Raw genomic sequence first — 54,760 nt, 5'->3', positions numbered from 1 at the left:
TTTCGTTCACTAGCTAGGCTAGCTACTTAAAACTTTATTGATTACGTTTTGCTTGTTCAGTTTTCAAGGTTCATTTGGTTGCTAGTTTTTTAATAGCAACTCTTAAATTATAATGTACTCAGTCATCATTGTCAACAACTTTTTTCAAAAAAGTTTTTTCGTTCACAAGAGACAACTTTTAAATCTTATCACAATCACATTTTGATGTCAACAATTTTTTCGTTTGTCGAATCTTTATGATGGTGTTGTTCTTACGTCGTTTTAACGACAAGTAATAATTTATCATGTTCGCAATTACTTCGCAAGTGTTTTTTTCATAGAAATCAATATTATTGAAAAAACATGCATTAGTAAGCTATTTTATACACTTATGAGAATGTAGATTTTATATCATTCTCTGTTCTAACTTAAATGATTTGTTTTACTATACATTGCTTTCTTTTAAAACTCAACTAATTAAAAACTAAAACATATAAATATAAGCAGGAGTTAAAAGCATCCGCTTCATTTTCTCCTGCTTACTCAACTAAAAAACCTCATCGTTTGTTATTCAAGCTTCGCGCTACTACTTTAAGCCATCATCTTGTGGATCAACTATATTTAAGCACCACAGGAAATTATCCCATGCGGAATACCAGCCACTAAAAATTTCAGAAGAATCATCCCAACGAACATCAAACTTCTTATGTCCGTCGACCTCTACTAAATATAAAGTAAGATTCTCATCTTTTTTGGCAACTACTAATTTCATTCCATGCTCAAGTTCTTCTTCTGTAAATGGAACATCCGATACAGAACGTAATTGAGCCTGTTCAAATACTTGTTTGTTAATAATTTTGTAATTCATTATATGCCCCCAATAAAAGTACTTCTTTTTTATCTACTGTCATTTATAAAACATAGAACTATAAAAGTATAACCTAAATATAATCCACGTTTAAACAACTTAATTTTTTTAATACAAAAAAGAGGAGAATTGCCTTATCCAGCAAATTCCCCTCTTCATTCATTTTATTCTTACTAGAAAAGATGCTTCGACTATTTTGTAATATGACGCATTGTCGGGAATAATAATACATCACGAATGGATGGTGAGTTTGTTAATAGCATGATTAATCGGTCAATACCGATACCTAGTCCACCAGTTGGAGGCATACCATATTCCAAAGCTTCAATGAAATCATTGTCCATTTCATGCGCCTCATCATTACCAGCTGCTTTCTCCGCTAATTGTGCTTCAAAGCGCTGACGTTGATCGATTGGGTCATTTAATTCTGTGAAGGCATTTGCATGCTCACGACGAACAATAAATAGCTCAAAGCGATCTGTGAAACGCTCGTCCTCTGGATTTTTCTTTGCAAGAGGCGAGATTTCCACAGGGTGTCCATATACAAATGTAGGTTGTACTAACGTTTCTTCTATTTTTTGCTCAAAGAATTCATTGATAATATGACCTACTTCATGAACATCTTTCACTTCTACTCCATGTTCTTTAGCAAGAGCCTGAGCTTGCTCTTTTGTCATCGGCTGCCAGAAGTCTACACCAGTTGCTTCTTTTACGGCATCAACCATGTGAACTCGTTTCCAGCCCACTGCTAGGTTAATTTCATCTTCACCATATTGAACTGTAGTCGTTCCAAGAACTTCCTGAGCAACGTGAGCTATCAGGTTTTCAGTGAGAGACATGATATCTTGATAGTCAGCATATGCTTCATAGAGCTCAATCATTGTAAATTCAGGGTTATGGCGTGTAGAAATCCCTTCGTTCCGGAATACACGACCGATCTCATAAACTTTTTCTAAACCACCTACAATTAGGCGTTTTAAGTGCAATTCGATTGCAATTCGCATATATAATTCCATATCAAGTGCATTATGATGAGTAATAAATGGACGAGCAGCCGCACCACCAGCAATTGTATGAAGCATTGGTGTTTCTACTTCTAAATATCCAGCGTTATCTAGATAGTTGCGGATAGCACGGATAATTTTAGAACGTGCTATAAATGTTAGTTTGCTGTCTTCATTCGTCATAAGATCTAAATAGCGTTGGCGATAACGTTGTTCAACATCCTGTAAACCATGGAATTTCTCTGGCATAGGACGTAGCGCCTTTGTTAGGAATGTGAATTCCTCTGCCTTTACTGAAAGCTCCCCAACCTGTGTACGGAATACATTTCCTCGGATACCTACGATATCTCCCAAATCAGCTTGTTTAAATAATTCATACGCTTCTTCACCAACATGGTCTTGACGTACGTAGATTTGAATTTGGCCACCTAAATCCTGAATATGTGCAAAGCCAGCTTTTCCTTTACCGCGTTTTGTCATTATACGACCCGCAATAATAACCTCTTGCAGATTCTCTTCTAGCTGTTCTTTTGTTTGGTCTGCAAATTGCTCCTTTACTTCTGTTGACAAATGCGTACGCTCAAAACGGCTCCCAAATGGATCTTGTCCGTTCTCTAATATAGTCGTCATTTTTTGGCGTCTCACCAAAAGCTGGTCATTTAATTCTTCTATGTTTGACACTTGTTTCACTCCTTAAATAAATAGCGTTTACGTCCATAATATTTCTATTGTACACAATTTTAAAGCTGTAATCATCTGTTTCAGTTTATTTTCAACACAAGATTAGATAATTAATAATTCTAAAAATTAAAGGCCGTAAAATAAAAGCGTCTCTGTCAAAACTAGAGACGCCAACAATACCTTTATCTTAAATAATGAATTCTTTAGCTTCAGGAATGAAGAAATTGGACTCCGATTCTTCATACTCTCGTACAAGACCATTTAATAACGCGCGAAGCTCTGCTGCCGTTTCTGTTTGGTTAATAGCGTTCCGTGCTTTACCATTACCGCGAATCCCCTTCAAATACCATGAAGCATGCTTACGCATTTCACGAACTGCAATACCTTCTCCTTTTAATTGTAGAAGACGTTCAAAGTGAAGTAGACATACATCCATTTTTTCACGTACGCTCGGTTCTTCCTTTAATTCACCCGTTTCTAGGTATTGAACTGTACGATAAATCATCCATGGGTTACCCAAAGCAGCACGACCAATCATCACTGCATCTACACCTGTCGTTTCAAGCATACGTTTAGCATCCTGTGGTGTTTCTACATCACCGTTACCAAGAACAGGAATTTTCACGTTTTCCTTTACCTGACGAATGATATCCCAATTCGCCTTCCCTTCGTACATTTGTACACGGGTACGACCATGAACTGCTACCGCTGATGCTCCAGCACGCTCAACAGCCTGGGCATTTTCAATAGCGAAGATATGCTCGTCATCCCAACCAATTCGCATTTTTACGCTAATAGGTTTTTTCACTGCATCCACCACAGCCGCTACCATTTCATACACTTTATTGGGATCTAATAGTAACCGTGCTCCCGCTTCACATTTAATAATTTTATTAACAGGGCATCCCATATTGATATCAATAATATCAGCGGTTGTATTTTGATCTACATACTTAGCTGCCTCTACTAACGTTTCTTTATCTCCACCAAAAATTTGCAGTGACAGGGGATTTTCACGTTCATCGATATAAAGCATACCTAATGTTTTTTCGTTTTTTTGAACAATGCCCTTATCACTAATCATTTCAGCATATACGAGCCCTGCTCCAAATTCCTTTACGGTTAAGCGGAAAGCAGAATTACAAATTCCAGCCATTGGAGCTAATACAACACGGTTGTCCATGACAATATCGCCAATTCGAAAGGGCTTCTCTGTTGTTTGACTCAACGTTGTCTTCCTCCTATATAGGCATGTACCTATTTATCCTTAATTAAAAATTTTATATAAAGCGCCTACCTAATTCACTGTAAGAGGTTCGTTAGTTGGCTTCCACAAGCTGATACCTTCACTCTCACAGTCCATCTGTTGCAATAAATGATGTGCTTGTTGTAGCTGACCTCCGAATGGCGTTGGAGTAATCTCTACTAATGGCACTAAGACGAAAGCTCGCTCATACATTCTTGGGTGAGGAACAATTAGGTTCTCTGTTTCAATATTTTCGTGATTGTAAAGTAAAATGTCAAGGTCGATAATTCGTGGACCCCAACGAAATTCTCGCACACGTCCTAGTTCCTGTTCAATTGATTGGCAAATCTTCAGCATTTCAGTAGATGATGCATCGGTTTTGAGATGAACAGCAATATTCAAAAAATCTGCCTGATCTGTATAGCCTACTGCTGCCGTTTCATAAACCGACGAAACACGAACAACCTCAATGTTCACCTTCTCTCTTAAGAGAGCAATAGCCTTTTGAAGGTTTTCATATCTCTCACCCATATTTGTACCTATTGATAGATAGACATCTTTCATTAAAAATCACCTCTCGTTACTTCAACAGACACTTCTTTGTAATAGCCATGAATTGGTGGGTCTGGCTTGATCAGTTCTACACGGACACCTTTTACTTTTTCGGGGTAGGTTGTTAAGATCACGTTTGCTATTTTTACAACAAGTGCCTCAATAAGCTTAAAAGGTTCTCCTTCAACAATATCACGGCACACTGCATAGACCTCTGCATAATTTACTGTATAGGCTAGATCATCTGTTTCTCCAGCCATGGTCATATCTACAGCCAGCGAAACATTTGCTCGAAAACGTTGACCAAGAGTTGTTTCTGCCGCTAATACGCCATGGTAACCATAAAACTGCATATCCTTTAAATGAATGTAATCCATTATGCCTCCTCCTTATACAGTCGCTTTCCTACTAACACATCCGCCATATGTGCTGCGCGTGCCATTTCCTTTACATCATGAACACGTATCATATGACAGCCCTTTTCAATTCCATAAACTACCGTTGCTCCCGTGCCTTCAAGACGTTCATCCACAGGTAGCTTCAGCACATTACCAATCATAGATTTACGTGATGTTGCTAAAAGTACAGGGTAGCCCATCTCCACTAAATCCTCTAAGTGTTGCATCATGGCTATATTATGCTCAGTATTTTTGGCAAAGCCAATGCCAGGATCTAGGATAATATGATGATCAGGAACCCCTGCTTGATGTGCGATAACAATACTTTTTTCTATGTCTGCCTTTGCCGATGCCCAAAAATCAACACCATAATCCAAATTTTCACGATTGTGCATTAAAATTATTGGAACATGTAAATCAGCAGCAACCTGTGCAATTTCCGGTTCAGCTTTTGCTCCCCAAATATCATTTATCATATGTGCTCCTGCCTCAATGGCCGCTCGCGCTACATTTGCTTTATACGTATCCACCGAAATAATGGCATCTACTTCTTTCAGCAATGCTTGTATAACAGGTACAATACGTGCAATTTCTTTTTCATCTGAAATACGCTCGTAACCTGGACGTGTAGACTCTCCGCCTACATCAATTATTTTAGCCCCATCAGCCACCATTTTTTTTGCTTGAGCTACCGCAGCTTCGACACTGTTGAACTTTCCTCCATCAGAGAAGGAATCTGGTGTAACATTTAGAATACCCATTATAAAGGTTTCTTTCGTAAAATCTAATGGAATACCATTAATCGTTAATGGTTTCATATATTTTTCTAGCATAAAAACGCTCCTTCTATCGTTGCTCCACTTCTTGAGCAAATGCATCATGCAAACGCATATAAACAGGTCCTCTATTACCTAATAATTGCTGGTTCTCTACGTTAATGATTGGTACAAGCTCCTGCACAGAATTGGTAATAAAGCATTCCGTACTTTGTTGTAAATCTTCCTTCCTATAAAAGCCTTCGCTTACCTCAATACCCAGGGCATTGGCTTTCTTAATAACCCAAGCTCGAACAATGCCAGGTAGTATACCTGTTTCCAAGGAAGGCGTATATAGTATATCATTTTTTACCCAAAAAACATTTGAGGTCACACCTTCAGCAACGTAGCCTGCTTCCGTTAAAAAGAAGCCTTCTTGTTCCGCCAATGATGGTAGCTCAAAACGCCCCAGCACATTGTTGCCAAAGTGATGTGATTTAACTCGCAGCCCTTGTTCAGGTGAATTACGTGGTGTAGTAAGCCATTGAGCAGTCTTTTCAGTTCCACGAGGTGTATCCTGTAATTCCTTACGAAAGAGAATGACGTTGGGTGTTGTGTATTCTGTTGGCTGTAAACCAATATTATGTTCACCTGCTGAAACATTAAGGCGGAAATAGCCATCCTGACCGCCGGCTTGTTGATTTAATTGTTGCACAACCTCCAGTAATACACTTTCAGGATAGGTAAGATGAATGCGATATTGCGATAGAGCCTGCTGTAATCTTTCCATATGTGCGTCCCATCCAAATACTTGTCCTTTATATGTTCGGAATGTTTCAAAGAAGCCCAAACCATATAAAAAACCGTGGTCAAAGGGGGAAATCCGCAGATCCTTTTCTGCCATATAGCTTCCGTTTATCCAGCACCGCATCTATTTCACTCCTTCTACGTACATTTCTATAAATTGACGCAGGAGTTTTTTTCCTTGCTCAGTCATAATAGATTCTGGGTGATATTGTACGCCCTCTATTGGATAATCCTTGTGACGAAGTCCCATAATTTCTCCCTCTTCTGTCCAAGCGGTTACTTCTAGGCACGTCGGTAGCGTCTCTTTTTCGACAATAAGAGAATGATAGCGAGTAGCTTGAAATGGGTTTGGCATAGCTTTATGTAAACCAACTTCAGCATGTAATACAGGGGATGTCTTCCCATGCATAAGGCGCTCAGCTCGGATTACCTGGCCGCCAAACACTTGTGCAATAGCCTGATGTCCAAGACATACTCCTAAAATCGGAATATTTCCCGCGAAATATCGGATAATGTTCAGACTTTCACCAGCCTCATTTGGGCTACACGGCCCCGGTGAAATAACTATCATATCAGGTGCAAGTTGTTCGATGTCCTCTATTGTTAATACATCATTTCGTTTTACTATTATTTCATGTCCAAATTCCCCCAAATATTGTACGATATTATAAATAAATGAATCATAGTTATCAATCATTAAAATCATTTTGCTCGCTCCTCCGCCATTGCCTTAGCCTGCCACATTGCCTTCGCCTTATTTAAAGATTCCTGATATTCTCTTGCTGGAACAGAATCAATGACAATACCAGCCCCTGCCTGAATATGGGCAACCCCATCTTTTATAAATGCTGTACGGATTACAATATTAAACTCCATATCTCCGGTATAGCCGAGCCAACCAATAGAACCAGTGTATAGACCACGTCGCACAGGTTCTAACTCTTCGATAATCTCCATTGTACGTATCTTTGGTGCACCAGTAATAGTACCTCCTGGGAACATTGCACGGATAACATCAGCATTTGTTTTACCTTCTGCTATTTCTCCCCTAACATTCGATACAATGTGCATGACATGCGAATAGCGTTCAATGACCATAAATTCATCCACTTCTACTGTTCCATAGGTTGATACTCGTCCTAAATCATTACGCTCTAAATCTACTAACATCACGTGTTCTGCGCGTTCTTTATCATTGTCAATTAATTCTTGAGCTAATGCTAAATCTTCCGCTTCAGATTTCCCTCTTGGTCGAGTTCCTGCAATTGGTCTCGTCGATAACTCTTTACCCTGGCGTTTGACTAAAAGCTCGGGTGATCCAGAAACAACTGCAAAATCTGGAGCTTCCATATAAGCCATATAAGGTGACGGATTAAAGGCTCGTAATGCCTCATATACATCCATCGCTGTCGCACTTAGATTTTTGGATTGACGAACTGATAAATTAACCTGAAAAACATCACCTTCCGCGATATAGGTTTGTATTTTCTTCACCGCCGCCTCAAATTCAGTCCCTGCGAATGACACAAGCAATTCACTCTCGTCATTGTCTACTTCTATAGCATTTGTTTTTTCAAATTTGCGCGTAGCTAATCCATCTTGGGCTGCAACTTGCCAATTAGTAGCCCACTCATCTAGGTCAACAACACAATCTTCTAGCTTCATTAACGTGACCGTATTGCTTTTCACATCGTGTACTGCCCAGCAATCAAACAGATAAAAGAAAATATCGGGTATATGCAAATCATCTATAGCTGTATTGGGAAGCACTTCTATATTGCGCGCATAATCATATGTCACAAATCCAATTGCCCCCCCCTGAAAGATTGGAAGCTCCGCATTATAAGAAACTTGATAATCCGCCACGAGCTCTTCTAGTAACGCAAGAGATTCACCTGGTAAAACTTCACTTCTACCGTTTCTCCAATTTACTAAAAGTCCGTTCTCTACTGCTTGTGCAGTTGCTAATGGATTCCAAGCTGCTATTGTAAAATGACCACCCCGTCCACTTTCTAAAAAGACATGCGAATGTTGTGTCTCTGTTTGCTTTTTATAACTATAAAAAAATGAATCTGCATCCATCTCTACTGTTTTCGTCAGAATTGTCTTCAAGTTAGTTTTCCCCTTTTAAATCATATGATGTGATTCCATCTTAACTTGAATATTACTTAGAAGCGAATATTTTTATAAGGCTCTATGAAATTCTAAGCGCACTAAAAAAGACCCCTCATCATGTAGGAGTCTTTTTGTATTAACTTATATTAGTCTTCAAATTGATAGAGAGGTGTTGATAGGTAACGTTCACCATTAGAAGGCACAATAGCAAGCACATTCGAACCCTTACCTAAACGTTTTGCAGCTTCAATGGCAGCATAGATTGCAGCGCCAGATGAAATACCACATAAGATACCTTCTTCACGCGCTACTTTACGAGCTACCTCAAAAGCTACCTCGTTTTCAACAGGGAATACAGAAGAATAGATATCTGTATCTAAAACTGTCGGCACAAATCCTGCTCCAATCCCTTGAATTTTATGTGGACCCGGTTGACCACCCGAAAGAACAGGTGAATCTTTTGGTTCTACAGCGATAATTTCAATTGTTGGATACTTTTCTTTTAATACGGAACCAGCACCTGTAATAGTACCACCCGTACCAACCCCAGCTACAAATGCATCTAGCGTTAAGCCATCAAATGCTTCAACAATTTCAGGACCTGTAGTTAGACGGTGAATAACAGCATTCGCTGGATTTGTGAATTGTTGTGGCAGGAAATAGCCATGCTCTGCAGATAATTCTTCCGCTTTAGCAATCGCGCCTTTCATCCCTGCTGGTCCAGGAGTTAAGACAAGCTCCGCACCATAAGCACGAAGTAGGTTTCGACGCTCTAGACTCATTGTTTCTGGCATTACTAAAATTGCTTTATAGCCTTTAGCAGCAGCAATCATCGCAAGACCAATACCTGTGTTGCCAGACGTCGGCTCGATAATCGTACCACCAGGCTGTAACGTTCCATCTTTTTCTGCCGCTTCAATCATTGCTAAAGCTAAACGGTCTTTCACTGAGCTTCCCGGATTAAAATACTCTAATTTTACATAAACAGTACCTTCATTTTCACTTGTTGCATGATTTAATTTAACGATTGGTGTTTTACCAACTAATTCAGCTATTGAGTTTGCTAATCTACTCATTTAATAATCCACTCCCAATCCCTACTATTTTTATAGGTTTTACTTATTTTGTATTTTATCAATTTTTCCATTCGATTGTCAATAAATAAAACTTGTATTTTCAGAATATTTATCTACCGTCAGTGGATAGAATATTTTACAGTCAATCAAACATCGAACAAAGATAAAAAGAATCTACAACATTTGTCGGGTAAGTCCATTCTGATGACTTCAAATGTCTGCAAGTTGTTTCAGACTCATGCTACCCGCAAACAACTTGCAGATTCCTCTATTTATTATTTTTCTTTTTTAGATTCTCCATAATACCACGTAGCATTAAATTCAGACCAAAACGCTTCTGGTGTAACAGATTGTGGCAACTGCTCTAAAGCCAATTCACGCTCGATATGTTCTTTCACATCGTCATATGTAAAGGATTGTCCCTCTAAAATCTCTTGCACCTGAACAATGCCATAATGACCATTATCTAACTTAAAGGCTTTACTTACCTCATTAACCTTTGTAGACTTCACAGCATTAATAATGGCAGGGTCCACGTTTTCCTGATTTTCCGTCAGGAAACCAACATCTCCCCCTAGGCTTGCCGAAGCACTGTCTAAGGAAATCTCGCGGGCTAGCACTGAAAAATCAGAGCCATTTTTTAACTCACCCAACGCCTCATCAGCAGCTTTCTTGGCGTCAACCTCGATAAAATTGGTACGATAGCTTGTTTTTGTATTGTAAAGTCCCTGATTTTCCTCATAGTACTTTTCAATACTCTCTTCATTTATCACTACATCTTTCGTGAGTACCTTATCTAAAATAAGTTGTGAACGAATTTTTTGGCGAAGTTGCTCCGCAGTAAGGTTTTGCATCGCTGTATCAAATTTATCTTGAGCAGAGCGCATTAAGGCTAACTCGAGATCAATTTCTTGATCAGTAACTTTTATTTTATATGTCTTTGCAGCCTTTTCCATTACAGTTTCATTGACTAAACTTTGTAGGGTTTCTTTGCCATATCGTTCTTCCATAGCAATCATCCACTCTTGTCGCGTGATAACATCCCCGTCAATGGCAGCGACTTGTTCGTCGCTACCAATCTCCTGACCTTTATTTGGGATGACCCATCCAATGAACCATAAAATATTACCTAATAACAATATGGCAATGACAGCCAAAGCTGGTTTGGTTTTTAAACGGCGCTGTAATAAAGGGGTTTGGTTTGTTGTTGCAGTGGCAGAAGGTCGTCTATTACGATTTGAGCTCATCAATAAACCCTTCTAACTCTTCTTTTGAAAAATGATAGGTCTCTAAGCAGAAATGACATTGTGCATCAGCACTGCCATCCTCTTCAATCATTTCTTTAATTTCTGCTATTCCTAGACCTAAAATTGCTGCACCAAACCGTTCTTTTGAACATTGACATTTAAATTCAACTGGCATGGAATCTAAAATTTGTAGATGTCCATTGCCTAATACAGCTTCTAAAATTTGCTCCGGTGTAAAGCCTTTTTCAATCATTTTCGAAACCGGCTCTATTGTAGCAAGATGTTGTTCGATTTCATTAATTGTTTCTTCTTCACAACCTGGCATTAATTGTAGAATAAATCCCCCTGCTGCAAGAATAGTGTTGTCCGGATTAACCAATACACCCAAACCAACTGATGAAGGTACTTGCTCAGATGTAGCGAAATAATAAGTAAAATCTTCAGCTATTTCACCTGAAACAATGGGCGTTTGACCCGAAAACATATCTCGTAAACCAAGGTCCTTAACGATTGTTAGAGCTCCTTCAGTTCCAACACCTGCTCGAACATCCAGCTTACCCTGCTCGTTTAAATCGAAATGAACATGAGGATTCGTGACAAATCCACGTACTTCTCCATGTGCATTACTATCGATTACCATTGGACCAATCGGACCATTACCCTCAATCTTAATAGTGATCTTCTCTTCACCTTTTAACATAGCACCCATCATGACAGCCGCCGTCATTGAGCGTCCTAGAGCCGCTGATACTACTGGCCATGTATCGTGACGACGTTGCGCTTCTGCAACCGTTGCTGTTGTACGAGCAGCAAACACACGAACCTGTCCATTAAATCCTAAACCTCTAACTAAATAGTCCTTCATAAATGAAATGTCCCTCATTTCTTATTGGTTACGTTTATATAGTTTATATAAACCCTTTAGCGTTAAAAACGGATCCACAACATCAATAATTTGCGTTTCCCCTGCAATTAGATTTGCTAATCCACCTGTAGCAATTACTAATGGTTCCTCTTTACTTTGTCCCTTCATCCGATTAACAATGCCCTCAACTTGTCCTACGAAGCCATAAAAAATTCCGGCCTGCATGGCGGAAACGGTTGTTTTTCCTACAATATGTGCAGGTCTTACTATTTCAATACGAGGCAATCTAGCAGCCTGCGTATAAAGTGCCTCTGTAGAAATGGTAATACCTGGGGCAATAGCACCACCCATGTAATCGCCTTTTTCGTTTAAATAGCAGTAGGTTGTTGCTGTACCAAAATCAACTATAATACAAGGTGCTTTATATAAGTCTAAAGCTGCTATCGCGTTGACAATACGGTCAGAACCAACCTCGCGAGGATTTTCGTATTTAATATTCAAACCTGTTTTGACACCAGGACCCACTACTAGAGGTTTTTTTCGAAAATACTTTTGACACATTGCCTCTAATGAATACATAATCGGTGGCACAACTGAAGATATAATAATGCCCGTTACTTGTTCAAATGAAATACCTGCATGATTAAAAAACGAAAGAACTTGCATAGCATATTCATCTTCTGTTTTATAAAGGTCTGTCACCATACGCCAATGGAAGGCTAATTGTTCTTTTTCATCATACACACCTAACACAATATTAGAATTCCCTGCATCTAGAACTAAAATCAAGGTTGACACCCCCATATCATCATTGTAACTTTCGTCAACCTACTGTTACAACTTACATTATCCATCTAACTTGAAGTTAAAACACTTTAGAAAATGATACCATACTTTTTATCCGAGGAAATAGTATTCCAGCCTTCTTTAAAAAAGAGCATCCTTAGTTAGGACGCTCCTTAAAAAATTATTTGAAATTAAATTTTTCCGGATCTGGACCACAGCGTAATCCGTCATTTAAAGCATCCAATTGAGTCATTTCATCATCTGTTAATGCAAAGTCAAAAATATCAAGGTTTTCAATCATACGAGTTTCTGTCATCGTTTTCGGGATGGTTACAACGTTATGCTGTACATCATAGCGTAATACGATTTGAGCAGGCGTTTTACCATACTTAGATGCTAACTCTTGAATCAATGCTTCCTCCAATAATGCGCCGTTCATTAAAGGAGACCAAGCCTCTACTTGGATACCCTTGTCTGTACAATAAGCACGCACTTCCTCTTGTGTTAAATGAGGATGGAATTCAATTTGATTAATAACAGGGACAACTGTAGCTTCTTTCAAAAGATATTCTAAATGATGTACATGGAAATTACTAACACCAATTGAACGCACACGGCCATCTTGATATATTTTTTCGAGTGCCTTATAGACATCCAAATAATTTGTGTCAATGCCTGGCCAATGCACTAAGTAAAGATCCAAATAGTCTAACCCTATCTTCTCTAAACTGCTATCATAAGCAGCAAGTGTTTCTTCATAGGAAAGTCCATCGTTCCAAACTTTAGATGTTATAAATAATTCTTCACGAGTTACCAAACCTTCTTCAATGGCTGCTCTTATACCCCGTCCAACACTTTCTTCATTACGATATACTTGTGCCGTATCAATGCTTCGATAACCTTTCGCAATAGCCGTTTTTACTGCTTCAGCTAAATCCTCACCTTCCGGAACACGAAATACACCGTAACCAACCAAAGGCATTTTAAGTCCATTATTCAATGTTACAGTTCCCATGCGCAAACACTCCTATCGATTTTTATTTACAAATACATCTTGTCTACATCATAAGTGCAGAGTCACATGTAGCTATCTTTCACTAATATCCTAATGCTTCTTCATAATAAAAGGCAAAGAAAAAGGCTGTTTACTCATTTTACAGTAAACAGCCTTTTCAATTTATTCACGTTTTTCGTCGATACCCTTAGGTGTATCATTAGATTCCTTGCCTTCTTTTGCAAGGTCTAAAGTTGTTGGATTTGGGTCTTTACTTAAAAGCTCTTTTTCAACAACTGGTTCACCAATCGTATCTAACGTTGGCTTCGCTTCCACTTTCGGAGTGTTATTCCCCTCAACGATAGCCTCTGGTTCTGGTAAAACACCATGATCACGCAAATGCTCGATTTCCTGCGCATTTAATGTTTCTTTCTCCATTAATGTGTTAGCGATTAAATCAAGTAACTCACGTTTCTCTGTCAGAATACGTTTTGTACGCTCATATTGCGTATCGATAATTTTTTGCATTTCTTTATCAATTTCATAAGCTATTGAATCAGAGTAATTTTGGTCAGAATTAAAGTCGCGGCCAAGGAATACATTTCCACCCTGACTTGAACCGAATTGCATTGCACCAAGATTTTCACTCATTCCATATTCAGTAACCATTGCACGAGCGATACTTGTAACCTTTTGGAAATCGTTATGTGCCCCCGTAGAGACTTCACCAAGAACGATTTCTTCAGCTACGCGACCACCAAGCAGTCCTGCAATACGGTCTAAAAGCTCTTGTCTTGTTGTAAAGAAACGTTCTTCCTTCGGTAACATAATGGCATATCCACCCGCTTGACCGCGTGGAACAATTGTTACTTTGTGAACTGTATCTGCTTCATCAAGCTCTAGACCCACAACTACGTGACCAGCTTCATGGAAGGATACAAGTTTTTTCTCTTTGGCTGAATATACTCGGCTCGCTTTAGCTGGACCAGCGATTACACGGTCAGAAGCTTCATCGATATCTGCCATATTAATGGTACGTTTACTTTTACGAGCTGCTACAAGTGCGGCCTCGTTAAGTAAGTTTTCTAAATCTGCACCTGAGAAACCTGGCGTACGTTGTGCAACTGCTGCTAAATCAACTGTATCTGCTAAAGGCTTATTTCGTGCATGTACCTTGAGAATCGCCTCACGTCCTTTTACATCAGGATGTCCTACTGTAATTTGACGGTCAAAACGACCTGGACGTAATAACGCTTTATCTAAAATATCTGGTCTGTTTGTCGCAGCGATGATAATAATACCCTCGTTTGCTCCGAAACCATCCATTTCAACTAACAACTGGTTCAGTGTTTGTTCACGCTCGTCATGACCCCCGCCTAGACCAGCGCCACGTTGACGACCTACTGCATCAATTTCATCTATAAAGATGATACATGGTGCATTTTTCTTTGCATTTTCGAATAGGTCTCGGACACGTGATGCACCGACACCGACAAACATTTCTACGAAGTCAGAACCTGAAATAGAGAAGAAAGGAACGCCTGCTTCGCCCGCCACCGCACGTGCAAGTAATGTTTTACCTGTACCTGGAGGACCTACAAGTAAGATACCTTTTGGAATACGCGCACCAATTTCTGTGAATTTTCGATGGTCTTTTAAGAAGTCTACAACTTCTACAAGCTCCGCTTTCTCTTCATCAGCACCTGCTACATCTGTAAAACGAACCTTTTTCTTTTGGTCATCATAAAGTTTAGCTTTACTTTTACCAAAGCTCATCACTTTATTACCGCCACCTTGAGATTGGCTCATTAGGAAGAAGAACAAGAAAATGATGATAATGAAAGGAATAATCCCTGTAAAGAATTGAATCCATCCGCTCGTTTCTGGCGCCGCTAAATATTTAATATTACTATTTTTTTCCTTAGCAGCCTCATCAATGCGATCCATTAATGATTGGTTATCGCGAGGGATATTCACTGTAAAGCTTTGACCCTTTTCATAACCTTTCAATGTACCTTCAACGACGTAAACTGATTTATCAGGTTGAATTGTAGCACTTGTTATTTCTTTCTTATCTAGAGCTTGTTGGAACTCATGATAAGTTAACTCTTTCGTTGGTGACTTACCACCATTGAAAGTACCAAAAATACCGATAATCACTAGGAAAATCAGTAGATAGAATATGGTATATCGAAATATTCGATTCATCTCCAGCCTCCTCATTACAAACAGAAAAATTATAAGTAAAATCTTAACATATCATGATTTCATCATACAACGAAAAGCCCTACTTAAAAAATGTTTCGTTCATTTTTTGCTATTATCAAAACAGTTTTTAGGCCATCTTAATACATCCCAGCGTAATTGTACCTGTTCCATAGGCTCGAAATAGCTGAACATTGTGTCAAGATTTCGAATTATGTTAACCATAACGAAAAACATATGACTGCGCTGGAGGCCATAACTTTTAAAGCTGGTGGTTTTCTATCTTAAAATGAATACACTTCAGGTTTCAAGATACCAATATAAGGTAAATTACGATATTTTTCAGCGTAATCTAAACCATATCCAACCACAAAGCCGTCCGGAACTTCAAAACCAACATAATCTGCCGATAGGTTCACTTTTCGACCTGATGGTTTATCAAGTAAAGTAACAATTTTAATTGATTTTGCTTTACGATATTTAAATAAATCTACTAGATAGCTTAACGTTAAACCGCTATCGATGATGTCTTCGATAATTAATACGTCACGCCCTTCAACACTCGTATTTAAATCCTTTAAAATTTTTACTTCTCCAGATGACACGGTAGCATTACCGTAGCTAGAAACATCCATAAAATCTAGCTCAATGAAAGAATCGAAACGTTTCATGAGGTCTGTCATAAATGGCATTGCTCCTTTAAGTACACCAACAGCTAATGGGAAAGCATCTTTGTATTCCTCTGTTAATTGTGCACCTAGATCTGCAATTCTTTCTTGCAATTGTTCTTCTGTAATCATAACTTTTTCGATGTCATTTTGTAACATATCGATTCCTCCTCGTGATGTATCAACAAATCTTCAACCAATTACGGTGAAATATTTTACAAAGACCTTAGTCTACGATGAGCACTGTATCATCGTTTGGTTGCGGAGTGGTTGAAAAAAACATTCCCATACGCACACCAATTACCGCTACCACCTCATCAGACTGAGAAATCAGTAACGGCCAGCTATTCCGCTCATTTAAAGGAATCTTTTCATCTATAAAAAGGCGAGATAAGCGTTTTGGCTGATCCATTCCTTTTAACAGCATTCTGTCTCCATCCTTGCGTGCTCGAATATAGAGCGGAAGGTGGAGTTTGCTAGCGTTAAAATAAAAAAGTTGTGCAGTATCCGTTATCAATTCGGACGATAAATCGTGCAACTTGACTACGCATAAGCGTTCACCATTCATCAGTGTTGTCCACCCATTAGCAGCCGAAATAATTATTTTTTCAGAAGAAGCATGGTCCTCTGTTGAACTATTCTTCCGAATTATTAATTTTCCGTAACGGCGAACTGCAAGGAAATCTTCAGGCAAGTGAATTTCAGCATACCCTGCTGTCGTATCACAAAGCTTTAAAATTGAAGTCAATAAAGCATAACTTTGTATCGTATTTGAATCTTTGTAAAGATAGTTTAATAGTATTAAAATGAGCCTCCTTTGTAAAGCAAGTGGTACCAATTGAAAAGCCTCAATTTCCATGCTATATGTATTTTCGTTACTTCTTTTAATGGTTTTGGAAAATACATCTTGGGCTAATGTCATTAAAAAGGCATTGTCTTCTTGCAATTGCGATGTAAAATGAGTCACCTGCTCGGTCACTCTCGGGTTTTCTGCTTCAAGTAAAGGCACCACATGATGTCTAAAACGATTTCGTACATAAGTATCTTTTGAATTACTGGCATCCTCTCGATAATTTAAACCTTTTCTAAGTAAATATTCCCCTATTTCAGTCTTTGTAACCGTTAAAAACGGACGAATTAATGTTTTTCCTTCAAAATGTCGTTGAGGGCGTATGCCTTGCATGCTATTCATTGTTGCATTTTTTGTCAGGGCCATTAATACTGACTCCAGTTGGTCATCCGCATGATGTGCAGTTACAAGCTTATTAGCATTCGTTTCGTACAAGACTTCTTTAAAATATCGATACCTTTCTCTACGGCATATTAGCTGTATATTGCCATTCTCCTTTGCAAGTATTGTTGGTATGGAGATCGCTGTGGCATGTAAATAAACGCCATTATCATCACAATACTTTTGTACAAATGCTCTATCTTCCGCAGAAGCTTCTCCTCTCAGCATATGGTCAACATGTACTGCTTCCACCCGAATGTTCCAGTGCTCTTTTGTTTGAACAAAATAATGAAGTAAAGCCATAGAATCTACTCCCCCCGAAACGGCGATGAGAAGATGGTCGTCTTGCTGTAATAATTGCTCTTTTTCAATAAATGTCTTAATCTTTAATTCAAATGACAAACGCTTCTCCTCCCCTTTTCGATAACATAAAAGATGATTAACTCACAGAATATTGAGCTGGTCTAAATACAGCCCATGTAGGTACAACATGTGTCACCTCTAACATGAGTACTGTACAATCATCTTCTATTTCAAAATAATCTTGGAATGACTGCATAATCGTTGTTAGTTTTTCTTGTATAGTATTATTTGTACTGGCTACCTGCTGTGCATAGGCTAAAAATGTCTCTTCTTGTTCATCCCAGTCAGCAACACTAGAAAACAGGCCATCTGAATGCATTAAAATGACATCACCAGCTTTTAGCTTTCTTTTTTCAGCCTCAACTGCAGAAATAGATAAAAAACCTACAGGTGCTGCATTGCTTTCAACCTTTATGATTTCCTTCCCTCGTAAAATATAGGTCGACATTCCCCCAGCCTTCCACGACCATAAATCACCATGCTGTAAATCAACTAGTGCAAAATCAAGGGTTGCATACATATCATCCTGTTGCTTTAACGACATGACATAATGCAACGTATGCATTGCGGTTTCAGGATTCATATTGTAATTAAGGCACTCTCGCATTAAATGTATTAATTTTCTACTTTCATGTTGCGCTTCTTTACTTTGCCCCATACCATCAGATAACAAAATGGCAAAAAGTCCTGGATGCAACTGAAAAAGCGCGTGTGAATCCCCAGAATACAAGGTCGCATCTTTAGACATGCTATATATATCATACTCTACTTCAAAGCTAATAGCTGACCTAAAGCATATTTGAATATGTCGAAAAGGTATTTCACAAGCCACCACTTTTTCAATTTCAAATGGTTCATTAAAAATTTCGTAAAGAATCGGCAAAATCATCCGTTCAGCTAATGTCGTATCTTTTTCCCAATCGACCCGCGCTGGCGCCAAAGCACAAACTATCTTTCTAGCTCCTGGCTTATTGTTAAGTACATCAAGCTGAAAGCATTCAATATGGGCATCCTTTAAGCGTTCAATAATATCCTTTTCAACACTTACAAAAGAGACCGTATCCTCCTTCATTTCAGCAATTAACTGGTTTAAATGATTACTCATATCACGAAGCTGTAGTGCAATCATTTTTTTCCCATGAAAGTACTGCCCGTTAATGCGTTCTCTGTATAATTCAGTATCTAACTCCTCAAAAATCTTTGTCGATTTCACGCATTTATAGCGCATTTGTTCTTCTACACGATGAATGGCTGATTCCTTGCCTACTCCCTTCATATGAAACCAGTCTGTCATCAGCTTGTCCATCCCATTATTTTGTGCTCCCCAGCAATGATCATAGCGGAAACAGCTTAAACATGTATTCATCGGGGATACTTCCTTCGCTTCCTCAACGGGTGCGGTCATAAAACGCTCAAATACCAGCTCCTTCATAAATTGCACGAAATGCTGAAAATGTTCTAATTTATATGTGACGTGTTCAGTTAACCAATTTTGTCTTGCGATTAAAACCTCCTCCCGTTGTGGGAAGAGCTTGTCCCGCACCTTATCTGAATATTTTCTTGGGATGGTTAGGAAAAGAACGCTTCCAATGGCAATGGAAGTGAAATACACACTATCTAATGGCAATGTCGCATCATAAAATAAAAAAAACACACTAGGTAAGATACTCCCAATGGCAACACCGAATCTACCACCTTTAGCTCCCATACCTGCACATAGTCCTGTTAAGGTGGCAACAGATAGCATGCCGGTAAAGGAAAGCTTAGCAACACCAATGAGGGTTCCTAATACCGCTCCGATTACCGTTGCCAGCGGCACACTTCCAACTAATGCCCCAAAACAAATAAAAAGCTGCAATAAAAATATAGGAAGCGAAAAATAGCTAAACACAACTGCTTGCATCCCTGTAAGCATGGCAGCAAACACTACTAACCCTGACCCGAGCTTTTCGTAGGTCCAATGGCTTGTAAACCATTCATACGAGTTGACGAAAAGCACTTGCATAAATAGAGTCATAATTAAAGCTAGTGCCGCTTCACAGCCTACATAAAATTGTACAAGCACTGGTGGTAAGCCTTGATACATCGCCCCTTGCCACATAAATTGCACTAATAGAACCGCTAAAGAGACGGCAATACTTTGAGGTAGTCGCCAGTAACGGAAACGCATAATACATTCATACATAATAATTTGTAGTGCTAAAATAACGACCTGTCCAAAGCCTAGGAAAAAACAGCCCGCCAAACTTCCAAATAAAACAAATTTGGCATACTCCCTATACTTTGTTCGAATAATTGCCCAAAAAGGAACTGAGAATGGTACGGCCGCTTCAAATACAACGGATTGAGCCAAAAAAAAGGATGTTAAAAAAAATAGGGAGCCTATGAAGATTTGCTTCTTTTTGATCCCTAACTTTCGGTCGTCTACATCTGCTGTATTATACCAATCAATACTTGTCATTTAATTATCCCCTTTCCCGCACTTTTGGCTATTATAAAGAATTATGCACGGAAAGATTGTCTGACGTTGGCATAAAAAAATATAAACATTTCGACGAATACGTATACATAAATACGTAAATTGGCAACAATTACCTTTATAATTGTCGGTCAATTTGAACCTACGTGAAGTTATCTGTCCCTGACAATACAACAGATTTCATCGACCTTTTAAATAAAACCTTCTTAAATAGGCGTGCTATCTACTTTCTCCCAATGACGGCGATACAATTCTACTTAAGAACAAAAAATCCGCTAAAACAGCTATATATAGCTGACTCTGTCTTATATTGTTTAACCAATTTTATTGCAAATTATATTTTTTGATATTTTTTATTAATTTTCTTGACACTAGCGCCAATGGCTTGTATTATTTAACTTGTTGCTTAAACGACATGCGGAAGTAGTTCAGTGGTAGAACACCACCTTGCCAAGGTGGGGGTCGCGAGTTCGAACCTCGTCTTCCGCTCCATCAAAAATTGGCGGCCTAGCTCAGCTGGCTAGAGCGTACGGTTCATACCCGTAAGGTCGGGGGTTCGATCCCCTCGGCCGCCACCATAATAGGCCCCTTGGTCAAGTGGTTAAGACACCGCCCTTTCACGGCGGTAACACGGGTTCGAATCCCGTAGGGGTCATCTCAAATAGGCGTCTCAGAATGATATTCTGAGACGCCTATTTTTTACTCTATAATGTCGATGTGTCCAAGGTTTAACTATGTGACTAAGTATAAAATATGGCATACTACATATAAGATTGTATTTTTAGGAGGTTTATTTTCCTTGAGCGCATTAACTAAAGCTGCTTTAATTTGTGGAAGTGGCTCAATGATTATTCTTATTTCAATACTTATTAATTTACCATTTGTTATTCAAATAATGTTACTACTTTGCGGGCTCGCTGTGAGTGTATACGGAGTCTTTTTGCTTGTTAAAATGGTTGTTCATCCAGCAGAAAAAGTTTCCATTGCTCCTGCCGATGAAAAAGTAGTTACACCTATCAAAAAGAAAAAAGGACCTTCCTCAACTTTATAGGTCAATCCACTAAAAAGGGATTAGCTTCTTATCAAAGCTAATCCCAACTCTATATCATACACTTTTTCTACGATTAAAACAGTCAGCAAACTACCCTCTTCTAGCTCCGCGACCTCCGCGTTTTGACTCTGTAGCACGTTTAAGTGTTGCTAGACGTTCATCACTATCTTTTAAGAAGCGTGCCATTTTTTGCTCAAAATTTTCTTTTGGCTGGTGGCGGTCGTTACGATCGTTAGAGCGATTATCGCGACGTGGACGTGCTGGACGCTCTGGACGCTCTGGTCTCTCAGCTTGAGGCTTTGCTTTACGGATTGAAAGACCAATCTTTCCGTCCGCTTCAACATTCATCACTTTTACTTCAACTTCATCTCCAACTTTTAGATGCTCATTGATATCTTTTACATAATTGTCAGCAACTTCACTAATGTGAACTAAGCCTGTTTTGCCATCTGGCAGCTCAACGAATGCTCCAAAATTTGTGATTCCTGTTACTTTACCTTGTACCTTGCTGCCTACTTCAATTGACATAAAAAAAATGCTCCTCCTTAAAAATTAAGCGACTCTTTTGAGCCATGTAATCAATTTAATTAAACTTTTTACTGCAATAAGCTTCTCTTTTCATTATATATAACTAAAAAAGTGTGTCAACAATACATAGCTTTTCAGTCGTCTTTTTTATCTTCCTTATCTGGAATTATAAAAATAATCTCACCTTTTTCAGACAAGTAATACTCTTTTCTTAATAGTTTTGCGATATATTCATCATCCTGTAATTGTTTGATTTTTAGATTTAAAGAATCCTGTTCCTCTTTCAATTCAGAGAGATGCTGTTTCGCTTCTTCCTTTGATTTCTCTTTTATTGCTAATGTTTCGTGTTGGTTGGATAGCACATTTAAGAGAAGGGCGATAATAATGACTGGTACAATCGCAAAAAAGACGATACGACGCAATTTACGTTTTCGTGCCTGCTGCTTGCGATTTATAGCTTTATCCGTGTTACGGACATAGTCATTATCAAGCTTTGTAAAGTTCTGTTGTTCATCATTTGATGAATGACGTCTTGTCATGCCCGCACCTCCGAAAATTATTGTTGCTTTTTATTATACTTCAAATATCGTAACTTTTTTAAAAAAGTGTAGGACAAATACGAATAAATTTTGACAAAAGGTCTTATAACAATCATCACTATATTTAATAAAAATTGCAAAATATGTCGAATAACAGAGACGATGAAGCGCACAATGAACCAAAAGGGTCTCCATGTAATATTCACCAAAACTCTAGCTATGAAACGTAAAATAGTTTGAAAAAATGATTGATACAAAAAAATTCCGGCTATTTGCGCTAGCGGGTCGTATGCCCGCCATGCGCCGTCTTTTAGCCAAAATAATAAATAATATGTCAGCCCTCCAAGTAGAATCCATGTCAGTAATTCAAAAACCATCATCCACTTTCGAAGGCTTGACCTTTTTGGAGTTGAGAAAACAATAAGCCTTACGCTATCAATAATGAAACCAACTGCTATACCGCTCACAACCATGACAATTAATTGAAAGAATTGTTCACTAACAATCATCCAAATAATTTATGAAGGAAACCCTTCGAGAAGCCACTTTCCTCCTCGTCGTACTGTAAAGTTTTTACAGTTCCTTCAAGTGTCAATAATCCTTTGTCAACATCTAAATGAACGATATGCAGTTCCTCTCCACGGATTAACAAATGCCCTTGGGACGTCTTAATGAAAAACTCTTCCTGATCAAAGCGTTCAATTGATTTTACAGAAGTCATGTCCATTCTTTTACGATTACGAATCGTTAAAATATGCTCTCCAGATGGAATTGTGTAACGATTACTTTCTTGATGTAGCGTCATTTTTTTCCTCCTTTAGTCGTCCTAGCTTCTGTTCACTTTATGCGGACAACCATCAAAGCATGACAACTTTATTTAAGTTGTCTATTACTTTCATCCATAAATGGAAGCAGGAACAACATTAGGAGGTTAAAAAAGAAATTTATTCTTCATCATCTATAAATTCAGGCTCAATTTTTTCTAGTCTCTCTTCTTTCAAAATGGTAAACATTTTGGCTGCATCTTCTTTTTTCACTGTCTCACGTATTTCTTCTACACGTGCTGTTACTATTTTTTGACCAAATCGGATGGCCAGTTCATCTCCAGCTTTTACTGAACTGCTTGCTTTCGCTACCTTCTCATTGATAGTGATACGCCCCTGATCTGCCACCTCTTTAGCTAAAGTACGACGTTTGATTAAACGTGAAACTTTTAAAAATTTATCTAATCTCATAGTTCTTTCTCCCTTTCTAGTTGCTTCGCTTCATTCCAGAACCTATCTAATTGATCTAAAGTAAAGTCAGCAAATGATTTTCCACTTGCCTTTACTTGAGCTTCCACATAGCCAAATCGTCTAGCAAACTTTTCATTGGCATGCAGGATTGCCTCTTCTGGAGATAATTTATAGAAACGTGCTAAGTTCACTAATGTAAATAATACGTCCCCAAATTCATCAAGTCTGGATATACTAGAGCCATTCGTCACTTCATGGCGAAATTCCTGCCACTCCTCCGCAAACTTATCCCATGCACCTTCTACATCCGGCCAGTCAAAGCCTACTTTGGCAGCTCTATTTTGATAATTAAAGGCTGTCTGTAGCGCCGAGGACGCCCTATACTCCCCGTCTAATAGTGGTTTATCAGTCATGCCCTTTTCTTCAGCCTTTATAGCCTCCCAATTGGCTACAACACCATCAGCATCTTCCACTGTAACATCTCCAAAGACATGTGGATGGCGACGAATCATCTTCTCACTAATAGAAGCTAAAACATCTTCAAGCGTAAAGTAACCTTGATCTTCACCTATTTGTGCATGTAAAAACACCTGTAAGAGCACATCACCAAGTTCCTCAATCATTGCAAAATCGTCTTCAGCGTCTACTGCAGCTAAATATTCATGTGCTTCTTCGAGTAAATATTTTTTTAAGGACTCGTGAGTTTGCTTTTGGTCCCATGGACAGCCATTCGGACCTCTTAATGTTGCAATAATCGTACGGAATGTTGTCCAATCTCTTAAAGCCTCTTCCTGTGAATTTACAGGTGGCACATAGACTGTTGTTAAATTATTAACCTCCACACTTTGATCGAGCTCATAGAGTGGTACAGTAACAATTTTTTCTTCCGAAGATCCCGCAGCCGTCACTACTGTCACTGGGTACTCGTCATCATATTTCTCCATCAAAGTTAGCTTTACTTCTGAAGCACTAAATGTATCGTACACTTGGGCAATTAAGATATGCTGACGCATATTAATGTCATGCATGGAAAAGCTAGTGCCATCTAGCAATTGAAAACCTTCAATCGGATCAATTTTCAATGCACCAAATATAGGATCCAAGAAACTCTGTCCACCTTCTATAACAAGATTGAAAGTTCCCTCATTCGCTGCTTCTATAAGCAATTGGACTGTTTGTTCGGCAACCAATGGATGACCTGGTACGGCGTACATAATATCCTCTATTGCGGTAGCTGCTATAAGTGATTCTGCAATTTCGGCATACACTGGTTGGAATGCGTCATGTTTTTCATATACTTTGTCAAAGCTTTCAAACGTTATACCTTCTGCCGCTAATTCCTCTAGTACCGGATGATCAACTGTACGAACAAAAAATTTTTTTGCAGCTTTTAATTTTTTATATACGCCCATCTGCAACTGATTAAAATCACCTGCACCTAGACCAATAATAGTTAAAGTATTCAATATTTCCACCTACTTCTTTGAATTTAACCATAGTTGGTAAACAGCCATCCTACGTCCAAACGGCAGTAAATACCACTCTTTTTCTACTAAAACTCGTTTCTTCGCAATCATTGTAAGCATAACAAACGCCCCCAAGCCTACAGCTGTAAATCCTGCGATCACAGCCACTGAACGTGGTGACAGTAAATGGCCTAAAAAAGCCGATACCAGCTGTAGCCATACTAATACGACCACTGCCATACTTATTGATGCGAGCCCCACTTTTTTATAAAATTCTTTGGATGCTAATTGAATACCAGTTATTGTTTTTAAATAAACAATAAGCAAGAATGCTGTTACTAATAATCCAATATCATTTGCAATAGCTGCTCCTAATACACCAAGCCAGCCTATCAAACGAACATTTAATATAATTTTTAACACAAATCCTATCATTAAGAATAATGCTGGCTTCTTTAATTTTCCATAGCCTTGTAAAATGGCTGTAAATGTAAGAATAATTGATAAAGGCACTATTTGGAATACATACACAATTAATACTTCGGACAATGCATTGGTTTTAAAAAGCATTTCATTTAAATACGGCATAACAAGCATTAATCCTAACGAAGCAGCCCATCCAAACAAGATAGAAGCTTTGTACGTTAATTGGATAAATGGAATGGCACTTCGACCTTCTTGTTTTTTCGATAGATGAGCAACAAGTGGAACAATTGCAAGAGATAAAGAGGATGCGATAACAACTCCTAATTGTACTAGCGGCTGTCCACGATCATAAATCCCCTTCGTTTCTTTAGCAACTGTAGAGTCCATACCATGATCGATTAATAACGAATAGATTGTAAAGGAATCAACTAACTGATAGCCAAGTAATAATAGGCCACTCATACTTACACTTAAGCTAAGCCATGTAACTTCTTTCATAATAGGCAAGCTTTTAGCCTTGTGTAGACGAAGATGCACACGGAATAGACCAAAGCGTTTAGAAAAAATATAGGCAAGTAATACAAATGCGATAATTTCCCCAACCACTGTACCAATAACGGCCATTTTCCCTGCAGCATATAGAGATTTTGTAGTAGTCATAATGACAAATGTTCCTGTTAAAATAACGGTTACCCTAATCGCCTGTTCAACCACTTGAGCATAAGCAATAGGCTCCATAATCCCTCTAGATTGGAAGCCACCTTTCAAAATAGCAAGTGCCGGCATTACCAATACTACAAGAGAGCCTGTACGTATCAACGGTGCTAGTTGAGTATCACCCATCAACTGGGCTATTTTATCAGCCCCCCCAAATAGGACAGCAAAAAACAACAATGAGAGCACCGTCAAATAACGGAAAACGACACGCATTATCATGCTTCTTTTTTCATTACGTTCTATTGTATCAACTATGCAATCATTATCTGCAAGCATTTTTGAAATGGCTATAGCAAAGCCACTGGATGTCCAAACAACGAAAATTGAAATAACTGGATATACCTGTTGATAAATATAAAAGCCTTCATCACCAACTAGATTTTGAAAAGGTACACGGTAAATTGCACTAAGGACTTTTACGATAAGGGCAGCGATTGTCAATAAGGCCGCTCCCTTCATGTAGCTTTTCATACCAAAACGTTGCGACATAAATTGCCCTCTTTCCTTCTTAACAATGCCAATAGTATAGCATATCTTAAAAGTTTGACGCGCCAGGCACTACTACTGTTCCTAAATTGGCCTATATTTATGTACGCAAAAAAAGTTATTACTCGGCCTTAAAGGTCATCGCAATAACTTTTACATGCATCAGCTATTCATTTGTTTCGCTAAGAAGTTTGCAGCTGTTTCCACTACTTTTACTTCTACCTCACCAACAAAATGCACTTTAGACAATACTATAATGCAGCCAATTGGGTCACCATTCACCATAATAGGTGTTGCACAATATGATTTTACTTGCTCATATTGTCCAGGAACAATTTCAATAGATGTCTCCATTTTTTCAATCTTTGTAGAGCGCTCCTCCATGAAGCCTTCTGCAAAGGACGTAATACGACGATTGATATATTCTTTTTTACCTATCCCTGCTACGGCAATCACTTCATCACGGTCTGTGACAAATGCTGGTGTTCCTAATGTTTCATATAATGTTTCAACATATTCTCTTGCAAATTCTCCTAAATCGTTAATCGGAGAATATTTTTTTAATATGACTTCACCTTCACGGTCCGTATAAATTTCAAGCGGGTCGCCTTCACGAATACGTAGCGTCCTACGAATTTCTTTTGGAATAACTACACGCCCTAAATCATCAATACGACGAACAATTCCTGTTGCCTTCATTCTAATGCCTCGCTTTCGCTACAATAAAATTTTTTATTCAACTATAGTATGGTTTTTATTTGAGCAATCTATGCAAAAACTGAAGAAAAAGGATTTCACAACCATTAATTTTTTCAAAAAAATTTGCATTACATCAATCAACTCCTTATTAGAGTACCCAAGGAATAAGTTTCTATAATACATTTATTAAAATTGTAACGAAAAAAGGCAGTCTTATCTTTATTTGAAAAGATAGGACTGCCATCTACTATAGCTTCTTTGCTTTATCAATAATTTGCATCAGCTCTTCCAAAATGTCGAAGGGTTGATATTTTCCGCATTTCCGCTCATCAATCGTTAGTTTTAATTGCATGCCATCCATACCAAAACCAACAGCACGTTCAAATTTCATGGATTCTTCAATAATTTTACTACCATCAACATTTGCCGTCCCCTGTTCAGACAACAATATAGTTATAAGCTTCTGCTTCTCTTTTACAGAGATGACTCCCGCGCCTAATCCCCATACTTTCATTCGTGCTACACGTAGTAAACGCTCTGTTTCAATTGGAAGATCACCAAATCGATCTTCTAATTCCTCCATGATTTCACCATACTCTTCCACCTGATCCATTGCTTTAATACGTTTATACATTTGAATTTTTTGGTATCCATCAGGAATATAGACATCAGGAATATACGCATCGACACTTAATAAAATTTCAATCTCAGGTTTTTCTTCTTTTTTCACACCTGTTTGACGCTCTGCAATTGCCTCTTGAAGCATCTGTGAATATAAATCAAAACCAACTGAATCAATAAAGCCATGCTGTTGGGCTCCAAGTAAGTTCCCAGCTCCTCGAATAGATAAGTCTCGCATAGCAATTTTAAAGCCTGATCCCAACTCCGTAAATTCTTTAATGGCCTGTAATCTTTGCTCGGCAACATCTGTCAATACTTTATCACGCTGGTACATAAAATAGGCATAGGCTACCCGGTTAGAACGCCCAACGCGCCCACGCAATTGATAGAGCTGAGCTAAGCCCATTCGATCAGCATCGTGAACAATTAGAGTATTGACATTAGGAATATCTACACCAGTCTCAATAATAGTCGTTGTTACAAGTACATCATAATCGCCTTCTAAAAAGGATAATATGACTGACTCTAATTCAGTCTCTGACATTTTCCCATGTGCATGACCTATTCGTGCCTCTGGGACAAGCACTTGAATTTCCTCAACTTTTCTAGCCATATCTTCTACGCGATTATATAAGTAAAACACTTGTCCGCCACGTGCCATCTCTCTTTCGATTGCCTCTCGTACTAGTGCCCCGCTATGTTCCATCACGTATGTTTGAACTGGGAATCGATTGGCTGGTGGTGTTTCAATAACAGACAAATCTCGGACGCCTACCATTGACATATGGAGTGTTCTCGGAATTGGTGTTGCTGTTAAAGTTAACACATCGACATTTGTTTTTAACTGCTTAATTTTTTCTTTATGCGTTACACCAAAACGTTGTTCTTCATCAACAATTAACAAACCAAGGTCTTGGAATATTAAATCCTTCGATAAGATTCTGTGTGTTCCAATAACTATATCGACTTGCCCTTCTTTTAGCCCTTTTAATGTAGCTGTTTGCTCTTTCTTAGACCTGAAGCGTGATAGCAATCCCACATTAATAGCAAAATCCTGGAAGCGTTCACGAATTGTTTCATAATGCTGCTGGGCTAAAATGGTCGTAGGGACAAGGAAGGCAACCTGTTTGCCATCTTGAATAGCTTTAAATGCTGCACGGATAGCCACTTCTGTTTTACCATAGCCTACGTCACCACAAACTAGGCGATCCATAGGACGCTCACGCTCCATATCTCTTTTTACTTCAACAATAGAACGTAGCTGGTCCTCAGTTTCTTCATAGGCGAACATTGCCTCGAAGTTACGTTGATCATCATTATCAGGTGTAAAAGCATGCCCTTTTTCAGCTTCCCGCTTCGCATAAAGCTTAATTAAATCATCTGCAATATCCTGTACAGCAGATGATACCTTGGCCTTCGCTTTTTTCCACTCTGCGCCACCTAATTTATGTAGCTTCGGTTCACGATCCTCTGATGCCACATATTTTTGTATTAAGTCTATTTGCTCGACAGGTACATATAATTTATCGTCTGCACGATATCGAATATGCAAGTAATCCTTATGTGTTCCATTTACCTCTAACGTTTCTACACCAATGTATTTCCCTATTCCGTGGTGAACGTGAACAACATAATCACCAGGTTTAATTTCCGTATAGCTTTTAATACGTTCAGCATTCGTCATTTTTTGCGTACGTGCTTTTTTCTTTGCCTGCTGCTTAAATAGCTCATCCTCTGTTACAATGGCCATACGTTGGAGTGGTAATTCGAAACCACTTGACAATGCTCCATCGACAATATAAATTCCAGGCTCTGTAGGCTCACCTATCGCTGCATGGATATCATACTCTTCTAGCATTTGCTGAACACGCTTCACACGCTCTTTATCTCTAGCTACGATGAGTACTGTAAACTTCCCAAGTAACCAACGTTCAATCTCACTTTGTAACAAGGCCATTTGACCGTGAAATTGTTGCATTGGCTTGCAAGAAAAGTTAGTGGTCTTATTAAACGTTATTCCCGAAAATGTACGTGAGAATAATGAAAAGGAAAGCTTTTGTTGCGACAGCATGGCCACTATTTCCTTTAATGTGAAGGCTGGTTTAACATCATGAACCATTTTCCCTTCTTCAATTAAAGATAAGAACCATTCCTCTTCTTCACGTTCCCAAGCGTCCATAACTTCTTGGATGCGTCCAAGCTCATCAAACAGAACAATTCCATCTTGGGCAAAATAGTCGCCTAAATAAGCCGATTTATCATATAATAATGATCCATATTTATTGACATAGTCTGGAAGATTCCCTTGTTGTAGCAATTCAATATCATACTGAATATGCTGATAAAGGAGTTCTTTGGTCTCCTGCCTTTTAACTTTCTTTAGGCTTGCCCCTAACGCTTTTTCTAAACGTTCTGCCAATGTCTGTCTTTCTGATTTTGTAAGAATAACCTCAGAGGCAGGAAGTATACGAATTTTTTGTAGTTTATTAATAGAACGTTGATCATCTGCCGAAAATGTTCTTATAGAATCTACTTCTGTGTCAAATAATTCAATACGAATAGGTGATGCTAAATACGGTGGATAAATATCAAGTATGCCTCCACGTAAGGCAAATTCGCCAGGTGTAGTCACCATGGAATTACGTACATAGCCCATTTCAACTAATGTTTGTAGCCATGCATCCACTTCAATTTCATCGCCCACAGTTGTTTGTAAAAAATAGTGTAGCCAATGTTCCTTCGGCTGCATGATCTTTCTTAAACCGGCAACAGGGATTACATAAACAGCCTTCTCACCTCTAGCTAAGCAATCAAGCGTTGCGATTCGTTCCGCTCGTAATTCTGGAGAGGCCACGGAAAGGTCTGCAGCAATAAATTCGTCAGCCGGGTAATAGTGAACATTTTCTTCACCTAATAGTCCAGCAAGCTCATCCACCATTCTTTGCGCCTGCAGTAGATTAGGAGAAACAATGTAAATCGGCTTCTTTACATATTCAAATAACGCATCGACCATAACGGGACGTGCGCTTCCAGTTAAACCTGTAATCAGCTGCGATGCAGTTTGACCGCTCTGAATATCCTGTAAAAATGATGTAATATGTTTATCCCGCGACACAAGCTGTCGTAAAACTTCCACAGTCAAAAGCTCCTTTCAGCATAAAATTCCATTTGTCATTACTAGTATTCTAGTGCTAGTTTATATATTTTTATTTATTAGCCATTTTACGAAATGGAAAAAGCCTTGAACACACATGAAGTGTGTCAAAGCATCCTTCCAATTATTGAATCCATTTATTGAGTGCATGATAATCTGGATATTGTCTCAGCGAATCCTCACATTGCTCACAAATACAGTGCACAGTCGTATGTCCATGCTGATCTTTCTCAACATAATCATCGGCTTCTCCCAATTCGAAAATATGTAGTTTTCGAATTGTATCATCTGCATCAAATGGTAGTGTCCCTATTTCTACTTCACAATGTCGACATCGATAGCGAACTGACATCTCCAAATCATCCTCCTTTAAGCAACTTTCTACTTAAAGTATAGACATTTATAAATCGGATTATGCGCTTTCTTGATGTCTTCAGCATTGTATGAACTTAAAAATTAGAGAATTAATTTTTGCTTATAGGAAAGACTTATCCATATAAGCATGAGCTTAACTTAGACTTTTATATCCAAATATTTTAACTAAATTCCGCGACTTTACTTGTTAAAATGATTCATCACATCAAGAAACGGCTTTGAAAGAGATACTTCTACAGCATTTACAGACTTTTCAATAGCTTCATTCATAGAAACCTGATCTTCTTTTGAAAACTTTCCTAATACATAATCTGCAACCTTCATGCCAGCAGGTGGGCGACTAATACCTACCCGGATTCGATTAAATTCCTGTGTCCCTAAATGTTGAATTAAGGACTTAATGCCATTGTGACCACCCGCACTTCCTTTTTGACGCAAGCGCAATTTCCCAGTTTCCAAATCTAAGTCATCGTATATAACAATTAGATCTTCCACATCAATATCAAAATAATCCATTAAGGGACCTACACATTCCCCTGATAAATTCATATATGTTAAAGGCTTAACAAGTAGAACCTTTCCCTCAGGTCGATGAACAGTTGTATACATACCATTAAATTTTGAATTTGTTAAAGGCGTCCCCCATTTTTCTGCTAACGCATCGATCACATCAAAACCAATATTATGTCTAGTATGCTCATACGGTTTACCCGGATTTCCTAAACCAACGATAATTTTCATAAGTACCTCTCTTCTTTCAAATCTAATAGTCATTATTTTACCATACCACATGCCTAGAAAGCATTTTGAACAATTACTAAATCCCATTAAACTTACAAAAAAAGCTAGCAAGAAAGTTTTTAGCTTTCCTACTAGCCTGAAAAATAATTTATTTTACACTTGCTCTTCTTCTACACTCGCTGAAACTTCTTCTTGCTCTGCCGAAACAGGAGCTACAATCGTTACTAATAGATAATCATCTTCACTAATAATTTCTACAGGCGTTTGATGTCGAATCTCTGCCACTGTCAGAGATTCCCCTACTTTTAATGATGAGATATCAACTTCAATGGAATCAGGTAATTCAGCTGGTTTTACCTTCACTTTTAATTCTAAGTTAGGCTGCATTAAAATACCGCCTTCACTCACTCCAACTGACTGACCAATTAATTTAATTGGCACATCTACCTCTAATTCCTCCGCCATATTAATTGCTAAAAAGTCTACATGATTAACTTCATCTTTTAATGAACATTGCTGTACTTCTGATACAACCACATTCACTTTTTTCCCCTCTAAATCTAGTGAAAACACACTGTTTTGCCCATTTTTTTGAATGGATTTCTTAAATTCTTTTGCAGAAATAGAAATTGGGGTTGAATCTAGCTTATAGCCGTAAATAACTGCAGGAATGGCTCCCCCTTTTCTAAGTTGGGTTAATGTCGAACGATGCCCAGTTTCGCGCTTTGTAACACTTAATACTGTACTCATACCTCTTTATTCCCCTTCCAAGAAAATTATTTACGCCTTATCAACAATTAGCCACTCCTCATTTTGTGACTGTTTTGTTAAAGGCTATAATAATATTTACCTCTATTAGTTAAAGTAGTGTAAATATTATGAAGACACATTTACTATTATACCCCTTTATTAGGAGATTCACACATAATAAACCCTTTCCTTTGCTTAAATAAAGAAAAAAGGACAAATCCATCTAAAAAGATAGGTTTGCCCTTTATATAATATCTTTATGATTAATCGAATAGAGTACTTACAGATTTGTTTTCGTAAACGCGAGAAATTGCATCAGCCATTAATTTAGCTACAGAAAGCTCTGTAATTTTTGGAGATTTTTTATCTTCCGCAAGCTGAATTGTATTTGTCACGACTAATTCTTTAATAGAAGAGTTTTCGATACGTTCGATAGCTGGGCCAGATAGTACAGGGTGAGAACAGCAAGCATACACTTCTTTTGCACCCGCAGCACGTAATGCATCAGCACCGATCGTAATTGTACCTGCAGTGTCAATAATATCATCAATCAAGATTGCCACTTTACCATCAACATTACCCACAATGTTCATAACTTCTGCAACATTTGGTTTTGGACGTCGCTTGTCAATAATTGCAATTGGTGCTTTTAATCGTTCAGCCATTTTACGAGCACGTGTTACCCCACCATGGTCTGGTGAAACAATAACGATTTCATCTTCTGGAATACCTTTAGATTTGAAGTAATCAGATAATAATGGTACTGCCATTAAGTGGTCAATTAAGATATCGAAGAAACCTTGAATTTGAGGTGCATGTAAATCTAATACAATCACTCGTGTTGCACCAGCTGTCTCGAGTAGGTTTGCCACTAATTTAGCTGTAATTGGTTCACGCGCTTTTGCTTTACGATCTTGGCGTGCATAACCATAATAAGGCATTACGACGTTTACTGTACGAGCAGATGCACGTTTAACTGCATCTACCATAATTAAAAGCTCCATTAAATGTTCGTTTACTGGTGCAGAAGTTGACTGCACGATAAACACATCACAACCACGAATACTTTCTTCAATGCTAATTTGAACTTCTCCATCGCTGAAGTGCTTAACAGAAGATTTCCCTAATTCTACACCCATTTCTTGCGCAATTTCTTGAGCTAGTGGGTTATTTGAATTTAGAGAAAATATTTTTAATTGTGAGTTTGCATAATGATACGGCATGATGGCCTCCTGTTTAGTTGATAATTATTTTGAATTTAATTTGCTTACATAATTAGGTTTGTTTTCTTGTCTTGCACGAGCAATTGCAAGTGCATCTTCAGGTACTTCTTTTGTAATTGTAGAACCTGCTGCAATAAATGAACCTTTTCCAACTTTCACTGGCGCTACTAAGTTAGTATTACATCCTACAAATACATCATCTTCAATAATTGTTTTGAACTTATTTTTCCCATCATAGTTAACTGTAATGGAACCGCAGCCAACATTGACGTTACTGCCAATTTCAGCATCACCAATATAGCTTAAATGCGATACTTTTGTGTCATTACCTAGCTTGCTTTTCTTCACTTCTACAAAGTTACCAATTTTCACATGGCTACCGATGTCTGATAGTGGTCGAATATGAGCAAATGGTCCAATGGCTGTATCTTCCGCAATAGCGCTTTCACGTACAACAGAAGAATGCACCGTCGTACGATCTCCAATACGGCTATCTGCAATTTGAGTATTTGGGCCAATGTTGCAATCTTCTCCGATTACAGTGGCTCCTTCTATCATACAACCTGGTTGAATGACAGTATCACTTCCAATAACAGCTTCCGCGCTAATATATGTCGTTTCAGGGTGGATAATTGTCACACCATTACGCATATGCTTTTCATTAATTCTAGCTCGCATTAATGTCTCGGCCTGTGATAAGGCAACACGGTCATTGACACCAAGTGTTTCTTCAAAATCATCTGTCACGTATGCTTCTACAATATCACCTTGCTTTTGTAGAATTTCAATAACATCTGGTAAATAGTATTCACCCTGAGCGTTGTCATTCTTCACTAATTTCAAAGTTTCAAATAGCAACTTGTTATCAAAGCAGTAGGTGCCCGTGTTTATTTCTTTTACTAATTGCTGTGCTGCTGAAGCATCCTTTTGTTCAACAATTTGCTCTACTTGCCCGTTCTCGCTACGTAAAATACGTCCATAGCCAGTTGGATTTTCCGCAATTGCAGTTAAAATTGTTGCTTTAGCCTTCTTTGCCTGATGATGCTCAAATAGAGCCTGCATAGTTTCGGGGCGAATTAGCGGTGTATCACCACACACAACTAAAGTTGTTCCTTCTTCATTCCCCAGTATTCCCTCAGCTTGTTGAACAGCGTGTGCTGTCCCTAACTGTTCGGCTTGAAGAACATACTCACTTTTATCTCCAAGCTGTTGTTGCACTTTTTCTGCACCATGTCCAACAACCGTTACAATGCGATTGACATCTAACGTTTGAATATGATCCACCACATGTTGTACCATCGGTTTCCCACAAACTGGATGGAGCACTTTATATAATTTGGACTTCATACGTGTACCTTGACCTGCAGCCAAAATGACAGCAAAAATATTGCTCATCTGTAAGTCCTCCAATACGCTCATTTTCTCTTATGACTATATAGCATAATTCATCTATTTTCAAGGCATGTAGAGTTGACAAAAAGATGAATTCCAAAATCCACTGCACCTTCTGCTCGAATGTCATGAAGTATATCGTAAAACTGCTGGTTTTCTCTTTTTATCAAAATAAAAAGAACTCTTCAAATTTGAAGAGTTCTTAAAATTCTTACCCATAAAACCAACTTTAGATTATAATAACTTCTTAAATAGTAAGTTATTACCTTTTAACTATACACCCATACTCTCTAATTCTTCTTCTTTATCCGTTTCTTCTAATTCACTAGAGTTATGATAGGCGTTTAAAATAATCTCCTGAATTTTATTACGAGTGTCAGAATTAATTGGATGAGCGATATCCCTAAATTCACCATCTGGCGTTCGTTTACTTGGCATGGCTACAAACAACCCAGTATTTCCATCAATTACACGAATATCGTGAACAACAAACTCATTGTCAAGTGTAATGGAAGCAATCGCACGCATGCGACCATCCGTCTGCACCCGACGTAATCTCACATCAGTAACTTCCATTTTCTCACCACCTCTCTCTTGGATGCCTAAATAAAATTACCATATTCTTAATTACCGAATATTTTCCTTTTTATAGTCTATCAAATTTTCTAAAAAATTTGAATACTTATGAGAATAATATTTTTTCTTATTTACGGAATTTTTGACAATTGTTTGTCACCAATAAAAAAAAGCCCTCTAAACAGAACGAATGCTCTTAATAGTGGGCTTCATGAATTTATTCTTTATTTAACAATAGCAATAACTTCGATTTCTACTTTTACATCCTTTGGAAGTCGAGCTACTTCTACAGCCGAACGAGCAGGCTTATGCTCACCAAAGTGACTTGCATATACTTCATTCATTGCGACAAAGTCGTTCATATCCTTCATAAACACTGTAGTCTTTACAACATTTTCTAAAGATGTTCCCGCTGCCTCTAATACTGCTTTTACATTAGCGAATACCTGATTTGTTTGTACAGTAATATCCCCTTCGACTAATTCACCTGTAGCTGTTAATGGAATTTGTCCAGAACTATAAAATATACCGTTCACACTAATACCTTGTGAATATGGCCCAATTGCTGCTGGTGCATTTGATGTTGCTACTACTCTCATTTGTCATGTCCCCTTTTAGAAAAATAGTTACCTTCACTTAATGCAATTGTTCGATCTTTTTCGTTCACTTCATGAAGCTTTACAAGTGAATAGTAATCGTCTACTAACGTTTCGTCCGCATGCTCCGCCTCAACCAGCACTGCAATGCCAGCTAATTGACAATCAAACTCTTCTAATAAATTTTTCATGCCATTCATAGTACCGCCGACTTTCATAAAATCATCGGTAATCAAGACACGTTGCCCACTCTTCATGCTTCTTTTTGATAATACCATTGTCTGAATTCTTCTGGAAGAACCAGACACATAATTAATACTTACTGTAGAACCTTCTGTTACTTTACTATCTCTTCGCACAACAACTACTGGCACATTTAAATGTCTTGCAATGGCATGTGCTATAGATATTCCCTTAGTTGCTACCGTCATTATGACGTCAATCTGTTGATCTGCAAAAGCAGAGGCAAAAACCTTCCCTACTCGGTTAATTAAATCTGGGTTCCCTAATAAGTCTGTCATAAACAAGTAACCACCAGGCAATAAGCGATCTGAATGCTCAAGCTCTGCCTTTAAATCCTGAATAACTGAACGTACCTCTGCCTCGGACATTTTAGGAATATATTTCACTCCTCCTGCAGCGCCCGGCACTGTCATCAATAACCCGATTCCTTTTTCTTCGAAAGTTTCTTTTACAATCGTTAAATCCTCACTAATGGATGACTTCGCAGATTGATATAGTTCTGAAAAATAAGTTAGCGGGATCAGCTGATGTGGATGTTCTAGTAAATAGTACGTCATATCAACTAGTCGTTCACTACGTTTCCATTTCATGCGACCCTCTCCTAAACACGAATATTTATAGGTAAAATTAACACAAATTTGCGTTTCTAGGCAAGCGTATTTCGCTCTCCCAATATTCTTACTGCATAAACTTCTTCACAAAAACCACGTAAACCATTATAAATACGACTGACACGAGCCTCACTATCCACTAGCCCAAATACAGTAGGACCGCTTCCGCTCATTAATGTAGCATCTGCTCCAAAGCGTTTCATTTGTTCCTTTAACATGATGACTTCTGGATGTAGCTTAAATGTTACAGTTTCCAAAACATTCCCTAATGATGAACATAACAGCTCATAATCCTTCGTTTCAATAGCCTGTATCATTTGCTTCGTATTAGGATGTTCCAGTCCTTCAACCTTAAGACCTCCATATACTTCAGCAGTGGATACACCAATTTTAGGTTTTGCTAATACTACCCAGCAGTTAGGAGGCGCAGGAATTTCCTTTATTTTTTCTCCACGTCCTGTGGCAAGTGCCGTGCCACCATAGACACAAAATGATACATCTGAACCGATTTTAGCACCTAGTTCAGCCAATTCATCTATCGATAATCCTAAATTCCAAAGTTCATTAAGACCCTTTAGTGTAGCAGCTGCATCACTACTACCACCGGCAAGCCCAGCAGCGATTGGGATTTCTTTTTCAATAGTAATGGATACACCTTGTTTAATGCCATATGTATCTTTAATGAGACGCGCTGCCTGGTAAGCAAAATTACGATGATCATTCGGTACAAAATTATCCGTTGAAATTATTTGGATTACACCATCTTCTCGAGATTCAAGACTGATACGATCAGCTAAATCGACAGTTGTCATAACCATCTCAACTTCGTGAAAATTATCTGGTCTTTTATAAAGTACATCTAATGTTAAATTAATTTTTGCAGGCGCCTTTACATAAAGCATCTTTCTTCCTCCCTTATAGCTACACATATAAACAATTCCTTTTCGCACAAGTTTATTCATTTTATTTTACCATACTGAGATTACGAAAATGGAAAAAAAGAACCGTTTACCCTGTTCAGAGTAACGGTTCTCTCTCGTCAGCTGTATTTGTTGTGTCAGTAAGGATTTTCATCCTTGCTGAATGAAACTTAATAAGTCGTCTATTTTATTAGAAATAGTCTACTTACGCTCTTGCTCATTACTTGCTCGCTCAGCCATTTCAATGGCACGCTTGACCATATTACCAGCATCTCGAGCTTTTATGCCGCCCCAGCCTTCCTTTTGCACAACATCATAAAATCCAAGTTCTTTTGCGATCTCTTCTTTTAATCGAGGTGACATGATACCCTTTCTAGGCATATAAACTCCTCCTTTAACAACTGACCACATTAGTATGCCCCATGAAAACGCAAAACACTCATGTAGTTTTTAACATACATGAGTGTTTCAAAAATATAGAAATAAGTACTAGAAACTATTTTGCGACAGCAGCCTTTGCTTCGTCTAAAAATGTAATCTCTACTGCTTCAGTTAAAATATCTGTGTAACTATACGATACGCGCTTGCACGTATTGTCTTCTTGATCGAGTTCAACTACAAAGATGGCGCGATATGTCTCACGTAATATCCCTGCACACTCAACCGTTTTCTTGCGACCACCGTTTGCTTTTAATTGCAAACGTTTACCCAAATGACAATCCAACGACTTTTTAATGTCCGCTAAAGTTTTTGGCATTTTCGCTTACACCTCACTAATAACTAGTATAAGCGAATCGCCCAAAAATGTCAACAAAATATAATATTTTATCAGCACCTAATAAATCTTGTCAACTTATTTTTTATAAAAAATATATATTTTTTTACATCTTAGAAAAAATGTTAACAAAATTTTTCACTTTGCAAATACGGGATAAAGCGCATCTGCTAATTTTCCAAACTCTTGAATTGTTAAAGTTTCACCACGACGTGTTGGTTCTATATTAGCAGCAGCTAAGGCTTCTAGAATGAAGTCCTTTTGGGTTTTACCATTCGGTAAACCAGCTTGTAGGTTATTATAAATCGTTTTTCTACGCTGTACGAAAGAGGCACGCGTCACGACAAATAGAAAATCCTCATTAATTACCTTTACTGGCGGTTCATCGTGCTTGATAAGGCGGATTACAGCAGAGTCGACGTTAGGCTGTGGCATGAAAACCGTTTTAGGGACTGTCATAGCAATGTCTGCCTTCACGTAATATTGAATCGCAATTGATAATGATCCATATTCCTTCGTTCCTGGTTTAGCCGTTATACGATCTGCCACTTCTTTTTGCATCATGACAACGAAACCACGGATTGGTAATCGATCATTCAATAATTTCATTAGGATTGGTGTAGTTACGTAATACGGTAAATTGGCTACAACCATAATATCTTCAATTCCTGGCATTTCCTCTGCAATCACTTTAGCAACATCAGCCTTTAATATGTCAGAGTGGACAATAGACACATTATTGTATGGACTTAGTGTATCCTCTAATACTGGTAATAGTCGTTGATCAATTTCAAAGGAAACGACCTTTTTAGCACTTCTCGCTAAATGCTCAGTTAATGCCCCAATACCTGGACCAACTTCAATTGCCCCACTATTCTCTGTTAGATTGGCATGACTAACTATATTTCTTAATATGTTTGGATCAATTAAAAAGTTCTGTCCTAAGCTTTTTTTAAACGAGAATCCGTATTTTTTTAAAATTTCCTGCGTTCGAATTGGTGTTGCAATATCCTTATGCATCATTTTCCTCCTGATCTAGCTGTGCGACTGCGGCACCAAATTGCTTTTCTGTAATTTGAAACATTTTTAATCTTTTATGGAGCTGCTTACCATTTGTAGCACCTATATTCAATAATTCACCGAGACGATCACGCCTATGCTTTGACTGGGGATGTCCAATTAAACGGGCTGTCATTAAATCCTCTAGTGTTATATCATCTTCGTTTGGTTCCTCAAGATGAGGGGTATAGACAAGACGTAGCGCTTCACGAATATCGTCATCTGCAGCGTGCTCAATTCCTAATCCTTTGCCATTCTTAGCAATCGTTTTTGCTTTCGGTAAAAATGCGTGCTTGACCCCTTTAACACGCTCCTCAATAATGGCACGTATTCGACGTCCTGGATAATCAGGATCAGTAAATACAATAACTCCACGCTTTTCCTGCGCATGCTGGATCCGTTTCAGCGTCTCTTCAGATATAGCAGAACCGTTTGTTTCGATAGTATCTGCTTGTACAGCTCGCTTAATAGCTGTCGTATCATCTTTTCCTTCAACCACAATAATTTCTTTTATTTGCAAAAAGGCTCCTCTTTTCTACCTTATCTTCTGACCATTTTACAACTGCATGATACAGTTTGTACAGGAATACAAGACTTACACGTACCTATACTTATACCACTGCTTGGGCACTAAAAATAAAAAAAGAAGCTTCCCCGCCAGTCAAAACAGGAAAGCCCTTAGTGAAAAACATTTTGATTTATTTTACAATTTTTTTAATTTAATACTTTAATACGCACTTTTTTACGTCCCCAGTTACGTGCTTGGGCATCTGTTTGTACAAGTATATCGATCTTATTACCCTTAATTGCACCACCAGTATCTCCAGCAATAGCTGTCCCATACCCTTCAACCCAAACTTTTGAGCCTAGCTTAATAACAGAAGGGTCAACTGCTACCACCTTCAAGTTAGAATTTGAACGTAAGTTTATACCAGTTGCTGATGTACCAGAGCAACCGTTGCAATATGGTGTATAGGCTGTTGCCGTTACATAGAACTCCTTACCGCTTGCAGGCTCTGCAGAACCACGTGATACAGTTGCCGCGCTTGCAACTACAGTTTTAGTTCCAACTGCAACTACTTGTTTTTTTGGCTCTTTTAAAACTGCCTCAGATTGTAGATTTTTCGCTACAACCTTCCCATTTTCTTTGACAACCTCATACGTACGAGAAACCGAACCTTTCTCGCCTGTTGCCACTACCTTTTCTTTCCCCTTTTGCAATGAAGCATCTCGCTTCTTTTCAACTGCGAAATCTAAAGAGTCTTCCACTACATCGATAACCTTTTCTACGCGAACTACTGTGATTTTACTCGCCGGAGTAATAACGTCCTCCAGGTTATTTTCGACACGATCGAATTCATTTAACTGAATTCCTTGTTGTTTTAAAAAGTTAGCGACCGTAGTCGAAGTGGACCATACTTGTCTTTTGTTTACGCCATCGACAAGCGTTAATTGAAACGCTCTTTGAATATCGATTTTGTTTTCTGCGCCTAGTTCAGTATCTAGACCTTGTGCTAAAGTGTCATGTTTAGATACTTCAATATTCGCTTCCTTCAAAATGTCTTTCACTAGTGTTTCAGTTGTCCATACTTTTGACTGATTTCCATCAACTGAAATTGTTACTTCTTTTGCCTGTTCCCATTGAATTGCTAAGCCATTAACAATTTTGGTGTTCAGAGAGGGTGATATTTTGTCATGCTCTGCTACATCTATATTTTGATCTTGTAATAATTGTTCTACAGTTTTGGCATGTGTGGATACTTCGATTGTTTCTCCATTTGCTTCAAGCTTTACGGCTTTTTTCGTACCTTGGTAAAGCACGAAAGAGATTACAGATACAAACAGGACAAGTGAAATAATTCTTATCACTGTTTGCTTACTCCTCAATGATCCTAAGAACAAGTTTTTCATGGAATTATTTGACATGAAAAAACGCCTCCTTAATACAAGGTTGGATTATACGGACTAGTTTTGGCACTGTCAACCCGAAAGTATTTCTCTGAAAATTGACTTCTTCGTCTTTGCCAACCAGAAACCCTGTATTGGAGGCATCTTAGCTAGTTAACTGTCAATCCCAAAAAAATTTTTCGCATTGTCGGTAGTTGCTTGTGCAATTTCCTCGATAGTCAACCCTTTCAAACGTGCAATTTCTTCTGCCACTAAAGGCACAAAAGCGGGTTCATTGCGCTTTCCACGATAAGGATGTGGCGCTAAATAAGGGGCATCTGTTTCAATCATCAAGTGCTCAAGAGGAATCTCCGTAGCCACTTCTTTTGGCAATCGTGCATTTTTGAATGTCACGGGACCCCCAAGACTAATCATAAAATTCATAGCAATACATTCCCGTGCTGTTTCTACACTCCCACTAAAGCAGTGCATCACACCTCCTACAGATGCTGCATTTTCTTCACGTAAAATTTTTACAACATCCCCTGTTGCATCCCTATTATGAATAATAATTGGTAAATTTATCTTTTGCGCTAACTGTATTTGTTTGCGGAAAATTACCTGTTGAACATCCTTTGGTGATTTATCCCAATAGTAGTCCAAACCAGTTTCACCAATACCGACTATTTTTGGATGTGCTGCTAATTCCTCAATCCACTCTAAATCTTCCTGAGTGCAATCAATGGCGTCTACTGGATGCCAACCAATAACACCGTAAATAAAATCAAATTGCTCTATCAGCTCCATAGTTCTTTCAATGGTTTTACGATCAAAACCTATAACCACCATTTTTTCTACTTTAGCTTCTAGGGCTCTATTGATTACCTCTTGAAGGTCTTCCTCGTATTGATCTGCGTTTAAATGTACATGTGTATCAATAAACATCTTCATTCTCCTAACAATGATTTTATTAAAATTTATTATTTCATATTTTTCGTAAGCATTACAAATTTGTTACAAACCATTCGGGATTGTGACATTCCACTTAATCGACAAAGCTCGCATTGGTTCTATATGCCTAAAAAACCATTATTTTTACAGCTAATAAATTATTTTGAAATAACAATAAGGCGAATTCAACTGACCGATTTGAAAAGCCTGCTGAATAATATCTATTCAGCAGGCCATTCTTCGTTTGTTACTTTACTTTTGCACCATTTTCAAGTTTTGAATCTACAGATGCTAATTTCAAAATCCCATCTTTTTCACCAGCTAGGATCATACCTTGTGATAATTCACCACGTAATTTAACTGGCTTTAAATTTGCTACCACAATCACTTTTTGACCAATTAATTCATCTGGGGAATAAAATTTCGCAATGCCTGAAACTACTTGACGTTGCTCATATCCTAGATCCACCTGAAGCTTTAATAATTTATCAGCTTTTGGGACCGTTTCACATGCAGTTACAGTCGCAACACGCAAATCAATTTTCATGAAATCGTCAATAGTAATTTCAGGAATTTCTGGATTCTCATCACTCTTTGTCCCACTATTAACTTCTTCTTCTTGTGAGGTTTTTACTGAACCACGCATTTCTTCACGAATATAAGCAATTTCAACTTCGCTTTCCAAGCGAGGGAAAATAGGTATCCCTTTTTCTACCACTTTAATGTTTGCTGGAATAGTATTGCCGAATGTTTCAATTGTATCCCATGCTAAGAATTTGTCATCTAAACCAAGCTGTTCCATCATACGTTTAGGCGTTGTTGTCATAAATGGTTGTAACATGACAGCAATTTGGTGTAAACTCTCTGCCAAATTTCGCATTACTGTACCTAATTTTGGTTTATCCGCCTCTTCTTTTGCTAATACCCATGGTTGTGTTTCATCTATATATTTATTCGTACGTGATACTAATGTCCATAGGTCTGCTAATACCACACTAAATTGCATTTTTTCCATACTTTCTTCATATTTAATACGTACTGACTCAGCCTGCTCTTTTAATGCAGCATCAAATTCTGTCGATTGAAGATTCTCTGAAGGAATAATTCCATCAAAATATTTGTTAATCATTGAAATAGTACGGTTTAATAAATTTCCTAAATCATTTGCAAGATCAAAATTTGTTCGTTCAATAAATGATTCTGGTGAGAATACACCATCAGAACCGAAAGGTAATTCACGTAAAAGGAAATATCGTGTCGCATCAAGACCATAACGCTCAATTAACATTTCTGGATAAATGACATTACCTTTAGATTTAGACATTTTCCCGTCTTTCATCATAATAAAACCATGTGCAAAAACCTTTTTCGGTAATGGTAAATCTAAAGCCATTAAGAAAATTGGCCAATAAATCGTATGGAAGCGAACGATATCTTTTCCTACTACATGCACATCTGCTGGCCAATATTTATTGAACAATGTTTCATCATCTGAAAGATACCCTAGAGATGTAATATAATTCGTTAATGCGTCTACCCATACATAGATAACATGTTTAGCATCCCCAGGTACTTTGATGCCCCAGTCAAAGGATGTTCTCGATACTGATAAATCTTCTAATCCTGGTTTAATAAAGTTATTGATCATTTCATTTTTTCGAGACTCTGGTTCAATAAATACAAGGTTTTCTTCATAATAAGCTAATAAACGATCAGCGTATTTCTTCATATTAAAGAAGTACGATTCCTCTTTTACTTTGTGAACAGGTCGACCACAGTCTGGACAATTCCCATCTACTAATTGAGTCTCTGTAAAGAATGACTCACATGGTGTACAATACCAGCCTTCATATTCACCTTTATAAATATCACCATTATCTAAAAACTTTTGGAATATCTTTTCGACAGCTTTTGTATGTCGTTCTTGCGTTGTTTGTATAAAATCATCGTAAGTAATATCCATTAACGCCCAAAGCTTTTTCGCAGACTCTGCAATTTCATTGACATAATCTTGAGGATGCTTGCCAGCTTCTGCTGCCTTTTCTTGAATTTTTTGTCCATGCTCGTCCATCCCTGTCAAAAAACGAACATCATAGCCACGTAAACGTTTATAGCGTGCTATCGCATCTGATGCAACCGTTGTATATGCCGTACCAATATGAAACTTCCCACTTGGATAGTAAATGGGTGTTGTTATATAGAATGTTTTCTTTTGTTCACTCACAAGAACTGCCTCCATTGTTTTACAATATACTTTCTATTCTAACGAAGTACGAAATTCGTTTCAATGAAAGTTTATCATTCGCGAAAATTGTCGAATAATATATTTAATCCATTTACTGACTTAAATAAGAACCTTTTTTACTATAATCAAAAATATTTATTAAAAACCTTTTAAAAAAACAGAAATAACAGCATTCTTCTCAAAAAATTTTTTTTAAAACCATAATATTAGTGCATTAATTAATTGACGTTTATGGCATTACTTGGTATGATAACTATCAGACAAAGAAATAATGTCGAAATTTGACGAAATGCCAATATAACTTATATAAATTAGGAGGAAAACTATTATGAAATCAACAGGAATTGTACGTAAAGTCGATGAGTTAGGACGTGTAGTTATACCTATCGAATTACGTCGTACACTAGGTATTGCTGAAAAGGATGCTTTAGAAATCTATGTGGATGATGATAAAATCATCTTAAAAAAATATATGCCTAATATGACATGTGCTGTTACTGGTGAAGTTTCTGATGATAACTTCCGTCTAGTTGGAGGCAAATTAATTTTAAGTCCAGAAGGCGCAGAAATGTTAGTAAAAGAAATTCAATCAAACTTAAAAAAATAATGTTTACACACCTAAATCAATACAGTGATTTAGGTGTTTTTAATGTAAACGTATATATTATTTACTATACCCAAATTCTGACCCCCTTATAATGTCCAGATCTGACCTTTATCTTTAAGATTACTATTATTTACATTTGTTATCAAATTAAAAAATCAAGAGCTACCCAAAGGTAACTCTTGATCGTCATTGTTTATGATATTCGTTATAGACATCTCGCTTCGCAAGTTGCCGTTGTTTGGCTACTTCTTTAATGGCTTCTTTAGAACTTACATCCGTTTGTTCAATGATATAATCCACGTGTTCGATAATAGACAGTGTATGCCAATAAGCCTCTTCAGAATCTTCCTCTTCTACTTGCTGATTCCCCTCAATGACAATACAAAATTCCCCACGTATTTCTTCTGCTTGCGACCATTCTACAGCTTCTGCTAGAGTACCACGCAAAAATTCCTCGAATTTCTTAGTCAGCTCTCGCGCTAAAACAATACGACGATTTCCGAGAATAGCTTCCATATCTTTTAATGTTTCCTTTATTCGATGAGGTGCTTCATATAACAAAATCGTTTCTTGTCGTTTTTTTAACAGTTCTAATTGCTGGCGACGTTCTTTTTTTCCACGATTCAAAAATCCATAAAAGAAAAATGGCTGTGGCGTTAATCCAGAAGCAATTAATGCTGTTATTGCTGCATTTGGACCTGGTATAGGCACAACCGGAAAGTTTTGAGCAATTGCTTTTTCAACTATATCTGCACCAGGATCAGAAATACAAGGCAAACCTGCATCACTCACTAATGCAATGGTCTTCCCTTCCTGTAGGAAAGTTAATAATTTTTCCCCACCTACTGCTAGATTATGTTCATGATAGCTCATTAAAGGTGTTTCGATTTCAAAGTAGTTGCATAATTTTCTGGTATTTCTAGTATCTTCGGCTGCAATAATATCCACTTCTTTTAGAATACGGAGCGCTCGCACACTAATATCCTCTAAATTTCCAATAGGTGTCCCTACAAGATATAAACATCCTGTCTGATCGTGTATTGTACTTTTTTGTGATTTCACGATTCACCCCTCCTTATATACATTATTTTTTGTGTTCTTGTAAGTTGCTTAAAAGCATATTCGGCGCGCATTGCCTCTTCTTTCGTTTCATACTCTTCCTTATAAATACACTTTACTGGCCCTCTAGCTCTTGTATATTTTGCCCCTTTACCAGCATTATGTACAGCTACACGCTTTTCTACATTATTTGTATAGCCTGCGTACAACGATTGATCCGCACATTCTAGCACATAAAAATAGTGATTATTGCTCTTTTCCATAAAGAATCTCTCTCACTTCTGCTGTGTATTCATTATTGTTTTTATAGACATACAATGGTGGTAATATTTTCAAATCAGGCTTTCCATCCTTTATTCCTTCTATTAATAATGTATTCGCCTCTTTTCCTTCTTTCGGATAAATAAGCTGCATTCTTTTTGGCTCTAAACGATTTGCACGCATGGCAGTGACTATATCTAATAATCGACCTGGTCGATGCACAAATGCTGCCTTACCACCTTGCTTTAATAATTTACTTGCTGATTGAATCGCCTCTTCTAATGTTAAATAGAGTTCATGTCGCGCAATGGCATGATGTTCACTAAGATTTTTATCACTTGCTTCATGTGCTAAAAAATAAGGGGGATTGCACGTAACGACATCGTATTTTTCAATGCCCAGTTGTTTCGGAATTTCTTTCACATCTCCAAGAATCATTTGAATTTGATTCTCTAATTGATTATAGCGAATACTTCTCTCTGCCATATCCAACAGACGTGGCTGAAGCTCAACTCCTGTTATTTGACCTTTCGTTCGTACACTTAAAAAGAGAGGGATTACGCCATTTCCCGAACATAAATCCACAATATTTCCTTTATGATAAGGAATATTGACAAACTTTGAAAGTAATACTGCATCCAATGAGAATGAAAAGACAGATGGACTTTGAATAATACGTAAATTCTCAGCCAACAAATAGTCTAGACGTTCATCATCTTTTAGCCATTTTTCCATGCTAATTCCTCCTATGCTACAAAAGAAAAGACTGATACCACCTCGGTGGGAATCAGCCTTCGATTATACATTTTGTTTATTTAAAAATGATAGACAAAACAGACAATCTTCACCTTTACGGGAGCTTCCAAAATGAACATGACAAACATGGAAACCTTCCTGGTATAGACGAGCTAGGTTATCATAACCTTCACCTATATCTAGCGGACTCTCTTTCTTTACTTCAGCAGCTTGTACGGAGTGTGTATTAGAAAGTAGTTCTTCTAGACGTGTGCGAAGATGATGATTTTCTGTTTCAAGTGCCTTATGCTCTTCCATCATTAACGCTACAAATTGTTTCAATGCACCAAATTGCTCCTGCATTGCTTCGAGCTGTTGTTCGAACTCCATAACGGTATCTAAGAAATTACGGTCCTTCACCCAAGCCACCTCGTTAAATTCTCTATCTTATATAAGATTTTTTTCGCATGCTAGCAGTTCTTCTAGTGTATACTCAACTGTGCGCTCCTGCTCTTGTAAATATACTTGAACAAGTCTTTCCAGCACATTTAAACCTACAACTTTACCGCGGCCATCTGGTGTCATAGCTACTTCACCTAAATCTGGCATACCCTCTTTTGCCTCTTCATACTCATCATTCTCATACTTTAAACAACACATTAAACGTCCGCAAAGTCCTGATATTTTTGAAGGATTTAAAGATAAGTTTTGATCTTTAGCCATTTTTATAGAAACTGGCTCAAAATCTCCTAAAAATGTGGAGCAACATAGCATACGACCACAAGGCCCAATGCCCCCTAATAACTTTGCTTCATCACGAACACCGATCTGGCGAAGTTCTATACGTGTTCTAAATACCGAAGCTAAATCTTTTACAAGATCCCTGAAGTCAACTCGTCCTTCAGCTGTAAAATAAAAAATGATTTTATTACGATCAAATGTATACTCAACATCTACAAGCTTCATTTCTAGATTATGTTCTATAATTTTAGTACTTGCAAGTTCAAATGCTCGTTTTGACTCAGCCGCATTTTCTTCTACTTGGATACGATCACGATCATCAGCTGGTCGAAGTACTTGTTTAAGTGGTAATACAACATCATTATCACCTACTACTTTTTGAGGGACAACCACTTTACCATATTCAACGCCTCGTGCTGTCTCAACAATAACATATTGACTATCTTCTAATAGAAATGATGCCGGATCAAAATAATATATTTTACCCGCTTTTTTAAAGCGGACTCCTACTACATTATACAAATGTATATCCCTCCTGCAGATTTAGCATTAACTGCTCCATCAATAACGTCCTATTCATGTTACGCTGTAAAGAGGCACGCGCCTGTAAAATAGATTCCATTTGCTTAGACAATTGCTCATAAGTGGAATATAACGCGATTTCTTTGAATAGTGGTAACATGTCTGGATAAGTACAAGCTGCCTCGGGATTAGCTTTTATTGACACTATATCACGGTAAGCAAATAGTAGTAAATCCAATGCTTGCTCCATTTCGCTTTTTTCTTTAAAGTGTGGTAACCACTCCTCGTGTACAATAAGCATAGCCTCATGTACATTTTGCCGAATAGCTTCTACTAATTTTAACACTGTTTTTCGAGCGAGTGCAAACTGCTCATCACTTGCTAAAGAGATTGCCATTTCGAGCTCGTTCGTCATCATACTTACAGTTGAAGCCATTGAGTGCGAAATATTATTTCCCTGTAAATGCTGTAATAAAACATGACGGGGCATTTTTTGGAATTTTATGTGTTGGCAACGAGAGCGAATTGTTGGTAGTATGGATTGCATTTGCTCTGTAATTAAAATAGCAGTAACCTCTCCATCCGGCTCCTCTAAAAATTTAAGTATCATATTGGCAGAGGCAGTATTGAGACGATCTGCATGATGAAGAACGTAAATTTTGCGCCCCTCTTCTACACCCATCATTTTCATTTCACCAATTAATTCTCGCATCTGGTCAATCTTAATAAATTGACCCTCTGGATAAATTTGATGAATATTAGGATGATTTCCCGAATCAACACGTCTGCAATTTCGACATGTTTCACATGGAACATTTTCATTTGGGTGCTCACACAGCATTAGTTTGACAAAAAAGTGCATAATATCTGCTTTGCCTGTCCCTTTTTCTCCATCGAAAATGTACGCATGTGCTAATCTATTTTTGTCAAAAATCGTTTGAAGTTGCTTCATTACGACTGGTTGTAGCACGAATAGCTCTTCAACATTCTTGGCCATATATTTAAAATTCCTTCCTGTTTCTATTATAAGGGTGGGACTGTTCCCACTTCTAACTTTCTATAGAAACATTGCAGTAGTTCATTATTGGCGATTGCTTTTTGCGTAAAATTGCCAAAGTCTCCTCATATTTGGGCAGATAAACACCGCATTCTTAATTAGCAGATATTCTTGACTCAAAAATGAATGATTGGTATTTAAACTCCTGTTTGGTATTTAATTGATCATGGGTTTACTACTCAATGAAGGTAAAATTCGAAAAAAGCCCGCGCCTATAGGAGAATGAGACACGGGTTTTACATATATAAGTTAATTAGTAAGCCTTTAATCTCACCGATTTTATCAAGGAGGTCAATCGCTTCTTTTTCTTCGTCTAAAATATCCTGTGCAAGTTCGACAAGACGCGTATCAATAGTATCAATGATTTTTAAACGTCTTCCTTCACCGAAACGATTCCAAGTATGCGATTGCTTTAACTCCATACCATGTTCTACTGTCTCTTGTAGAAATCGTTTTACTAGCATTTTAAACCTAGCTAGTTCTCGTAAATTACGGGATCTCGCAACTCGGTCACCTGCAGTAGATATATCTCCTAACAATCTTGTTAATTGTTCAGTTTGCAGCTTAGTACCTTGCTTGACGACCATATCTCCAAATCGGTTATTTTGATTATTATTTTGTAGTGGCTCTTTGCGATTTGTATTTAACCCGACGCGTATATCTTGATTAATTTTCAAACTTGTTTCGCCCCCACGATCTTTATCTATTCTCCTCTGCATGATTGTCTTAGGATAACAATTGGTTAAATCCTAATCATGATTCTGTCTTTTAAACAGTGAACCCTAATATTTATAAGGAGGCCCTTTTTTTAAAAATGATGGAATTGCTCGATTGGTAAAACAAAGACAGTGGCTCCTCCTACCTCAACCTCCACAGGGTAAGGAATATAGGAATCAGCATTTCCTCCTAATGGAGAAACTGGCGCAACCATCTGCTCCCGAGCACGACAATTATCCCGAATAATATCTAAAAGTTTGGGTATGAGAGAGTCTTCAGTTCCTATAAGAAACGTCGTATTTCCTGAACGTAAAAATCCTCCTGTGCTCGCTAATTTAGTTGCGCGAAACTGATTTTTCGTTAAAGCATTCGATAAGCGGCTGCTATCCTGATCTTGCACTACAGCTACGACTAACTTCATTCGCACTCACCCCTTTTATAAAATTAACCTAAATAGGTTTCAATATTATTCCTAAACTTTAGCATGTATAAACTTTTAATACTTCCACTATTAATAATCCAACTGAAAATAAAATAATGGATAGTATCATTATATCACATTGTTATAGACAACTTCATGCATTTACTGTATTGCTTTCAATAATAATGACCATACTTCTTCCACAACACTATCAATATCTTGGTCAGCATTCACCATACGTATACGTTCTGGGTAACGCTCAACGAGTAGTAAATATCCTTCATGCACCTTTTGATGAAATGGTAAACTTTCAACATCTAAACGATTTACTTCGCGATTACCCGTTGCATAAATACGAGCTAAACCTACTTCTGGTGCAATATCGAATAATATCGTCATATCAGGTAATTTCTTACCGATAGCAAATTCATTAATAGAAAGCACCTCATCAATACCTATCCCTCTTGCATAACCTTGATAAGCTAAAGAGGAATCGATAAAACGATCACATATCACCAATTTCCCAGCATCTAAAGCAGGTCGAACCTTTTCAAAATAATGCTGGCTTCTTGCTGCAGCATATAACAACGCTTCTGTTCTTTCATCCATTGCTGTATGCGCAGGATTTAAAATAATGGTTCTTATTTTTTCTGCAATTTCAATTCCACCAGGCTCTCTTGTAGCTAGAACATCAATATTTTTTTCGGCTAACCGCTCTGCTATCTTTTGAATGACTGTTGTTTTCCCTGCTCCCTCTGGACCTTCAAATGTTATAAATAAATTGCTATTCATGCTGTTAATTGCCTCCAACTATTTAATGACCTGAATCATTTTTTCTGTTAAACGGTGATTACCTTGAAATGTTGCACCTGCTGCTAGCAGTTCTTCTAATTGACTTAATTTTGCTACTGTTATTCTTTCACCTGGTACTAGCAATGGAATGCCAGGTGGATAAGGAATAATCATACTTGCTGATATTCGTCCTATAGTTCGCATATATGGTAACCATTCTTTATTTAAAGATGCCATCTCATCGAAAGTATAAACAGGCTCTGTCAGTTGTACAAACTTATAAGCTGTTTGAGAAGCCTTGATGTTATCTGTCTTTGCTGCTTCTAATAGCAATGTTACGGCTTCCTTTATTCGCACTCTTATTTCAGCAAATGGATAGGTATGTCCTTGCTTGAGTAATGGTAATATGAATAAAACTTGATTCCTATCAGCAAGCTCCCCATAGACTTGCTTTGCCTCTAGTGCCTCTTGTAATTGAAAGCCACTATAACCTTTGACACGTAAAAGTAATTTGAGAGGATCATCTACCTCAATTACATCCAAAGAGCCTATTGATCGTAGAGCTTCAATCCATTGATTCCTTTTTTCTATTATATATGCACCATCACTCTCCATATATGTCTGTACATAATAGCGAGCATCATCTAGAGACGCTAATAGCACATAAGATGGGCTACTAGATTGTAGCATACGTAAATAGTGATGGATTTTGTCAGCGCCTATTAACTCCGATCTCACGTGCATAAAGGAAGCCATCGTCATTGCAGGTAGTGTTTTGTGCGCTGATTGTACGACAACATCAGCCCCAAGGGACAAAGCAGACGGTTGAAATAAGGAACATGCCTGAAAGTGAGCGCCGTGTGCTTCATCCACCAATACAGGGATCCCCTTTTCATGGCAATAAGTAATTTGTTGCTGTATCTCATTAGAGGTTACCCCATAATAAGTAGGATATGTTAATACAACTGCTTTCGCCTCTGAATAATTTTCTACAGCTTCCTTTAAATCTAGAAAAGTAACATGTGTTGCCGTTAATGTTCGTTCATCCCATATTGGTGACACGAAAATAGGCTTGGCTCCAACAAGTTCGATGGCATGAAAAATAGATTTATGTGCATTCCTTTGAACAATAATAGTATCACCTTTTTGACAAGTAGCATAAATCATTGCTAAATTTCCAACAGTAGAACCACCAACCAAAAAGAAACTTTTCATCGCTCCGTATGTATCAGCTAATAAATGTTCTGCTTCTAAGATCATTTCCTCAGGATAATGCAAATCATCCAGCCCCGATAATTCTGTTACATCATAACGCATAACATCCTTAAATGCTTGTGGAAGGTGAGACAGTTCGCCATGCTTATGGCCTGGGACATGAAAAGAAATATTTTGTTGTTGTCGAAAACGTTCTAATCCCTCTATAATCGGCTTTTTCTTTTGCAAAACAAACACCCATTTTCGTTATATTCTCACCTAATTATACGAGATTATAACGCGATAAAAAAGTCATCTCTCAGCAAGATGCTCTATATTTACAGGTAAAATTATAATTTTTCAATATAATGCCTTACTATTAAAAAAACCGACCATCGCCCCTTCTGCAATAATCGGCTCTCCACCCTTTATAAATGAAACTTTTATTCTTTTGCTACCGTCACGGCCATTTGTCGAACGAGTTGCTCCACCAATTGTGGAACAAATTTTTCTAATACCGGATTCACCATTCCCGATAAAAAACCACTGGCCTTCATTGTTAAGCTACCTGTAAGTTGGAGTGATTCATCTTGATGCTGTTTAATTTCAAATAAGCCATCACCATTTATCGGATCTGATAAGCCAACTAAATCAAATAAGACTTGATGCGGCTCTAAAGATTTCATTTGAAGTTCCACTTTCACAGCTTTTTGAATGATGCCGAAGTCACCTTGAAAGACCCAAATCATATTATTTTCATTTAGCAATTCATGATGCAAATAACCTGGTATTAAAACAGCCCACTTTTCTCTATTTTGAATAAAGCTCTCTAACTTTTCCCTCTGTATATTAATTGCTTCACTAGTATATAGTCCTGTTGCCACTTTATTTCATCCCCCTTGTCCAATCTTTACCATTTAATCTTACCATTTTTTATGCTTACAAAGACAGACAAAAATAAAAACCGCCGAGATATATCTCAGCGGTTACAATTGCCTAGCGACGTCCTACTCTCACAGGGGGAAGCCCCCAACTACCATCGGCGCTAAAGAGCTTAACTTCCGTGTTC

Annotated in this window: 56 protein-coding genes, 3 tRNA genes and 1 rRNA gene; 5 read left to right on the top strand and 55 right to left on the bottom strand. The window is 37.9% G+C overall.

The window, feature by feature from the left end; genetic code table 11:
- Positions 1 to 565 precede the first annotated feature (565 nt).
- The 18 genes from ACP3VS_RS21500 to ACP3VS_RS21415 form a co-directional block, all read right to left on the bottom strand.
- Positions 566 to 847, bottom strand: a complete 282-nt coding sequence (locus ACP3VS_RS21500; RefSeq protein ID WP_012291910.1) for a hypothetical protein — start codon at positions 845 to 847, stop codon at positions 566 to 568.
- Positions 848 to 1,038: 191 nt separating this feature from the next.
- Positions 1,039 to 2,541 (bottom strand): lysine--tRNA ligase, encoded by a 1,503-nt coding sequence (gene lysS / locus ACP3VS_RS21495; protein ID WP_012291909.1) that lies wholly within the window; start codon positions 2,539 to 2,541, stop codon positions 1,039 to 1,041.
- 178 nt (positions 2,542 to 2,719) lie between these two features.
- The gene (gene dusB / locus ACP3VS_RS21490; RefSeq protein ID WP_012291908.1) at positions 2,720 to 3,760 is read right to left on the bottom strand and encodes a tRNA dihydrouridine synthase DusB; all 1,041 of its coding nucleotides are present in this window, start codon (positions 3,758 to 3,760) and stop codon (positions 2,720 to 2,722) included.
- Positions 3,761 to 3,829: 69 nt separating this feature from the next.
- On the bottom strand, positions 3,830 to 4,342 hold the full coding sequence (gene folK / locus ACP3VS_RS21485; RefSeq protein WP_012291907.1) for a 2-amino-4-hydroxy-6-hydroxymethyldihydropteridine diphosphokinase: 513 nt from the start codon (positions 4,340 to 4,342) through the stop codon (positions 3,830 to 3,832).
- Positions 4,342 to 4,707 carry a dihydroneopterin aldolase gene (folB, locus tag ACP3VS_RS21480; protein ID WP_012291906.1) on the bottom strand — a complete coding sequence of 122 codons (366 nt, stop codon included), beginning with the start codon at positions 4,705 to 4,707 and terminating at the stop codon, positions 4,342 to 4,344. Before folB ends, folK begins: the two co-directional genes overlap by 1 nt.
- Positions 4,707 to 5,561, bottom strand: coding sequence for a dihydropteroate synthase (gene folP, locus ACP3VS_RS21475; RefSeq protein WP_031416136.1), 855 nt, complete (start codon positions 5,559 to 5,561; stop codon positions 4,707 to 4,709). The genes folB and folP overlap by 1 nt, the downstream gene beginning before the upstream one ends.
- Positions 5,562 to 5,574: 13 nt before the next feature.
- Positions 5,575 to 6,414 (bottom strand): aminodeoxychorismate lyase, encoded by an 840-nt coding sequence (pabC, locus tag ACP3VS_RS21470; RefSeq protein ID WP_031416135.1) that lies wholly within the window; start codon positions 6,412 to 6,414, stop codon positions 5,575 to 5,577.
- The gene (gene pabA / locus ACP3VS_RS21465) at positions 6,415 to 6,996 is read right to left on the bottom strand and encodes an aminodeoxychorismate/anthranilate synthase component II (protein WP_012291903.1); all 582 of its coding nucleotides are present in this window, start codon (positions 6,994 to 6,996) and stop codon (positions 6,415 to 6,417) included.
- The gene (locus tag ACP3VS_RS21460; RefSeq protein WP_031416134.1) at positions 6,993 to 8,402 is read right to left on the bottom strand and encodes an anthranilate synthase component I family protein; all 1,410 of its coding nucleotides are present in this window, start codon (positions 8,400 to 8,402) and stop codon (positions 6,993 to 6,995) included. Before ACP3VS_RS21460 ends, pabA begins: the two co-directional genes overlap by 4 nt.
- Positions 8,403 to 8,551: 149 nt before the next feature.
- Complete coding sequence (cysK, locus tag ACP3VS_RS21455; RefSeq protein WP_012291901.1) at positions 8,552 to 9,481, bottom strand: cysteine synthase A; 930 nt, start codon at positions 9,479 to 9,481, stop codon at positions 8,552 to 8,554.
- A 275-nt stretch (positions 9,482 to 9,756) separates the two neighbouring features.
- Positions 9,757 to 10,728, bottom strand: a complete 972-nt coding sequence (locus tag ACP3VS_RS21450; protein WP_031416132.1) for a peptidyl-prolyl cis-trans isomerase — start codon at positions 10,726 to 10,728, stop codon at positions 9,757 to 9,759.
- Complete coding sequence (gene hslO / locus ACP3VS_RS21445; protein ID WP_031416131.1) at positions 10,712 to 11,593, bottom strand: Hsp33 family molecular chaperone HslO; 882 nt, start codon at positions 11,591 to 11,593, stop codon at positions 10,712 to 10,714. The genes ACP3VS_RS21450 and hslO overlap by 17 nt, the downstream gene beginning before the upstream one ends.
- 21 nt (positions 11,594 to 11,614) lie before the next feature.
- Positions 11,615 to 12,382 (bottom strand): type III pantothenate kinase, encoded by a 768-nt coding sequence (locus ACP3VS_RS21440; protein ID WP_031416130.1) that lies wholly within the window; start codon positions 12,380 to 12,382, stop codon positions 11,615 to 11,617.
- Between the two features lie 178 nt (positions 12,383 to 12,560).
- Positions 12,561 to 13,394, bottom strand: coding sequence for an aldo/keto reductase (locus tag ACP3VS_RS21435; RefSeq protein WP_031416128.1), 834 nt, complete (start codon positions 13,392 to 13,394; stop codon positions 12,561 to 12,563).
- A gap of 162 nt (positions 13,395 to 13,556) precedes the next feature.
- Complete coding sequence (gene ftsH, locus ACP3VS_RS21430; RefSeq protein WP_036160354.1) at positions 13,557 to 15,581, bottom strand: ATP-dependent zinc metalloprotease FtsH; 2,025 nt, start codon at positions 15,579 to 15,581, stop codon at positions 13,557 to 13,559.
- Between the two features lie 281 nt (positions 15,582 to 15,862).
- Positions 15,863 to 16,405, bottom strand: coding sequence for a hypoxanthine phosphoribosyltransferase (gene hpt, locus ACP3VS_RS21425; protein ID WP_012291895.1), 543 nt, complete (start codon positions 16,403 to 16,405; stop codon positions 15,863 to 15,865).
- Positions 16,406 to 16,472: 67 nt separating this feature from the next.
- Positions 16,473 to 17,879 carry a tRNA lysidine(34) synthetase TilS gene (gene tilS, locus ACP3VS_RS21420; RefSeq protein ID WP_031416125.1) on the bottom strand — a complete coding sequence of 469 codons (1,407 nt, stop codon included), beginning with the start codon at positions 17,877 to 17,879 and terminating at the stop codon, positions 16,473 to 16,475.
- Positions 17,880 to 17,916: 37 nt separating this feature from the next.
- Positions 17,917 to 20,301 (bottom strand): SpoIIE family protein phosphatase, encoded by a 2,385-nt coding sequence (locus ACP3VS_RS21415; protein ID WP_012291893.1) that lies wholly within the window; start codon positions 20,299 to 20,301, stop codon positions 17,917 to 17,919.
- A 435-nt stretch (positions 20,302 to 20,736) separates the two neighbouring features.
- Here ACP3VS_RS21415 and ACP3VS_RS21410 point away from each other — a divergent pair.
- The 4 genes from ACP3VS_RS21410 (at position 20,737) to ACP3VS_RS21395 (ending at position 21,370) form a co-directional block, all read left to right on the top strand.
- Positions 20,737 to 20,811: transfer RNA gene (locus ACP3VS_RS21410), tRNA-Gly, on the top strand.
- A 9-nt stretch (positions 20,812 to 20,820) separates the two neighbouring features.
- Positions 20,821 to 20,897 (top strand) — tRNA-Met (locus ACP3VS_RS21405).
- A 5-nt stretch (positions 20,898 to 20,902) separates the two neighbouring features.
- Positions 20,903 to 20,974: transfer RNA gene (locus tag ACP3VS_RS21400), tRNA-Glu, on the top strand.
- A gap of 144 nt (positions 20,975 to 21,118) precedes the next feature.
- The gene (locus ACP3VS_RS21395) at positions 21,119 to 21,370 is read left to right on the top strand and encodes a hypothetical protein (RefSeq protein ID WP_012291892.1); all 252 of its coding nucleotides are present in this window, start codon (positions 21,119 to 21,121) and stop codon (positions 21,368 to 21,370) included.
- A gap of 90 nt (positions 21,371 to 21,460) precedes the next feature.
- Here ACP3VS_RS21395 and ACP3VS_RS21390 read toward each other — a convergent pair whose 3' ends face one another.
- The 25 genes from ACP3VS_RS21390 to metG all read right to left on the bottom strand — a co-directional run bounded on the left by ACP3VS_RS21390 (position 21,461) and on the right by metG (position 45,579).
- The gene (locus ACP3VS_RS21390) at positions 21,461 to 21,898 is read right to left on the bottom strand and encodes a S1 domain-containing RNA-binding protein (protein ID WP_008180281.1); all 438 of its coding nucleotides are present in this window, start codon (positions 21,896 to 21,898) and stop codon (positions 21,461 to 21,463) included.
- A gap of 134 nt (positions 21,899 to 22,032) precedes the next feature.
- A complete protein-coding gene (locus ACP3VS_RS21385) occupies positions 22,033 to 22,437 on the bottom strand; it encodes an FtsB family cell division protein (protein WP_012291890.1) in 405 nt (134 codons plus the stop codon).
- A 17-nt stretch (positions 22,438 to 22,454) separates the two neighbouring features.
- Entirely contained in the window at positions 22,455 to 22,946 is a 492-nt protein-coding gene (gene yabQ, locus ACP3VS_RS21380) for a spore cortex biosynthesis protein YabQ (RefSeq protein WP_012291889.1), read from the bottom strand.
- On the bottom strand, positions 22,943 to 23,242 hold the full coding sequence (yabP, locus tag ACP3VS_RS21375) for a sporulation protein YabP (protein WP_004229167.1): 300 nt from the start codon (positions 23,240 to 23,242) through the stop codon (positions 22,943 to 22,945). Before yabP ends, yabQ begins: the two co-directional genes overlap by 4 nt.
- A 139-nt stretch (positions 23,243 to 23,381) precedes the next feature.
- Positions 23,382 to 23,672, bottom strand: coding sequence for an RNA-binding S4 domain-containing protein (locus ACP3VS_RS21370; protein ID WP_008180273.1), 291 nt, complete (start codon positions 23,670 to 23,672; stop codon positions 23,382 to 23,384).
- Positions 23,669 to 25,138, bottom strand: a complete 1,470-nt coding sequence (gene mazG, locus ACP3VS_RS21365; RefSeq protein ID WP_426389904.1) for a nucleoside triphosphate pyrophosphohydrolase — start codon at positions 25,136 to 25,138, stop codon at positions 23,669 to 23,671. Before mazG ends, ACP3VS_RS21370 begins: the two co-directional genes overlap by 4 nt.
- 9 nt (positions 25,139 to 25,147) lie before the next feature.
- Positions 25,148 to 26,770: a putative polysaccharide biosynthesis protein gene (locus ACP3VS_RS21360; protein WP_012291887.1), complete on the bottom strand. Its 1,623-nt coding sequence runs from the start codon at positions 26,768 to 26,770 to the stop codon at positions 25,148 to 25,150.
- A gap of 159 nt (positions 26,771 to 26,929) precedes the next feature.
- On the bottom strand, positions 26,930 to 27,466 hold the full coding sequence (spoVT, locus tag ACP3VS_RS21355) for a stage V sporulation protein T (protein ID WP_012291886.1): 537 nt from the start codon (positions 27,464 to 27,466) through the stop codon (positions 26,930 to 26,932).
- A gap of 247 nt (positions 27,467 to 27,713) precedes the next feature.
- Positions 27,714 to 31,223, bottom strand: a complete 3,510-nt coding sequence (gene mfd / locus ACP3VS_RS21350; RefSeq protein ID WP_012291885.1) for a transcription-repair coupling factor — start codon at positions 31,221 to 31,223, stop codon at positions 27,714 to 27,716.
- Between the two features lie 142 nt (positions 31,224 to 31,365).
- Positions 31,366 to 31,593: an anti-sigma-F factor Fin gene (locus ACP3VS_RS21345; protein WP_008180264.1), complete on the bottom strand. Its 228-nt coding sequence runs from the start codon at positions 31,591 to 31,593 to the stop codon at positions 31,366 to 31,368.
- A gap of 203 nt (positions 31,594 to 31,796) precedes the next feature.
- The gene (gene pth / locus ACP3VS_RS21340; protein WP_031416108.1) at positions 31,797 to 32,357 is read right to left on the bottom strand and encodes an aminoacyl-tRNA hydrolase; all 561 of its coding nucleotides are present in this window, start codon (positions 32,355 to 32,357) and stop codon (positions 31,797 to 31,799) included.
- Positions 32,358 to 32,510: 153 nt separating this feature from the next.
- On the bottom strand, positions 32,511 to 33,107 hold the full coding sequence (locus ACP3VS_RS21335) for a 50S ribosomal protein L25/general stress protein Ctc (RefSeq protein WP_012291883.1): 597 nt from the start codon (positions 33,105 to 33,107) through the stop codon (positions 32,511 to 32,513).
- A gap of 263 nt (positions 33,108 to 33,370) precedes the next feature.
- The gene (locus ACP3VS_RS21330; protein WP_012291882.1) at positions 33,371 to 34,330 is read right to left on the bottom strand and encodes a ribose-phosphate diphosphokinase; all 960 of its coding nucleotides are present in this window, start codon (positions 34,328 to 34,330) and stop codon (positions 33,371 to 33,373) included.
- Positions 34,331 to 34,354: 24 nt separating this feature from the next.
- The gene (glmU, locus tag ACP3VS_RS21325; protein WP_031416107.1) at positions 34,355 to 35,725 is read right to left on the bottom strand and encodes a bifunctional UDP-N-acetylglucosamine diphosphorylase/glucosamine-1-phosphate N-acetyltransferase GlmU; all 1,371 of its coding nucleotides are present in this window, start codon (positions 35,723 to 35,725) and stop codon (positions 34,355 to 34,357) included.
- A 270-nt stretch (positions 35,726 to 35,995) separates the two neighbouring features.
- Entirely contained in the window at positions 35,996 to 36,298 is a 303-nt protein-coding gene (gene spoVG / locus ACP3VS_RS21320; protein WP_031416105.1) for a septation regulator SpoVG, read from the bottom strand.
- A 224-nt stretch (positions 36,299 to 36,522) separates the two neighbouring features.
- Positions 36,523 to 36,897: a RidA family protein gene (locus ACP3VS_RS21315; protein ID WP_207889560.1), complete on the bottom strand. Its 375-nt coding sequence runs from the start codon at positions 36,895 to 36,897 to the stop codon at positions 36,523 to 36,525.
- The gene (purR, locus tag ACP3VS_RS21310; RefSeq protein ID WP_012291877.1) at positions 36,894 to 37,727 is read right to left on the bottom strand and encodes a pur operon repressor; all 834 of its coding nucleotides are present in this window, start codon (positions 37,725 to 37,727) and stop codon (positions 36,894 to 36,896) included. Before purR ends, ACP3VS_RS21315 begins: the two co-directional genes overlap by 4 nt.
- A 56-nt stretch (positions 37,728 to 37,783) precedes the next feature.
- Entirely contained in the window at positions 37,784 to 38,650 is an 867-nt protein-coding gene (ispE, locus tag ACP3VS_RS21305) for a 4-(cytidine 5'-diphospho)-2-C-methyl-D-erythritol kinase (RefSeq protein ID WP_031416102.1), read from the bottom strand.
- Positions 38,651 to 38,869: 219 nt separating this feature from the next.
- The gene (locus ACP3VS_RS21300) at positions 38,870 to 39,049 is read right to left on the bottom strand and encodes a small, acid-soluble spore protein, alpha/beta type (RefSeq protein ID WP_025116349.1); all 180 of its coding nucleotides are present in this window, start codon (positions 39,047 to 39,049) and stop codon (positions 38,870 to 38,872) included.
- Between the two features lie 115 nt (positions 39,050 to 39,164).
- Positions 39,165 to 39,425 (bottom strand): biofilm formation stimulator Veg, encoded by a 261-nt coding sequence (veg, locus tag ACP3VS_RS21295; protein WP_004229199.1) that lies wholly within the window; start codon positions 39,423 to 39,425, stop codon positions 39,165 to 39,167.
- A gap of 156 nt (positions 39,426 to 39,581) precedes the next feature.
- Positions 39,582 to 40,463 (bottom strand): 16S rRNA (adenine(1518)-N(6)/adenine(1519)-N(6))-dimethyltransferase RsmA, encoded by an 882-nt coding sequence (rsmA, locus tag ACP3VS_RS21290; protein WP_031416101.1) that lies wholly within the window; start codon positions 40,461 to 40,463, stop codon positions 39,582 to 39,584.
- Positions 40,456 to 41,022 (bottom strand): ribonuclease M5, encoded by a 567-nt coding sequence (gene rnmV, locus ACP3VS_RS21285; protein ID WP_012291873.1) that lies wholly within the window; start codon positions 41,020 to 41,022, stop codon positions 40,456 to 40,458. The genes rsmA and rnmV overlap by 8 nt, the downstream gene beginning before the upstream one ends.
- 194 nt (positions 41,023 to 41,216) lie before the next feature.
- On the bottom strand, positions 41,217 to 42,428 hold the full coding sequence (locus ACP3VS_RS21280; RefSeq protein WP_031416099.1) for a G5 and 3D domain-containing protein: 1,212 nt from the start codon (positions 42,426 to 42,428) through the stop codon (positions 41,217 to 41,219).
- A 135-nt stretch (positions 42,429 to 42,563) separates the two neighbouring features.
- Positions 42,564 to 43,334 (bottom strand): TatD family hydrolase, encoded by a 771-nt coding sequence (locus tag ACP3VS_RS21275; protein WP_036168048.1) that lies wholly within the window; start codon positions 43,332 to 43,334, stop codon positions 42,564 to 42,566.
- Between the two features lie 253 nt (positions 43,335 to 43,587).
- Positions 43,588 to 45,579, bottom strand: coding sequence for a methionine--tRNA ligase (gene metG / locus ACP3VS_RS21270; protein WP_426389897.1), 1,992 nt, complete (start codon positions 45,577 to 45,579; stop codon positions 43,588 to 43,590).
- A gap of 334 nt (positions 45,580 to 45,913) precedes the next feature.
- Between metG and ACP3VS_RS21265 the strand changes: the two genes are divergently transcribed.
- Positions 45,914 to 46,192, top strand: coding sequence for an AbrB/MazE/SpoVT family DNA-binding domain-containing protein (locus ACP3VS_RS21265; protein WP_004229214.1), 279 nt, complete (start codon positions 45,914 to 45,916; stop codon positions 46,190 to 46,192).
- A gap of 186 nt (positions 46,193 to 46,378) precedes the next feature.
- On the opposite strand, the gene rsmI is transcribed toward ACP3VS_RS21265, so the two are convergent.
- The 12 genes from rsmI to rrf form a co-directional block, all read right to left on the bottom strand.
- Positions 46,379 to 47,254, bottom strand: coding sequence for a 16S rRNA (cytidine(1402)-2'-O)-methyltransferase (gene rsmI, locus ACP3VS_RS21260; protein ID WP_012291868.1), 876 nt, complete (start codon positions 47,252 to 47,254; stop codon positions 46,379 to 46,381).
- Complete coding sequence (locus tag ACP3VS_RS21255) at positions 47,251 to 47,514, bottom strand: GIY-YIG nuclease family protein (protein WP_031416093.1); 264 nt, start codon at positions 47,512 to 47,514, stop codon at positions 47,251 to 47,253. Before ACP3VS_RS21255 ends, rsmI begins: the two co-directional genes overlap by 4 nt.
- The gene (locus ACP3VS_RS21250; protein ID WP_012291866.1) at positions 47,498 to 48,247 is read right to left on the bottom strand and encodes a tRNA1(Val) (adenine(37)-N6)-methyltransferase; all 750 of its coding nucleotides are present in this window, start codon (positions 48,245 to 48,247) and stop codon (positions 47,498 to 47,500) included. The genes ACP3VS_RS21255 and ACP3VS_RS21250 overlap by 17 nt, the downstream gene beginning before the upstream one ends.
- A gap of 63 nt (positions 48,248 to 48,310) precedes the next feature.
- Positions 48,311 to 48,667 (bottom strand): DNA replication initiation control protein YabA, encoded by a 357-nt coding sequence (gene yabA, locus ACP3VS_RS21245; protein WP_025116340.1) that lies wholly within the window; start codon positions 48,665 to 48,667, stop codon positions 48,311 to 48,313.
- Positions 48,668 to 48,694: 27 nt separating this feature from the next.
- Positions 48,695 to 49,510: a PSP1 domain-containing protein gene (locus tag ACP3VS_RS21240; protein ID WP_012291864.1), complete on the bottom strand. Its 816-nt coding sequence runs from the start codon at positions 49,508 to 49,510 to the stop codon at positions 48,695 to 48,697.
- A complete protein-coding gene (holB, locus tag ACP3VS_RS21235; RefSeq protein WP_012291863.1) occupies positions 49,503 to 50,507 on the bottom strand; it encodes a DNA polymerase III subunit delta' in 1,005 nt (334 codons plus the stop codon). The genes ACP3VS_RS21240 and holB overlap by 8 nt, the downstream gene beginning before the upstream one ends.
- Before the next feature lie 296 nt (positions 50,508 to 50,803).
- Positions 50,804 to 51,244 (bottom strand): YaaR family protein, encoded by a 441-nt coding sequence (locus tag ACP3VS_RS21230; protein WP_025116337.1) that lies wholly within the window; start codon positions 51,242 to 51,244, stop codon positions 50,804 to 50,806.
- Between the two features lie 131 nt (positions 51,245 to 51,375).
- Complete coding sequence (locus tag ACP3VS_RS21225) at positions 51,376 to 51,705, bottom strand: cyclic-di-AMP receptor (RefSeq protein WP_004229230.1); 330 nt, start codon at positions 51,703 to 51,705, stop codon at positions 51,376 to 51,378.
- A 162-nt stretch (positions 51,706 to 51,867) separates the two neighbouring features.
- Positions 51,868 to 52,497, bottom strand: coding sequence for a dTMP kinase (gene tmk / locus ACP3VS_RS21220; protein WP_031416090.1), 630 nt, complete (start codon positions 52,495 to 52,497; stop codon positions 51,868 to 51,870).
- 18 nt (positions 52,498 to 52,515) lie between these two features.
- Positions 52,516 to 53,949 carry an aminotransferase class I/II-fold pyridoxal phosphate-dependent enzyme gene (locus ACP3VS_RS21215; protein ID WP_036168042.1) on the bottom strand — a complete coding sequence of 478 codons (1,434 nt, stop codon included), beginning with the start codon at positions 53,947 to 53,949 and terminating at the stop codon, positions 52,516 to 52,518.
- A gap of 185 nt (positions 53,950 to 54,134) precedes the next feature.
- Positions 54,135 to 54,575, bottom strand: coding sequence for an SRPBCC family protein (locus ACP3VS_RS21210; RefSeq protein WP_099806390.1), 441 nt, complete (start codon positions 54,573 to 54,575; stop codon positions 54,135 to 54,137).
- A 110-nt stretch (positions 54,576 to 54,685) separates the two neighbouring features.
- Positions 54,686 to 54,760, bottom strand: a 5S ribosomal RNA gene (gene rrf, locus ACP3VS_RS21205); the annotation flags it as partial.

This window comes from Lysinibacillus sp. VIII_CA, assembly GCF_049943995.1.
In the GTDB taxonomy this organism is placed as follows: domain Bacteria; phylum Bacillota; class Bacilli; order Bacillales_A; family Planococcaceae; genus Lysinibacillus; species Lysinibacillus pinottii.
Note: the sequence above shows the minus strand (reverse complement) of the source record. Positions and strands in the feature narration are given on the sequence as shown.

Coding starts and splice junctions, on each gene's coding strand:
- ACP3VS_RS21255 (WP_031416093.1), bottom strand. CDS start 47,514: ATGGAAAAGAGCAATAATCACTATTTTTATGTGCTAGAATGTGCGGAT.
- ACP3VS_RS21225 (WP_004229230.1), bottom strand. CDS start 51,705: ATGAAGTTAGTCGTAGCTGTAGTGCAAGATCAGGATAGCAGCCGCTTA.
- ACP3VS_RS21370 (WP_008180273.1), bottom strand. CDS start 23,672: ATGAGATTAGATAAATTTTTAAAAGTTTCACGTTTAATCAAACGTCGT.
- metG (WP_426389897.1), bottom strand. CDS start 45,579: ATGGAGGCAGTTCTTGTGAGTGAACAAAAGAAAACATTCTATATAACA.
- ftsH (WP_036160354.1), bottom strand. CDS start 15,581: ATGAATCGAATATTTCGATATACCATATTCTATCTACTGATTTTCCTA.
- tmk (WP_031416090.1), bottom strand. CDS start 52,497: ATGAATAGCAATTTATTTATAACATTTGAAGGTCCAGAGGGAGCAGGG.
- ACP3VS_RS21330 (WP_012291882.1), bottom strand. CDS start 34,330: ATGCCGTATCATTATGCAAACTCACAATTAAAAATATTTTCTCTAAAT.
- ACP3VS_RS21265 (WP_004229214.1), top strand. CDS start 45,914: ATGAAATCAACAGGAATTGTACGTAAAGTCGATGAGTTAGGACGTGTA.
- veg (WP_004229199.1), bottom strand. CDS start 39,425: ATGCCAAAAACTTTAGCGGACATTAAAAAGTCGTTGGATTGTCATTTG.
- ACP3VS_RS21280 (WP_031416099.1), bottom strand. CDS start 42,428: ATGTCAAATAATTCCATGAAAAACTTGTTCTTAGGATCATTGAGGAGT.
- ACP3VS_RS21390 (WP_008180281.1), bottom strand. CDS start 21,898: ATGTCAATTGAAGTAGGCAGCAAGGTACAAGGTAAAGTAACAGGAATC.
- holB (WP_012291863.1), bottom strand. CDS start 50,507: ATGGCCAAGAATGTTGAAGAGCTATTCGTGCTACAACCAGTCGTAATG.
- yabQ (WP_012291889.1), bottom strand. CDS start 22,946: ATGATTGTTAGTGAACAATTCTTTCAATTAATTGTCATGGTTGTGAGC.
- ACP3VS_RS21450 (WP_031416132.1), bottom strand. CDS start 10,728: ATGAGCTCAAATCGTAATAGACGACCTTCTGCCACTGCAACAACAAAC.
- folK (WP_012291907.1), bottom strand. CDS start 4,342: ATGAAAGATGTCTATCTATCAATAGGTACAAATATGGGTGAGAGATAT.
- hpt (WP_012291895.1), bottom strand. CDS start 16,405: ATGTTACAAAATGACATCGAAAAAGTTATGATTACAGAAGAACAATTG.
- spoVT (WP_012291886.1), bottom strand. CDS start 27,466: ATGAAGGCAACAGGAATTGTTCGTCGTATTGATGATTTAGGGCGTGTA.
- pabA (WP_012291903.1), bottom strand. CDS start 6,996: ATGATTTTAATGATTGATAACTATGATTCATTTATTTATAATATCGTA.
- glmU (WP_031416107.1), bottom strand. CDS start 35,725: ATGAGCAATATTTTTGCTGTCATTTTGGCTGCAGGTCAAGGTACACGT.
- spoVG (WP_031416105.1), bottom strand. CDS start 36,298: ATGGAAGTTACTGATGTGAGATTACGTCGGGTGCAGACGGATGGTCGC.
- pth (WP_031416108.1), bottom strand. CDS start 32,357: ATGAAAATTATCGTTGGTTTAGGAAATCCGGGTAAACCGTATGAGCAT.
- purR (WP_012291877.1), bottom strand. CDS start 37,727: ATGAAATGGAAACGTAGTGAACGACTAGTTGATATGACGTACTATTTA.
- hslO (WP_031416131.1), bottom strand. CDS start 11,593: ATGAAGGACTATTTAGTTAGAGGTTTAGGATTTAATGGACAGGTTCGT.
- ACP3VS_RS21315 (WP_207889560.1), bottom strand. CDS start 36,897: ATGAGAGTAGTAGCAACATCAAATGCACCAGCAGCAATTGGGCCATAT.
- rsmA (WP_031416101.1), bottom strand. CDS start 40,463: ATGCATAAGGATATTGCAACACCAATTCGAACGCAGGAAATTTTAAAA.
- folP (WP_031416136.1), bottom strand. CDS start 5,561: ATGCTAGAAAAATATATGAAACCATTAACGATTAATGGTATTCCATTA.
- ACP3VS_RS21345 (WP_008180264.1), bottom strand. CDS start 31,593: ATGTCAGTTCGCTATCGATGTCGACATTGTGAAGTAGAAATAGGGACA.
- ACP3VS_RS21360 (WP_012291887.1), bottom strand. CDS start 26,770: ATGTCGCAACGTTTTGGTATGAAAAGCTACATGAAGGGAGCGGCCTTA.
- cysK (WP_012291901.1), bottom strand. CDS start 9,481: ATGAGTAGATTAGCAAACTCAATAGCTGAATTAGTTGGTAAAACACCA.
- folB (WP_012291906.1), bottom strand. CDS start 4,707: ATGGATTACATTCATTTAAAGGATATGCAGTTTTATGGTTACCATGGC.
- ACP3VS_RS21415 (WP_012291893.1), bottom strand. CDS start 20,301: ATGACAAGTATTGATTGGTATAATACAGCAGATGTAGACGACCGAAAG.
- ACP3VS_RS21500 (WP_012291910.1), bottom strand. CDS start 847: ATGAATTACAAAATTATTAACAAACAAGTATTTGAACAGGCTCAATTA.
- ACP3VS_RS21250 (WP_012291866.1), bottom strand. CDS start 48,247: ATGGAAAAATGGCTAAAAGATGATGAACGTCTAGACTATTTGTTGGCT.
- ACP3VS_RS21335 (WP_012291883.1), bottom strand. CDS start 33,107: ATGAGTACAGTATTAAGTGTTACAAAGCGCGAAACTGGGCATCGTTCG.
- yabP (WP_004229167.1), bottom strand. CDS start 23,242: ATGACGCTACATCAAGAAAGTAATCGTTACACAATTCCATCTGGAGAG.
- ispE (WP_031416102.1), bottom strand. CDS start 38,650: ATGCTTTATGTAAAGGCGCCTGCAAAAATTAATTTAACATTAGATGTA.
- pabC (WP_031416135.1), bottom strand. CDS start 6,414: ATGCGGTGCTGGATAAACGGAAGCTATATGGCAGAAAAGGATCTGCGG.
- ACP3VS_RS21435 (WP_031416128.1), bottom strand. CDS start 13,394: ATGGGAACTGTAACATTGAATAATGGACTTAAAATGCCTTTGGTTGGT.
- ACP3VS_RS21275 (WP_036168048.1), bottom strand. CDS start 43,334: ATGTTTATTGATACACATGTACATTTAAACGCAGATCAATACGAGGAA.
- ACP3VS_RS21300 (WP_025116349.1), bottom strand. CDS start 39,049: ATGCCTAGAAAGGGTATCATGTCACCTCGATTAAAAGAAGAGATCGCA.
- ACP3VS_RS21385 (WP_012291890.1), bottom strand. CDS start 22,437: ATGACAAGACGTCATTCATCAAATGATGAACAACAGAACTTTACAAAG.